The sequence below is a fragment of the Pseudomonas sp. NPDC089534 genome (assembly GCF_044749305.1).
In the GTDB taxonomy this organism is placed as follows: domain Bacteria; phylum Pseudomonadota; class Gammaproteobacteria; order Pseudomonadales; family Pseudomonadaceae; genus Aquipseudomonas; species Aquipseudomonas ekonensis.
Window position 1 is genome coordinate 1 of record NZ_JBIVHR010000033.1, and the last position, 56,636, is coordinate 56,636.

General features: G+C 64.1%; 50 protein-coding genes (1 of these 50 running past the window's edge). 31 read left to right on the top strand and 19 right to left on the bottom strand.

Features of this window, described 5'->3' with window-relative positions:
• Positions 1-30 precede the first annotated feature (30 nt).
• The 5 genes from adk (at position 31) to ACIP0B_RS12725 (ending at position 3,740) form a co-directional block, all read left to right on the top strand.
• The gene (gene adk, locus ACIP0B_RS12705; RefSeq protein ID WP_400832354.1) at positions 31-663 is read left to right on the top strand and encodes an adenylate kinase; all 633 of its coding nucleotides are present in this window, start codon (positions 31-33) and stop codon (positions 661-663) included.
• 95 nt (positions 664-758) lie between these two features.
• Positions 759-1,433, top strand: coding sequence for a tRNA (adenosine(37)-N6)-threonylcarbamoyltransferase complex dimerization subunit type 1 TsaB (gene tsaB / locus ACIP0B_RS12710; protein ID WP_400832285.1), 675 nt, complete (start codon positions 759-761; stop codon positions 1,431-1,433).
• Between the two features lie 283 nt (positions 1,434-1,716).
• Positions 1,717-2,025, top strand: coding sequence for a hypothetical protein (locus tag ACIP0B_RS12715; protein ID WP_085581326.1), 309 nt, complete (start codon positions 1,717-1,719; stop codon positions 2,023-2,025).
• Positions 2,025-2,885: a DUF72 domain-containing protein gene (locus ACIP0B_RS12720; protein WP_400832286.1), complete on the top strand. Its 861-nt coding sequence runs from the start codon at positions 2,025-2,027 to the stop codon at positions 2,883-2,885. The genes ACIP0B_RS12715 and ACIP0B_RS12720 overlap by 1 nt, the downstream gene beginning before the upstream one ends.
• A 33-nt stretch (positions 2,886-2,918) precedes the next feature.
• Positions 2,919-3,740, top strand: a complete 822-nt coding sequence (locus tag ACIP0B_RS12725) for an oxaloacetate decarboxylase (protein WP_400832287.1) — start codon at positions 2,919-2,921, stop codon at positions 3,738-3,740.
• A 22-nt stretch (positions 3,741-3,762) separates the two neighbouring features.
• On the opposite strand, the gene ACIP0B_RS12730 is transcribed toward ACIP0B_RS12725, so the two are convergent.
• Positions 3,763-4,383, bottom strand: coding sequence for an energy transducer TonB (locus ACIP0B_RS12730; protein WP_400832288.1), 621 nt, complete (start codon positions 4,381-4,383; stop codon positions 3,763-3,765).
• A gap of 92 nt (positions 4,384-4,475) precedes the next feature.
• Between ACIP0B_RS12730 and ACIP0B_RS12735 the strand changes: the two genes are divergently transcribed.
• Entirely contained in the window at positions 4,476-5,258 is a 783-nt protein-coding gene (locus ACIP0B_RS12735) for a class I SAM-dependent methyltransferase (protein WP_400832289.1), read from the top strand.
• Between the two features lie 87 nt (positions 5,259-5,345).
• On the opposite strand, the gene ACIP0B_RS12740 is transcribed toward ACIP0B_RS12735, so the two are convergent.
• The gene (locus ACIP0B_RS12740) at positions 5,346-5,981 is read right to left on the bottom strand and encodes a TetR/AcrR family transcriptional regulator (RefSeq protein WP_400832291.1); all 636 of its coding nucleotides are present in this window, start codon (positions 5,979-5,981) and stop codon (positions 5,346-5,348) included.
• 94 nt (positions 5,982-6,075) lie between these two features.
• Between ACIP0B_RS12740 and ACIP0B_RS12745 the strand changes: the two genes are divergently transcribed.
• From ACIP0B_RS12745 to ACIP0B_RS12755, 3 genes are all read left to right on the top strand, one after another.
• Entirely contained in the window at positions 6,076-7,176 is a 1,101-nt protein-coding gene (locus tag ACIP0B_RS12745) for an efflux RND transporter periplasmic adaptor subunit (RefSeq protein ID WP_400832292.1), read from the top strand.
• 6 nt (positions 7,177-7,182) lie between these two features.
• Positions 7,183-10,248: an efflux RND transporter permease subunit gene (locus tag ACIP0B_RS12750; protein ID WP_400832294.1), complete on the top strand. Its 3,066-nt coding sequence runs from the start codon at positions 7,183-7,185 to the stop codon at positions 10,246-10,248.
• A gap of 97 nt (positions 10,249-10,345) precedes the next feature.
• Positions 10,346-11,722, top strand: coding sequence for a Fic family protein (locus ACIP0B_RS12755; RefSeq protein WP_400832295.1), 1,377 nt, complete (start codon positions 10,346-10,348; stop codon positions 11,720-11,722).
• On the opposite strand, the gene ACIP0B_RS12760 is transcribed toward ACIP0B_RS12755, so the two are convergent.
• The 4 genes from ACIP0B_RS12760 to plsB form a co-directional block, all read right to left on the bottom strand.
• Positions 11,719-12,408 (bottom strand): DUF4197 domain-containing protein, encoded by a 690-nt coding sequence (locus tag ACIP0B_RS12760; protein ID WP_400832296.1) that lies wholly within the window; start codon positions 12,406-12,408, stop codon positions 11,719-11,721. The genes ACIP0B_RS12755 and ACIP0B_RS12760 overlap by 4 nt on opposite strands.
• A 27-nt stretch (positions 12,409-12,435) precedes the next feature.
• Positions 12,436-12,834, bottom strand: a complete 399-nt coding sequence (locus ACIP0B_RS12765; RefSeq protein WP_400832298.1) for a YbaY family lipoprotein — start codon at positions 12,832-12,834, stop codon at positions 12,436-12,438.
• A 50-nt stretch (positions 12,835-12,884) separates the two neighbouring features.
• Positions 12,885-13,568, bottom strand: a complete 684-nt coding sequence (locus tag ACIP0B_RS12770) for a hypothetical protein (protein ID WP_400832300.1) — start codon at positions 13,566-13,568, stop codon at positions 12,885-12,887.
• A gap of 91 nt (positions 13,569-13,659) precedes the next feature.
• Entirely contained in the window at positions 13,660-16,170 is a 2,511-nt protein-coding gene (gene plsB / locus ACIP0B_RS12775; RefSeq protein ID WP_400832301.1) for a glycerol-3-phosphate 1-O-acyltransferase PlsB, read from the bottom strand.
• 239 nt (positions 16,171-16,409) lie between these two features.
• Between plsB and ACIP0B_RS12780 the strand changes: the two genes are divergently transcribed.
• Together ACIP0B_RS12780 and ACIP0B_RS12785 are read left to right on the top strand one after the other, a co-directional pair.
• Positions 16,410-16,619: a cold shock domain-containing protein gene (locus ACIP0B_RS12780; protein ID WP_008019570.1), complete on the top strand. Its 210-nt coding sequence runs from the start codon at positions 16,410-16,412 to the stop codon at positions 16,617-16,619.
• Positions 16,620-16,916: 297 nt separating this feature from the next.
• The gene (locus tag ACIP0B_RS12785) at positions 16,917-18,530 is read left to right on the top strand and encodes a hypothetical protein (protein ID WP_400832303.1); all 1,614 of its coding nucleotides are present in this window, start codon (positions 16,917-16,919) and stop codon (positions 18,528-18,530) included.
• Between the two features lie 53 nt (positions 18,531-18,583).
• Here the strand turns inward: ACIP0B_RS12785 and ACIP0B_RS12790 are convergent, their stop codons facing one another.
• From ACIP0B_RS12790 to ACIP0B_RS12805, 4 genes are all read right to left on the bottom strand, one after another.
• Complete coding sequence (locus ACIP0B_RS12790) at positions 18,584-18,961, bottom strand: hypothetical protein (RefSeq protein WP_400832304.1); 378 nt, start codon at positions 18,959-18,961, stop codon at positions 18,584-18,586.
• A 76-nt stretch (positions 18,962-19,037) separates the two neighbouring features.
• Positions 19,038-19,847, bottom strand: coding sequence for a putative RNA methyltransferase (locus tag ACIP0B_RS12795; protein ID WP_400832305.1), 810 nt, complete (start codon positions 19,845-19,847; stop codon positions 19,038-19,040).
• Positions 19,847-20,998: a succinyl-diaminopimelate desuccinylase gene (dapE, locus tag ACIP0B_RS12800; protein ID WP_400832306.1), complete on the bottom strand. Its 1,152-nt coding sequence runs from the start codon at positions 20,996-20,998 to the stop codon at positions 19,847-19,849. The genes ACIP0B_RS12795 and dapE overlap by 1 nt, the downstream gene beginning before the upstream one ends.
• 239 nt (positions 20,999-21,237) lie before the next feature.
• Entirely contained in the window at positions 21,238-23,829 is a 2,592-nt protein-coding gene (locus ACIP0B_RS12805) for a glycosyltransferase (protein ID WP_400832308.1), read from the bottom strand.
• Positions 23,830-24,047: 218 nt separating this feature from the next.
• Between ACIP0B_RS12805 and tcdA the strand changes: the two genes are divergently transcribed.
• Positions 24,048-24,860: a tRNA cyclic N6-threonylcarbamoyladenosine(37) synthase TcdA gene (tcdA, locus tag ACIP0B_RS12810; protein ID WP_400832309.1), complete on the top strand. Its 813-nt coding sequence runs from the start codon at positions 24,048-24,050 to the stop codon at positions 24,858-24,860.
• An 84-nt stretch (positions 24,861-24,944) separates the two neighbouring features.
• Here the strand turns inward: tcdA and ACIP0B_RS12815 are convergent, their stop codons facing one another.
• The 4 genes from ACIP0B_RS12815 to ACIP0B_RS12830 form a co-directional block, all read right to left on the bottom strand.
• Positions 24,945-25,349, bottom strand: a complete 405-nt coding sequence (locus ACIP0B_RS12815) for a SufE family protein (protein ID WP_400832310.1) — start codon at positions 25,347-25,349, stop codon at positions 24,945-24,947.
• On the bottom strand, positions 25,346-26,551 hold the full coding sequence (locus ACIP0B_RS12820) for an aminotransferase class V-fold PLP-dependent enzyme (protein ID WP_400832311.1): 1,206 nt from the start codon (positions 26,549-26,551) through the stop codon (positions 25,346-25,348). The genes ACIP0B_RS12815 and ACIP0B_RS12820 overlap by 4 nt, the downstream gene beginning before the upstream one ends.
• Before the next feature lie 114 nt (positions 26,552-26,665).
• Positions 26,666-27,700 carry a 2,3,4,5-tetrahydropyridine-2,6-dicarboxylate N-succinyltransferase gene (gene dapD, locus ACIP0B_RS12825; RefSeq protein ID WP_400832313.1) on the bottom strand — a complete coding sequence of 345 codons (1,035 nt, stop codon included), beginning with the start codon at positions 27,698-27,700 and terminating at the stop codon, positions 26,666-26,668.
• 32 nt (positions 27,701-27,732) lie between these two features.
• Positions 27,733-28,095 (bottom strand): ArsC family reductase, encoded by a 363-nt coding sequence (locus tag ACIP0B_RS12830; RefSeq protein ID WP_400832315.1) that lies wholly within the window; start codon positions 28,093-28,095, stop codon positions 27,733-27,735.
• A 272-nt stretch (positions 28,096-28,367) separates the two neighbouring features.
• On the opposite strand from ACIP0B_RS12830, the gene ACIP0B_RS12835 reads away from it, so the two are divergent.
• The gene (locus ACIP0B_RS12835; protein ID WP_400832317.1) at positions 28,368-29,999 is read left to right on the top strand and encodes a Na+/H+ antiporter; all 1,632 of its coding nucleotides are present in this window, start codon (positions 28,368-28,370) and stop codon (positions 29,997-29,999) included.
• Between the two features lie 27 nt (positions 30,000-30,026).
• Here ACIP0B_RS12835 and ACIP0B_RS12840 read toward each other — a convergent pair whose 3' ends face one another.
• The 5 genes from ACIP0B_RS12840 to map form a co-directional block, all read right to left on the bottom strand.
• Entirely contained in the window at positions 30,027-30,773 is a 747-nt protein-coding gene (locus ACIP0B_RS12840) for a peptidase M12 (RefSeq protein ID WP_400832318.1), read from the bottom strand.
• A 59-nt stretch (positions 30,774-30,832) separates the two neighbouring features.
• Positions 30,833-31,558 carry a M12 family metallopeptidase gene (locus tag ACIP0B_RS12845; protein WP_400832320.1) on the bottom strand — a complete coding sequence of 242 codons (726 nt, stop codon included), beginning with the start codon at positions 31,556-31,558 and terminating at the stop codon, positions 30,833-30,835.
• 164 nt (positions 31,559-31,722) lie between these two features.
• On the bottom strand, positions 31,723-32,922 hold the full coding sequence (gene dapC, locus ACIP0B_RS12850) for a succinyldiaminopimelate transaminase (protein ID WP_400832321.1): 1,200 nt from the start codon (positions 32,920-32,922) through the stop codon (positions 31,723-31,725).
• 119 nt (positions 32,923-33,041) lie between these two features.
• Positions 33,042-35,744 (bottom strand): [protein-PII] uridylyltransferase, encoded by a 2,703-nt coding sequence (locus ACIP0B_RS12855; RefSeq protein ID WP_400832323.1) that lies wholly within the window; start codon positions 35,742-35,744, stop codon positions 33,042-33,044.
• A 40-nt stretch (positions 35,745-35,784) separates the two neighbouring features.
• Positions 35,785-36,567 carry a type I methionyl aminopeptidase gene (gene map / locus ACIP0B_RS12860; protein WP_400832325.1) on the bottom strand — a complete coding sequence of 261 codons (783 nt, stop codon included), beginning with the start codon at positions 36,565-36,567 and terminating at the stop codon, positions 35,785-35,787.
• A gap of 374 nt (positions 36,568-36,941) precedes the next feature.
• Between map and rpsB the strand changes: the two genes are divergently transcribed.
• The 18 genes from rpsB to tilS form a co-directional block, all read left to right on the top strand.
• Positions 36,942-37,679 (top strand): 30S ribosomal protein S2, encoded by a 738-nt coding sequence (gene rpsB / locus ACIP0B_RS12865; protein WP_175375070.1) that lies wholly within the window; start codon positions 36,942-36,944, stop codon positions 37,677-37,679.
• Between the two features lie 204 nt (positions 37,680-37,883).
• Positions 37,884-38,747, top strand: a complete 864-nt coding sequence (tsf, locus tag ACIP0B_RS12870) for a translation elongation factor Ts (RefSeq protein ID WP_085581379.1) — start codon at positions 37,884-37,886, stop codon at positions 38,745-38,747.
• Between the two features lie 212 nt (positions 38,748-38,959).
• Positions 38,960-39,703 (top strand): UMP kinase, encoded by a 744-nt coding sequence (gene pyrH / locus ACIP0B_RS12875; RefSeq protein WP_011332683.1) that lies wholly within the window; start codon positions 38,960-38,962, stop codon positions 39,701-39,703.
• A complete protein-coding gene (gene frr, locus ACIP0B_RS12880) occupies positions 39,700-40,257 on the top strand; it encodes a ribosome recycling factor (protein ID WP_400832327.1) in 558 nt (185 codons plus the stop codon). The genes pyrH and frr overlap by 4 nt, the downstream gene beginning before the upstream one ends.
• A gap of 14 nt (positions 40,258-40,271) precedes the next feature.
• Positions 40,272-41,027 carry a polyprenyl diphosphate synthase gene (uppS, locus tag ACIP0B_RS12885; protein ID WP_400832330.1) on the top strand — a complete coding sequence of 252 codons (756 nt, stop codon included), beginning with the start codon at positions 40,272-40,274 and terminating at the stop codon, positions 41,025-41,027.
• A complete protein-coding gene (locus tag ACIP0B_RS12890; RefSeq protein WP_400832333.1) occupies positions 41,027-41,833 on the top strand; it encodes a phosphatidate cytidylyltransferase in 807 nt (268 codons plus the stop codon). Before uppS ends, ACIP0B_RS12890 begins: the two co-directional genes overlap by 1 nt.
• Positions 41,830-43,020, top strand: a complete 1,191-nt coding sequence (gene ispC / locus ACIP0B_RS12895; protein WP_400832334.1) for a 1-deoxy-D-xylulose-5-phosphate reductoisomerase — start codon at positions 41,830-41,832, stop codon at positions 43,018-43,020. The genes ACIP0B_RS12890 and ispC overlap by 4 nt, the downstream gene beginning before the upstream one ends.
• A 52-nt stretch (positions 43,021-43,072) precedes the next feature.
• Positions 43,073-44,425 carry a sigma E protease regulator RseP gene (gene rseP / locus ACIP0B_RS12900; RefSeq protein WP_400832336.1) on the top strand — a complete coding sequence of 451 codons (1,353 nt, stop codon included), beginning with the start codon at positions 43,073-43,075 and terminating at the stop codon, positions 44,423-44,425.
• 74 nt (positions 44,426-44,499) lie between these two features.
• The gene (gene bamA, locus ACIP0B_RS12905) at positions 44,500-46,875 is read left to right on the top strand and encodes an outer membrane protein assembly factor BamA (RefSeq protein ID WP_400832339.1); all 2,376 of its coding nucleotides are present in this window, start codon (positions 44,500-44,502) and stop codon (positions 46,873-46,875) included.
• Positions 46,876-46,920: 45 nt separating this feature from the next.
• Entirely contained in the window at positions 46,921-47,424 is a 504-nt protein-coding gene (locus tag ACIP0B_RS12910) for an OmpH family outer membrane protein (protein WP_003222140.1), read from the top strand.
• A gap of 3 nt (positions 47,425-47,427) precedes the next feature.
• Positions 47,428-48,483, top strand: a complete 1,056-nt coding sequence (gene lpxD / locus ACIP0B_RS12915; RefSeq protein WP_400832342.1) for a UDP-3-O-(3-hydroxymyristoyl)glucosamine N-acyltransferase — start codon at positions 47,428-47,430, stop codon at positions 48,481-48,483.
• Positions 48,484-48,588: 105 nt separating this feature from the next.
• On the top strand, positions 48,589-49,029 hold the full coding sequence (gene fabZ, locus ACIP0B_RS12920) for a 3-hydroxyacyl-ACP dehydratase FabZ (RefSeq protein ID WP_085581395.1): 441 nt from the start codon (positions 48,589-48,591) through the stop codon (positions 49,027-49,029).
• On the top strand, positions 49,026-49,802 hold the full coding sequence (lpxA, locus tag ACIP0B_RS12925) for an acyl-ACP--UDP-N-acetylglucosamine O-acyltransferase (protein WP_400832344.1): 777 nt from the start codon (positions 49,026-49,028) through the stop codon (positions 49,800-49,802). Before fabZ ends, lpxA begins: the two co-directional genes overlap by 4 nt.
• Positions 49,803-49,804: 2 nt before the next feature.
• Positions 49,805-50,935: a lipid-A-disaccharide synthase gene (gene lpxB / locus ACIP0B_RS12930; protein ID WP_400832346.1), complete on the top strand. Its 1,131-nt coding sequence runs from the start codon at positions 49,805-49,807 to the stop codon at positions 50,933-50,935.
• A gap of 11 nt (positions 50,936-50,946) precedes the next feature.
• A complete protein-coding gene (rnhB, locus tag ACIP0B_RS12935) occupies positions 50,947-51,573 on the top strand; it encodes a ribonuclease HII (RefSeq protein ID WP_400832357.1) in 627 nt (208 codons plus the stop codon).
• A 76-nt stretch (positions 51,574-51,649) separates the two neighbouring features.
• Positions 51,650-55,171, top strand: a complete 3,522-nt coding sequence (dnaE, locus tag ACIP0B_RS12940) for a DNA polymerase III subunit alpha (RefSeq protein ID WP_400832347.1) — start codon at positions 51,650-51,652, stop codon at positions 55,169-55,171.
• A 138-nt stretch (positions 55,172-55,309) separates the two neighbouring features.
• A complete protein-coding gene (locus ACIP0B_RS12945; RefSeq protein WP_400832349.1) occupies positions 55,310-56,257 on the top strand; it encodes an acetyl-CoA carboxylase carboxyltransferase subunit alpha in 948 nt (315 codons plus the stop codon).
• A gap of 130 nt (positions 56,258-56,387) precedes the next feature.
• Positions 56,388-56,636 carry the start of a tRNA lysidine(34) synthetase TilS gene (tilS, locus tag ACIP0B_RS12950; protein WP_400832351.1) on the top strand. The gene runs 1,074 nt beyond the window's last position, so only the first 249 of its 1,323 coding nucleotides appear in the window; the start codon lies at positions 56,388-56,390; its stop codon lies off the right edge, out of view.

The window sequence follows — 56,636 nt, forward strand, 5'->3', positions numbered from 1 at the left end:
GCGAGGAGCACATCGAGGCGCGGCCTTCGGCTGGGAGCTCCCGGGGCCGGTACAGGTACTCAGGCTAAGGTCATCACCGAGAAATTCGGCATTCCGCAAATCTCCACCGGCGACATGCTGCGTGCGGCGGTCAAGGCCGGCACCGAGCTGGGCCTCAAGGCCAAGGGCATCATGGATGCCGGCGGCCTGGTGTCGGATGACCTGATCATCGCGCTGGTCAAGGACCGCATCGCTCAGCCTGACTGCGCCAACGGCTTCCTGTTCGACGGCTTCCCGCGCACCATTCCTCAGGCCGAAGCCCTGGTCACCGCCGGCGTCGAGCTGGACGCCGTGGTCGAGATCGCCGTCGAGGACGAAGAGATCGTGCAGCGCATCGCCGGCCGCCGCGTCCACGAGGCCAGCGGCCGCGTGTACCACATCGTCTACAACCCGCCGAAGGCCGAAGGCAAGGACGACGTCACCGGCGAAGACCTGGTGCAGCGCAAGGACGACACCGAGGAGACCGTGCGCCATCGCCTGTCGGTCTACCACTCCCAGACCAAGCCGCTGGTGGACTTCTACCAGAAGCTGTCCGCCGCCCAGGGCAAGCCGAAGTACAGCCACATCCCTGGCGTCGGTTCGGTCGAGGCCATCACCGCCAAGGTGCTGGCGGCCCTGAGCTGAAAAACCGGCTCAGCTGCATCATCCACGGCCCGCTTGCGGGCCGTAGTTGTTTATACTGGCGCACTTTTTTCATCCCCTGATTGACGGACACACCGATGAGCACCCTGCTGGCCCTGGACACCGCGACTGAAGCCTGCTCCGTCGCCTTGCTGCATGACGGCAAGGTCACGAGCCATTACGAGGTGATCCCGCGCCTGCATGCGCAGAAACTGCTGCCGATGATCCAGCGGCTGCTGGCCGATGCCGGCGCCACCCTGCAAGCGGTGGACGCCATCGCCTTCGGCCGCGGCCCCGGCGCCTTCACCGGCGTGCGGATCGCCATCGGCGTGGTGCAGGGGCTGGCGTTCGCCCTGGAGCGTCCGGTGCTGCCGGTCTCCAACCTGGCGGTGCTGGCGCAGCGGGCCTACCGCGAACACGGCGCAAGCCAGGTCGCGGCGGCCATCGATGCGCGCATGGACGAGGTGTACTGGGGCTGCTACCGCGAGACGGCAGGGGAGATGCGTCTGGTGGGCGCCGAAGCGGTCCTGCCGCCGGAAGCCGCAGCGCTGCCGTCCGATGCCGCGGGTGAATGGTTCGGTGCGGGCACCGGTTGGGGCTACGGCGAACGCATCGCGGTCAGCCTGAGCGGCGCCGACGCCGGCATGCTGCCCCACGCCGAAGACCTGCTGACCCTGGCCCGGTTCGCCTGGGAACGCGGTGAGGCCATCGCCCCGGACGACGCCCAGCCGGTCTACCTGCGCGACAAGGTCGCCACCCCAAAGGCCCGCTGAAATTTCCTTGTGGCGAGGGCGCTTGTCGAATCGTCCTGCTTGGCTTCGGCGGTGTATCAACTGACGTATCGGGGCCGCTTCGCAGCCCAGCGGGAGCAAGCTCCCTCGCCACAGAGGATTCGACAAGCTCCCTCGCCACAGCGGCTGCATCAGGCGCCAATCGTCAGTTTCCAACCCCGCGCTTTAAACCTTTTGTCTTTTATGTGTTCTAGTTATCACTCGGCGGTTTGCTAAGTCGGTCAGGTGCCGCTAAATTGCCATCATCGATACCGAGCATGACTTTATGCGTATAGACGGCGTTTCCTCTCATTCCTACCCCATCAAGCGCAAGCCCCGCAAAGGCAACGCGGCGCTGGATGAGTCCGTCGACGATATCGACGGCGAGCTGGAAATCCCTTCCGAAGAGCAATTGGCCGCCCGCGCCGCCAAGGCCTCCGCGCAACGCCTGAGCAATCTGCCCGCCCGTCAGCAAGACATGATCTACCACCGTGCGATGAAGAAGAGCGTGGCCATGGCCTTGGCCAGCTACCTGAGCACCGCCGGGTTTGTCGACTGGGAAGCGGACGTGCTGGGCCTCGACCTGTACATCTGATGGCGCTGCCCTATTACCTGGGTTGTCCGTCCTGGAGCGAGAGCGCCTGGCGCGATTACCTGTACCCGGCGGACGCGAAAACGGCTGACTTCCTCGGCCTCTATGCCCAGGTGTTCAACGCAGTGGAAGGCAACACGACCTTCTACGCCAGCCCGTCGCCGGCCACGGTGCAGCGCTGGGCCGAGGTGATGCCGGAGCGCTTTCGGTTCACCGCCAAGTTCCCCGGCGACATCAGCCACGGCGGCGACCTGCGCGACCAGCTCACCGCCGCCGAAACCTTCATCCAATTGCTCAGTCCCCTCGGTGACCGTGTTTCGCCGATGTGGCTGCAGCTGTCGAAAAGCTTCACCCCGCAGCGGCTGCCGGAACTGGCGGCGTTCATCGACGCCTTGGACCGGCCCCTGGCGGTGGAAGTGCGCCATGATCAGTTCTTCGCCAAGGGCGAGAGCGAACGGTTGCTCAACCGCCTGCTGCTCGACCGTGGCGTCGAGCGCATCTGCCTCGACCCGCGTGCGTTGTTCAGTTGCCTGTCCACCGAGTCGTCGGTGATCCACGCCCAATCGAAGAAGCCCCGCGTGCCCACGCGTCCGGCGGCGTTCACCCAGCATCCGCAGGTGCGCTTCATCGGCCATCCGCAGCTTGAGGCCAATGACCCGTTCCTGGTGCCGTGGGTGGCGAAAATCGCCGAATGGATCGAAGAGGGGCGCACGCCGTACATCTTCCTGCACACGGCGGACAACCTGCTGGCGGCGAAGCTGGCGCAGCGCTTTCACACCCAACTGATGCAGCGCCTGCCTGGCTTGCCGCCCCTGCCTGAGCTATACAGAGAGCCCGCCGCGGAGCAATTGGGACTGCTCTGAGGCGGATTTCCTTCTCTGCCCGGGAGCCTGCCGATGGACGCGCAAATCCGCAAAGCCGAAGCCTTCAAAGCCCTGCACGAACGCAGCGGGCTCTTTGTCATGCCCAATCCGTGGGACGCCGGCTCCGCGAAGCTGCTGGCCGGCTTGGGCTACCCGGCGCTGGCGACCACCAGCGCCGGGTATGCGTTTTCCCAGGGCAAGCCCGATGGCGGCCTGAGCCTTGAGGAGACCTTGGCCAACGTCCGGGCGATTGCCGCGGCGACGGATCTGCCGGTGTCGGTGGATCTGGAGAACGGTTTCGCCGACGGACCTGCCGAATCGGCGCAGAGCCTGATCCACGCGGCCAGGGCGGGTGCGGTGGGCGGCTCCATCGAGGACGCCACCGGCCGCGAAGACGGCCCGATCTACTGCTTCGAGCATGCGGTGGCGCGGATCGAGGCGGCGGTGGCGGCGGTGCGCTCGCTGCCGTTTCCCTTCACCCTGACCGCCCGTGCGGAAAACTACCTGCACGGCCGGCCCGACCTCGACGACACCATTCGCCGCTTGCAGGCGTTCGCCGAAGCGGGGGCCGACGTGCTCTACGCACCGGGCCTGCGCAATGCCGAAGAGGTGCTGGCGGTGGTGCGCGCCGTGGCGCCGAAACCGGTGAATGTGCTGATGTCCGGCGCACTGAAGCTGACGTTGCAGGAGCTGGAGGAGATGGGCGTGCGCCGGGTGAGCACCGGGTCGGCGCTGGCGTTGGCGGCGCTCGGCGAGTTCTTCCGGGCGGCCGAAGAGATCAGGCAGTCGGGCACGTTCACGTTCACGTCGCGTTCGATGGCGTATGCCCAGGTCAATCGGTCGTTCAAGGGGTGAGGGCGCGCCGGGGCGCTGAGGTTCAGGCGGCGATGCGCAGGTTCTGCTGAACGATCGGGCGCACCCAGCCGTTGTCGAAGTCCAGCGCACGCTGCTGCTCGACGATCTCTTCCGGGGGGAACGGCGGGAAGGGCTTTTGCATCAGGTCGAGGTCGAACTCGGCGATCGGCAGGTACAGCGGACGCTTCTGCGGTGCGGCGCCCGGCTCGGGAACCGGTTGGCCGTGGGTGAGCACGATCGGGCGAACCCAGCCGCTCTCGAAGTCCTGCTGCTTCTGCTGGGCGTTGATCTCTTCCGGCGGGAACGGCGGGAACGGCTTGTCGAGCAGCTCCGTCTCGAATTCGGCGATCGGCAGGAACAGCGGTTCCGGCGGGCGGATCTCGGTGTCGACCACATCGCACTCGCGCTGGCTGACGATGTGCGCGTGCAGGTCGCTGCCGACGGTCGGCTCGTCCGGGCTGTCCAGGTCGACCGGCGGGAACGTGCCGCAGGCCGGCACCACATCACTCGACTGTTCGGCCAGCGCCTGGGCAAAGAAATCCTGCCACAGGTGACTGACGCCGCTCAGTGCCTGAGTGTTCTGACGGCTGAAATCGCCATGGGGCGAGATGTAGCCAATCGATGTGGGATGGATGCCTGACATTTTTTTCGGTCGACGCTCGGCTCTGGCAGAATGCGCGTTGATTGGGTTATCGGCCGATTTTGCCGATCCTTAACTTTTTGAGCGTGTTTTTCATGATTGAGCATCCAGCGGCCTGCCGCATCCATGTCGAGGCCCTCGACCCTGCCTTCGAGCCGCAGGCCCGGCAGTGGGCCGAGCGCCTGAGCCTGCCGTTGCAGGCGGACGACGGCGAGTTCGCCTTGCAGGTCGGCGGGCAGGGCCTGCAACTGCAGCAGTTGGGGCCGGACGCGCCGGGGCCGGTGCGGGTGGATTTCGTCGAGGGCGGAGCGGCCCACCGTCGTCTGTACGGCGGCGGCAACGGCCAGATGATCGCCAAGGCCGTCGGCATCGCCCAGGGCGTGCGCCCGCGGGTGCTGGACGCCACGGCGGGGCTGGGCAAGGATGCGTTCGTGCTGGCGAGCCTGGGCTGCGAGATGAGCCTGATCGAGCGTCAGCCGTTGATCGGCGCGTTGCTCGAAGACGGCCTGGCCAGGGCGGCGGAGGATTTCGATGTGGCGCCGATCGTGGCGCGGATGACGCTGCTCAAGGGCAACTCCATCGAGGTGATGCGCAACTGGGAGGGTGAGCCGCCGCAGGTGATCTACCTCGACCCGATGTTTCCCCATCGCGAGAAGACCGCGCTGGTGAAGAAGGAGATGCGCCTGTTCCGGCCGTTGGTGGGCGATGACCCGGACGCGCCGGCGCTGCTGGAGGCGGCCCTGGCCCTGGCGAGCCATCGGGTGGTGGTCAAGCGCCCGCGCAAGGCACCGTGCATCGAAGGGCCGAAGCCGAGCCATGCGCTGGACGGCAAGTCCAGCCGCTACGACATCTATCCGAAGAAAGCGCTCAAGGCCTGAGCCCCAGGTGCCGCCATTGCCGGCTCCCACAAGGGATTTCTGAACATCAGACGTCCGGTGCGGGAGCCGATCGGCGCGGCAAAGCCATCAGGGCCGGTAGGCCCGCATGAACAACCCCACCACTTCCTGCACATGGCTCTCGGCCGCCTCTTCGGTCAGCGGCTCGCCGCAGCCGTACAGCAGGCGGAAATTGCCCGCGCCCTTGATCAGGCAGAAGAAATGCTCGGCGGCGTTGCGCGGCAGGTCGATGCTCAGCTCGCCGGTCTCGTTGACCCGGGTCAGCAGCCGCTCCATGCCCTGCACCATGCGTTGGGGCCCGGCTTCGAAGAAGATCAGCGACAGCTTCGGATCCTGACTGCCCAGCGCCATGATGAGCCGGTGCAGGTTCACCGATTCTTCGCTGTTGATCAGTTGGTGGAAGCCGCGGGCAATGTTCAGCAACACATTTTCCACGGCGACGCCGTCCGGCAGTTCGAAGACCATCGACGGCAGCTGCGCTTCGCATTTGGCCGCCACGGCGGCGGAGAACAACGTTTCCTTGTCGTTGAAATGGCTGTAGACGGTCAGTTTTGAAACGCCCGCCTCGGCGGCCACCGCGTCCATGCTGGTGTTGGCGTAGCCGTGGCTCAGGAACAGGGTTTTCGCCGCTTCGAGGATCGCCTGGCGCTTGGCCGGATCCTTGGGGCGACCCGGGCCGTTTGGGGCTGGGGGATTGTTTGGCATTCTTCGCTTTTAATACTGGACTGGTGAGTTTGCTATTAATAACATACCCGCCAGTATAATTATTCCAGGCCCCCTTAGCGAAAGGTCCGTCACCATGTTCCGCTATGCGCTGTCCATTGCAATGCCAGTCAGTCTGGCTTTTTTATTGTCGGCATGCGGTCACGAGGAGGCGACGCCCGTCACCGTCCGGCCGGCCATGGTGGTTCAGCCAGAGCCTTCGGCGCAGGCGATGGAGAGTTATCCGGGGGAGGTGCGGGCCCGTTACGAGCCTGACCTGGCCTTCCGCATCGGCGGCAAGGTCAGCCGACGACTGGTCGAAGAGGGCCAGCGGGTCAAGGCCGACCAACCCCTGGCCGAACTCGATCCGCAGGACGTGCGCCTGCAACTGGAGGCCACCCGCGCCCAGGTCGCCGCCGCCGAAGCCAACCTGAACCTGGTGCGGGCCGAGCGCGACCGCTACAAGACCCTGATGGACCGGCAGATGGTCAGCCGCTCCCAGTACGACAACGCGGAAAACCTCTACCGCTCCGGCGAAGCCCGCCTCAAGCAGATCAAGGCCGAATTCAACGTCTCGACCAACCAGGCCAGCTACGCGGTGCTGCGCGCACCGCAGGACGGCGTGGTGTCCCGGCGTTCGCTGGAGGTGGGCCAGGTGGTCGCCGCCGGGCAGACCGTGTTCACCCTCGCCACCGACGGCGAGCGCGAAGTGTCGATCAGCCTGCCGGAACAGAGCTTCGGCCGCTTCAAGGTCGGCCAGCCGGTCTCCGTTGAGCTTTGGACGCAGCCGGATCAACGCTTCGCAGGGCGCATCCGCGAGCTGTCGCCGGCCGCCGACCCGAAATCCCGCACCTTTGCCGCGCGCATCGCCTTCGCCTCCGGCAAGGTGCCGGCCGAACTCGGCCAGAGCGCCCGGGTGTATGTGCAGACCGCCGAGTCGGTGCCGCTGTCGGTGCCGCTGTCGGCGTTGACCGCCGAGAACGGCACGACCTACGTCTGGGTCGTCAGCGCCAACAACACCCTGAAGAAGACCCCGGTGCGCATCGGCGCCTTCGGCGAGAAGAGCGTGCCGGTGCTCGAAGGCCTGAACGCCAGCGACTGGGTGGTCGCCGCCGGTGTGCATGTGCTTCTGGAGGGGCAGCAGGTGCGCCCCGTGGACCGTTCCAACCGGGTGGTCAATCTGGCGGGCAAGGAGTAATCCCCGATGGGTTTCAATCTTTCCGCCTGGGCGCTGCGCAATCGCCAGATCGTACTGTTCCTGATGCTTTTGCTGGCGATTGTCGGCGCGTTGTCCTACACCAAGCTTGGCCAGAGCGAAGACCCGCCGTTCACCTTCAAGGCCATGGTGATCCAGACCCGCTGGCCCGGCGCCACGGCCCAGGAAGTCTCGCGCCAGGTCACCGAGCGCATCGAAAAGAAACTGATGGAGACCGGCGAATACGAACGCATCGTGTCGTTCTCCCGCCCGGGCGAATCCCAGGTGACGTTCATTGCCCGGGACTCCATGCACTCGGCGGAGATCCCGGATCTCTGGTATCAGGTGCGCAAGAAGGTCAGCGACATCCGCCAGACCTTGCCGCCGGGCATTCAGGGCCCGTTCTTCAACGATGAGTTCGGCACCACCTTCGGCAACATCTACGCCCTGACCGGCGACGGCTTCGACTACGCGGTGCTCAAGGACTACGCCGACCGCGTGCAGATCCAGCTGCAGCGGGTCAAGGACGTGGGCAAGGTGGACCTGCTCGGCCTGCAGGACGAGAAGATCTGGGTCGAGCTGTCCAACGTCAAGCTGGCCACCCTCGGCCTGCCGCTGGCGGCTGTGCAGCAGGCGCTGGAGGAGCAGAACGCGGTGTCCACCGCCGGGTTCTTCGAGACCGGCAGCGAGCGCCTGCAACTGCGGGTCTCGGGGAATTTCCAGACGGTCGACGAAATCCGCAGTTTCCCGATCCGGGTCGGCGACCGCACCTTCCGCATCGCCGATGTCGCCGACGTGCGCCGCGGCTTCAACGATCCGCCCGCGCCGCGCATGCGCTTCATGGGTGAGGACGCCATCGGCCTCGCGGTGGCGATGAAGGACGGCGGCGACATTCTGGTGCTGGGCAAGGCGCTGGAGCAGGAGTTCGCCCGCATCCAGAAGAACCTCCCGGCCGGCATGCAGCTGCGCAAGGTCTCCGACCAGCCGGCGGCGGTGAAGACCGGCGTCGGCGAGTTCGTCCAGGTGCTGGTCGAGGCATTGGCCATCGTGCTGCTGGTGAGCTTCTTCTCCCTCGGCGTGCGCACCGGCATGGTGGTGGCGCTGACCATTCCGCTGGTGCTGGCGATGACGTTCGCCTGCATGTACTACCTGGGGATCGGCCTGCACAAGATCTCCCTCGGTGCGCTGGTGCTGGCCCTGGGGCTGCTGGTGGACGACGCGATCATCGCCGTGGAGATGATGGCGATCAAAATGGAGCAGGGCTTCGACCGGATCAAGGCCGCCAGTTTCGCCTGGACCAGCACCGCGTTCCCGATGCTCACCGGCACGCTGATCACAGCGGCCGGGTTCCTGCCGATCGCCACGGCGCAGTCCGGCACCGGCGAATACACCCGTTCGATCTTTCAGGTGGTGACCATCGCGCTGCTGGCCTCGTGGGTGGCGGCGGTGGTGTTCGTGCCGTACCTGGGCGAGAAGCTGCTGCCGGACCTGGCCAAGATCCACGCGGCCAAGCACGGCCCGGACCAGCCGGACCCTTACGGCACGCCGTTCTACCAGCGGGTGCGTCGTCTGGTGGAGTGGTGCGTGCGCCGGCGCAAGACCGTGATCGTGCTGACCATCGGCCTGTTCGTCGCCTCGGTGATGCTGTTCCGCTTCGTGCCCCAGCAGTTCTTCCCGGCTTCCGGGCGGCTGGAGCTGATGGTCGACCTGAAGCTGGCCGAAGGCGCCTCCCTGGCCAACACCGCCGCCGAGGTCAAACGCCTGGAGGCGCTGCTCAAGGACCGCGCCGGCATCGACAACTACGTGGCGTACGTCGGCACCGGCTCGCCGCGCTTCTACCTGCCGCTGGACCAGCAATTGCCGGCCGCCAGCTTCGCCCAGTTCGTGGTGCTGGCCAAGACCATCGAGGAGCGCGAAGCCCTGCGCACCTGGCTGATCGACACGCTCAACGAACAGTTCCCGACCCTGCGCTCGCGGGTCACGCGGCTGGAGAACGGCCCGCCGGTCGGCTACCCGGTGCAGTTCCGCGTCACCGGCGAGCACATCGAGGAAGTCCGCGCGCTGGCCCGCAAGGTAGCGGCCAAGGTGCGCGAGAACCCGCACGTGGTCAACGTGCACCTGGACTGGGAAGAGCCGAGCAAGGTCGTGTACCTGAACATCGACCAGGACCGCGCCCGGGCCTTGGGCGTGAGCACCGCCAACCTGGCGAAGTTCCTGCAGAGTTCGCTGACCGGCTCCAGCGTCAGCCAGTACCGCGAAGACAACGAACTGATCGAGATCCTGCTGCGCGGCACCGTGCATGAGCGCACCGAGCTGTCGCTGCTGCCGAGCCTGGCGGTGCCCACCGACAACGGCCGCAGCGTGGCGCTGTCGCAGATCGCCACGCTGGAGTACGGCTTCGAGGAAGGCATCATCTGGCACCGCAACCGCCTGCCGAACGTGACCGTGCGCGCCGACATCTACGGCAAGGAACAGCCGGCCACCCTGGTGCAGCAGATCATGCCGACCCTCGACCCGATCCGCGCCGAACTGCCGGACGGCTACCTGCTGGACGTCGGCGGCACCGTGGAAGACTCCGAGCGCGGGCAGAAGTCGGTCAACGCCGGCGTGCCGATGTTCATCGTCGTGGTGCTGACCCTGCTGATGGTGCAACTGCGCAGCTTCTCGCGCACGGCGATGGTGTTCCTGACGGCGCCGCTGGGCCTGATCGGCGTGACCCTGTTCCTGCTGGTGTTCCGCCAGCCGTTCGGCTTCGTGGCGATGCTCGGCACCATCGCGCTGTCGGGGATGATCATGCGCAACTCGGTGATCCTGGTGGATCAGATCGAACAGGACATCGCCGCGGGGCTCAAGCCGTGGCAGGCGATCATCGAGGCCACCGTGCGCCGGTTCCGGCCGATCGTGCTGACCGCCCTGGCGGCGGTGCTGGCGATGATCCCACTGTCGCGCAGCGTGTTCTTCGGCCCGATGGCGGTGGCGATCATGGGCGGTCTGATCGTGGCGACGGCGCTGACGCTGCTGTTCCTGCCGGCGCTGTATGCGGCGTGGTTCCGGGTCAGGAAGGAGCCTGTCTGATCTCCTACGCCAATATCAGACCGGTCTGATATTGAGCCGTTGGCACCTGGATGCTGTACTCGACGCTCCGTTTTGACGAGCGTTCGAGTCAGCCTCCATGAAAAATCCGCCTCCATTGAAGGGCAGGGCCGATCCGGTCTTCGAGCTGTTGGTGCGCCCGCCCCACAAGCATCGGTTGATGGATTATCTCGCGCTGCTCAAGCCCCTCGACGACCGGAACCGTTACCTTCCCTTCGACGCCTTGCGCCGTCGCTGGGCTGCGGGGCTGGATGCCAGGCTCTGCTGGGCATTGGTCAAGAAGGCCAGGGCTGCCCAGCACATCAACCTGCTGCCTTTGGGCGAGCCGGCGCAGTGGGGCAAGTACCTGCTGACGCCGCTGGCGCAAAAGACCCTCTGCGTGGTGGATCGGCAGACCACTTCGGCCTCCCTCGAATACAGGGCGAGCCGGATCGGCGAGCGCGCGCATTTCAGCAGTCTGCTCAACGACCTGATCGAGGACGAGGCCATCGCCAGCAGCCAGTTGGAGGGGGCGGCGACCACGACGCGGGTCGCCAAGGACATGCTCAGGCAGCGACGCCAACCGCGCACCCCCGACGAGCGCATGGTCATGGGCAACTACAGGATGATGGGTTTCGCCTGGGAAAAGCGTCACGAGCCGTTGAGTGTCGGGCTGATCGCCGCGCTCCATCGGATCGGGGTGGAAGGGATCGATGATGCGCAGTATCAGCCGGGCCGTTTCAGGCGCGATGACGAGGTGGTGGTCCAGGACGGCGAAGGCAACACGGTGCATCGGCCGCCGCCCGCCGTCGGGCTGGTGGCACGCCTCGAGGCAATCTCTCGGTGGGTCAATCAAAGGCATGATGATCCGCACCCCTTGATCAAGGCGATCACGCTGCATTTTGCCCTGGGTTACGAGCACCCGTTTCGCGACGGGAACGGGCGGGTCGCCCGGGCATTGTTCTACTGGTTCATGTTCAGAAACGATTTCTCCGCGTTTCGCTACGTCGCGATCAGTCTCCTGTTGCGCAATGCGCCGGTGCAGTACGGGCGCTCGTACCTGCATACGGAAGCTGACGAGCTGGATTTGACTTACTTCATCGAGTTCCAGTGTTCGGTGATCCTGCGGGCGGTGAATGCCTTTGCCGACGCCTATCGCAGGAGCCTGGCGCACACCGAAGACTTCGAGCGCGGTTTGGTGTCGTCAGGTTTTTTCGAGCGGCTCTCGGACAGGCAACGGGCGCTGTATCGGGCGGCCAAGAGCGAGGTGGCCAAGGAGTTCACGGCGGGCAATGTGCAGGAGCATCTGGGGTGCTCCTATCGGGCGGCGGTTTCGGCCCTGAACGGGCTGGTGGGGTTGCAGGTCTTCGAGAAGCGGAAAATGGGGCGCGAGTGGGTGTTCTTCCTGCGTGCGGCGCCAACCCTTGAAGCGAAGAAAGGGAGCGATGCCTCTCGCTCCCTTGCCTTGCCGGCCTAGAGGGTGCCGAACACCTTCTTCGCCAGGCCGGTCGCCGCAGCGGCCGGGTTCTTGCGGATGGTTTCTTCCTGCTTGCCGATCATCTCGAACAGGCCGTTCAGCGCCTGTTCGGTCACGTAGCTCTCGATGTTGGCGCTCTTGGCGTCCACCACGCCGAAGGTCGCGGCCTGCCCGGCGAACGCGTTGTACTTCTGCGCCACGCCGACCTTGTCGGTGGCCTGCTTGACGATCGGCAGGAACTTGGCGCGGATCTGTTCGCGGCTGGTCTTGTTCAGGTACTGGGTGGCCGAATCGTTGCCGCCGCTGAGGATGCCCTTGGCGTCTTCGACGGTCATTTTCTTCACGGCGTCGACGAGGATCGGCTGGGCCTGCACCACAGCGGCTTCGGCTGCCTTGTTCATGCTGGTCTCCAGCTGATCGACCTGGTCACCCATGCCGAACGCTTTCATTTTGCTGGCGACCTTGCCGAGCTTGCCCGGCAGCTCGATCCTCACGTCCGGGTTGTCGCTGAAACCGCCCGGCGTGCCCAGCTGTTTGACGGCCAGTTGCGCACCCTGGGTCAGGGCGTCCTTGAGGCCGCCGGTGGCGTCGGACTGCGACAGGTCGCTCAAGGACAGCGCAGACGCGCCGGCGGAGATCATCAGGCCTGCGCACAGGCTGGCGAAGCGAAGGGTAGGGCGGAGCATGGCGGCTTCCTTGTTCCTGAAAGTGAATTAGCGGACGGCGTCGACGCGGACCTTGAACGGCTGCGGATCGTTGCCGTCGAGTTGCACGGCGTGGTTTTCGGTGGTGATGAACATCAGTTCACCGTTGACCTCGATGCGCGCGCTGACCGAATAGCGGTGGCCGGGTTTGACCTGGGCCGGATCGTAGCTCAAACGGAACGGCAGCGGCACCTGGCCTTTGACCGGGCCGGTCTGTTCGTCGAGCACCACGGCCGGGGCATCGGCCAGGGACACGTCCTGCAGGCTCACGCTCAGCGTCGCGCTCGGCGGCAGGGCGATGCGCTGCAGGTAGAACACTTCGCCGTCGAGGCTGGCCTTGCCGGCCGGAGTGGTGGATTGGCAGGCGCTCAACAGCGTGGCGGCGGCGAGCAGGGACAGTCTTTTCATGGAAACCTCTGGGACAAGGGCGCCGGAAGAATCCCGACGCCCCGGAAAATCTAGCGGAATTTGGCGGCGACGTCAGTGAACAAACGTAATGGCGCCATGAGCCAGCGGCGGAGCGACGGCCATGAGACCGATCGTTCCGGGCGTGCGGCCGGAACCAGTTCCGCGAGCCCGGGATAGACCGCTATGCGTTGGTGATATCGGTTTTCGATGCCGCTCAACGCATATTGCCTGCCGGGAACCAGTTGCCGCGGATCGTAGCGAAGGTAAAACGAACGGGCGCTCTGTTCATCCTGGGTGATTCGGAGCAGTTCGACGTCCGGGCTGTCGGGTTCATGCAGGCTGATGGTCACGGCTTCCTCCGGCGCAACGGTCTCGGGTTCCTGGACTTCGACATGCAAGTAACCCACCGGGCTCAGGTGCACGGTTTGGCGATGCGGGGCCCGATTGACGATGACAAGGTGATCCTGTTCCAGCAACAAGGGCTGCTGGTCATGGAAGAACTGGACATTGATCCGGTATTTGACGCCGACGGCAGTAACGCGGTGTTCAAAGGCAAAGTCCCATTGGCCATCGGCGATGGCAGGGGTTCTCCACTCTTTGATTTTCATCGGCGCATCGCCGTAATCCGCATGAACCTCGACGACGGTTTCGTTTTCCCCGTCGGCAGGGGCCTTGAATGCCTGGGGAAGGCTGAATGTCAGTTTGATGGAGGCAACTTCGCTCAACAGGTTCATTTCGATATCCGTATCGATCAAAAGAACCCATTAGTTCACGAATCAACTAACCGGCAAATGCTGGCACCTTCCGGTTAGTTGTCCGCAAGTTTCAGTCCTCGGCGGTCGGCTGCGCTGGGGCGGCCGTTTCGGCGGCGTCTTCGCTGCGGTGCAGCGCCACCTGACGGATCGACAGGCGGATCTCCGCCGGCAGCACGCGCTTGGCCGCGCCTTCGGCCAGTTCGCCGAGCAGTTCGTGGTAGCTCAACTTGCCGGCCTCGTCGCGGCGCAGCACATCCAGGTCGAGCATCGTCTGGATGAAGTGGCGGAACAGGCTCTTGTCGAAGAACTCCGGGGCATTGAGGCCGTGCAGGATCGACAGGCGCTGGGCCATGACCGTGCACAGGTCTTCCAGCTCTTCGGCGCTGAGGCTGTTCTGGCCGCTGTTGAGCAGCAGCGAGACGGTCATGTAGAAGCGCTGCAGGGTCTGGGCGATGTTGCGGGACAGCAGGGTCAGCAGCACGAAATGCCGCGAGCTCGGAGCCGGACGCAGGTAAACGTCCTTCTCGAAGCGCAGCAGGCCCTGTTCGACGAAGGCGTCCAGCCACTGGTCGATCACGCCGTCCAGCTCGTCCAGTGTCCAGCGGATGAACAGCTCCGCCTGCAGGTACGGATACAGCGCACGGGTGTAGCGCAGGATCTGTTCGCGGCTCATGCGCGAACTGCTCTGGAAGAAGCTCGCCAGCAGCGCCGGCAGGGCGAAGATGTGCAGCACGTTGTTGCGGTAGTAGGTCATCAGGACGGCGTTCTGCTCGTCCAGGTAGAGGATCTTGCCCAGCGCGTCGTTCTGCTCGGACAGCAGGTCCATGTCCTTCACATGCTGGATCAGCGCCTGGCCGTCGCCTTGCGGCAGCGTGGTGTGCGGCGAGTACGGCACTTTGCGCAGCAGCGCCAGGTACAGGTCCAGCACCCGAGCCATGGCCCGGTCGTCCAGGGCCAGCCGGCCGGTGGACAGCAGCGCCAGCGCCACCAGGTTCACCGGGTTGATCGCCGCCGCTTCGTTCAGGTGCTGCGCGACCTTCTCGCCCAGGCGGTTGGTGGTTTCGTTGAGCCACGCCGGCTTGAACTGCGGGCCGAGGTCCTGCTGACGCCAGCCGGGCTGCTCGTGGTCGAGGAATTCCGCCAGCTTGATCGGTTCGCCGAAGTTCACCGCCACCTGGCCGAAACGCTGCTTGAGCGCGCCGATGACCTTGAAGATGTCGAAGATCGACTCTTTCTTCTTGCTCGCCCCGCGCAGTTCGCCGAGGTAGGTCCGGCCTTCCAGCACGCGCTCGTAGCCGATGTACACCGGCACGAACACGATCGGCGTGCGCGAGGAGCGCAGGAAGCTGCGCATCGTGATCGCCAGCATGCCGGTCTTGGGCTGCAGCATGCGCCCGGTGCGCGAGCGGCCGCCCTCGACGAAGTACTCCACCGGGAAGCCCTTGGTGAACAGGGTGTGCAGGTATTCGTTGAACACCGAGGTGTACAGCGGGTTGCCCTTGAACGTGCGGCGCATGAAGAACGCGCCGCCGCGGCGCAGCAGGCCGCCGATCACCGGCATGTTCAGGTTGATCCCGGCGGCGATGTGCGGCGGGGTCAGGCCGTTGCGAAACAGCAGGTAGGAGAGCAGCAGGTAATCGATGTGGCTGCGGTGGCACGGCACGTAGATCACTTCATGGCCCGGCGCGATCTTCTGCACGCCTTCGATGTGGTTGACCTTGATCCCGTCGTAGATCTTGTTCCAGAACCAGCTCAGCACCACTTCCAGGAAGCGGATGGCGGTGTAGGTGTAGTCCGAGGCGATCTCGTTGCCGTAGCGCAGGGCCTGGGCCTTGGCCTTTTCCGCCGAGATGTTTTCCCGCTCGGCCTCGTCGAGGATCGCCTGGCGCACCAGCGGCTGGTTGATCAGGCCCTTGACCAGGTTGCGCCGGTGGGAGATGTCCGGGCCGATCACCGCGGCCTTGAGGTTGCGAAAATGCACCCGCAGGATCCGCTGGGCCATGCGCACGGTGCGCTCGTGGCCCTTGTTGTGTTCGATCAGCTCGCGCAGGTGGATCGGCGCGGAGAACTGCACGCGGGTCTTGCGCCCCAGGATCATGATGCTCAGCAGGCGGCGCAGGCGGCCGGTGACCGCCCAGCTGTCGGCGAACAGCAGTTTCCACGGGCTCGACTCGCTGTCCGGCGACTGGCCCCAGAACACGCTCACCGGAATGATCTGCGCGTCTTCGGCGGCGTTCTGGCTCAGGGCGCTGACCAGCCGGGTCAGGGTCGGCGGCGCGCCGCGCTTGTCGTGGCGGCCGAGCCAGTCCGGATCCGGCGTCAGGTAGAAGAACGCCGCCGGTTCGATCAGCGACCCGACCGACACCGGCAGCACCGGGCGCGGCAGGCCGGCCTTGGTGCACTCGGTGTCGACCACGGCCAGATCGGTGAGCGACGGGTTTTGCAGGACGTAGAACACCGGACGGCTGCGGTCGAGGTTGAGGGTGAACGACGACTGGTTGATCGTCTCCGAGCGGACCCAGAGGTACAGCAGTCGGCGCAAGGTGCCAAACACAAGACGGCGGAACGGGGAACGGGTCATACGGATTCTTCGTCATTGAATAAAACCGAGCGTTTGCTCGGGAAGGGCGACAGTGTGCCGGATTCGCTGAAAATCGGCAAAAAAGCGGCTAAGTAAACTCTTGTTGAGAGTATCGGCACCTGACATATACTCGGCGGTCTGTCGCCGGGGCCCTCGTATGGACGTCGGACGCAGGCTGACGTTCCTCAAAGGCTTTCCTGCGAAAAGCCCGTTCAATAATAAAAAAGGAGTATGAACAGATGGCAACACGCGAAACCGGCAACGTGAAGTGGTTCAACGACGCCAAGGGTTACGGCTTCATCCAGCGCGAAGACGGGGTGGACGTGTTCGTGCACTACCGCGCGATCCGCGGCGAGGGGCACCGTTCGCTGACCGAAGGGCAGCAGGTGGAGTATGCGGTGGTGCAGGGTCAGAAGGGCTTGCAGGCTGAGGATGTGGTAGGCCTGTAACGCCACGCTTCAGAGCCCGAAAACATTGCGGTAGCGAGCCTGCTCGCGATTGCGGCGTTTCGGTCGGCATTGATGTCGACCGGCACTGCGCAATCGCGAGCAGGCTCGCTGCGCATTGGATTTTCTTCAGGTTGCATGACGATCCGATTTCTTGCTTTTGCGACTGGCAGCGCCTGGCACAGCTAGCGCTGGATGGATGTTCACCTGTCAGATGTGACAGTAGACGGTCGATGCGCACCCAACCTAACCTCGCGGAACATCTGCTCAGCTCGAGCGGTGCGGGCGGGGAAGGCCATCATGTGGAATCGCATCGTTGCTGCATTGATCTTGATCGGCGCCGTCTTCGGCGCAACGATTGGCTTGGCCGACACATCGGCCGAACCGCTTCCCCCCACGATGATTGCCCTGTCATTGCCCGAACCGGAGAGCGTTCAAGGCGTTTCCGCTGCGCTGCCGTCGGTTTTCAGGGTGGTTGAAGCGCCAAACGGCGAGCTGAACGCCGATACCCTCGGGGCCGAAGCCAACGTGCAGGTCAGCTACCCGACCATGGCGCTGCGGGACACGGTCGGCATCCGCCTGACCGGAGTGGCCTTGCGCGATGCGCCGGTCCAGACCGTCTCGAGCGTGGGCACCCTGACCTTCAAGGTGCCCAAGGCGTGGGTGACCGAGAACCGCAACCGCACCGTCACGCTGACCTTCACCTACAAGGTGGGTGGCGCCGGGAGTCTGATCACGCCCTCTCCCTTGAGCATCCGTGTCGTGGGCGCTCAGGGGCAAAGTGTGTTCAGGGTGGTCGAGGCGCCGAACGGTGAGCTGAATGCCGATACCCTAGGGGCCGAAGCCAACGTGCAGGTTCGTTACCCGACCATGGCGCTGCGGGACACGGTCGGCATCCGCCTGACCGGAGTGGCCTTGCGCGATGCGCCGGTCCAGACCGTCTCGAGCGTGGGCACCCTGACCTTCAAGATGCCCAAGGCATGGATAGACGAGAACCGCAACCGCACCGTTACGCTCACCTATACCTACAAATTGGGGGGGACAGGCAATCTGATTACATCTGCACCGCTGACGGTTCGTGTGGGCGGCGCAGTGCCTGTCGGAGAGGGGCAGCGAGTCGCCGGCGATCTGAATGCGCAGTACGCCGATACCCGACAAAATTGTGGCAGCGCTTCGCTGCCGGCTGTTTTGTGTTCGGGTGTCATATTGAGGGCGACGATCAATGGCACAGGGTATCGTGCCTGGAATCCCAGTCCTGCCTCTCAAAGCAACGGCGGGGTCTCAGCTTTCTACTTCCGTAAGGACGTACCATTTAAGGCATTTCCTACAAACTATCCAAACGCAAGCGGAATCGTGTTTTTTTCCCCGCAGCTTCGCCCGCAAGGTTTGGTTGAAATTCCAGTGCTTTGTGTATTCCCGATTGATGGTGGCAGCGATATCAGGGGAAGTGAGGGATGTGGAGAATCCAAAAACTATCCTACGGTCAGTCGCTCCTGCGAACTGCAAGGCATATCAACGGCTGCCGGTTGGCTGGCGCACTACAACCAAGGGCCGACGGGATGGAAGTACCAGCGTCAGTGTGGATTCAACATCCGGAGCAGTCGGGGGACTTTCGCAGCCGATGCTTTCAGGCAAGGTATGCAGGCGATGAGCTTGCTGGGAAATGAATACTTCAACTCCTGGAATGAGATTCGTCTGGCAACCTGGCCACAGAACATCCATACGACCATTCCGATCAAGGCGTTCTTCTACTCAAGCAATGGCCTAGCGGATGCGCGGTTCAACCAGCAGGACTTTTTCAGGTATTCAGGCAAGGCTGTACCCGTCATCAAACTGACCCTGCCCAGAACCAACGCCGAATCCGCCCGGTTCGAGTTCATCAAGTCCGATCAGGCGGTCGGCAGCTGGAATTGATCAGGGTCGAAGAGCCCGCGCATTTTGCTTGAGTGGATGTGCGGGCTTTGAAATCAAGTCGTGCGCCAAGTGATCTCTTCCTCGCCGTCGGCGCTGATGCGGATCCAGCGGTCTGCCGTTTCCTCGCCTTCTTCCTCGACCCAACTGCCCGGTGCGCAGCGCACTTCGACGTTCAGCGCGGCGAAGGCGGCGCGGGCGCAGGCGATGTCGTCGTCCCACGGGGTCTGGTCGCTCTCCAGGTACAGGCTGTTCCATTTGCCCACGGCCTTGGGCAGCCAGGTCACGGGGATGCTGCCGGCCAGGCATTTGAAGGTCTGGCCTTTCTGCGTCCATTCGCTGCACGGGCCCAGCGCAGCGCCCAGCCATTCGGCGATCTGCTTGTGGTCGACGTCGGCGTCTTTCAGGTAAATCTCGATGTCCGGTTGGCGCATGGATGTCCTCACTGCGGGTCTGAAAAATCCATTCGCGGATTTAGCCGGCCCCGGGCAGGTGCCCGAGTCCAAAGGTTTATTGAAGAACGAAATAATCGTAGCGCATCGACACGGTGGTCACGAAGGGCTCGGCCTGGCCGATCACCGCCGCGCGGCGCTCGGCGCTGGCGCGCCAGCCGTGGGGCGTCATGGCCAGCAGGTTGGCGCGGTCTTCGGGCTTGTCCAGCGTCAGCCTGAACTCCAGGGTTTCGCTGTGGGCCAGCGCCATGCCTTGCGGCACCAGGGCCAGGTGCTTGTCGTCGGTGTATTCGCGCACTTCGTCGTACAGGCGCTCGCGCAGTTCCATCAGGTGGCCGCGGGTCGGCCCGACCTTCATCAGGCCGCCGCCGACGCTGAGCAGGCGCTTGGCCTCCTCCCAGTCCAGCGGGCTGAACACGCTGGCCAGGAACTGGCAACTGCCCGGCGCCAGCGGCACGCGGGCCATGCTGGCGATCAACCAGGTCACGGCCGGGTTGCGCTTGCAGGCACGCTTGACCGCTTCCTTGGAGATGTCCAGCGCGTAGCCGTCGGCGCCCGGCAGGGCCTCGGCGATCTGCGCGGTGTAGTAGCCCTCGCCGCAGCCGATGTCGACCCAGCGCTGCGGCGCGTAGCCGGCCGCCAGTTCCGCCAGGCGCCTGGCCACCGGGGCGTAGTGCCCGGCGTTGAGGAAGTCGCGGCGGGCCTCGACCATCGCCTGGTTGTCGCCGGGGTCGCGGCTGTTCTTGTGCTGCACCGGCAGCAGGTTCAGGTAACCCTGGCGTGCGCGGTCGAAGCGGTGCCCGGCGGGGCAGGCCACGCCGTTGTCCACGGCGTTGAGCGGTTCGTTGCAGATGGGGCAGGCGAGCATCAGGCGAGCAACTTGATCAGGGTCTGGTAGTAGATTTCGGTCAGGACGTCGAGGTCGGCCGCCAGCACGCGTTCGTTGACCTGGTGGATGGTCGCGTTGACCGGGCCGAGCTCGACCACCTGGGTGCCCATGGTGGCGATGAAGCGGCCGTCGGAGGTGCCGCCGCTGGTGGACGCCTTGGTTTCGCGGCCGGTGATCTGCTTGATGCTCGACGACACCGCGTCGAGCAGCGCGCCCGGCTCGGTGAGGAACGGCAGGCCGGACAGCGCCCAGTCGATGTGCCAGTCCAGGTTGTGCTTGTCGAGGATGTCGGCGACGCGCTTCTGCAGGCCTTCGACGGTGGATTCGGTGGAGAAGCGGAAGTTGAACAGCGCCACCAGGTCGCCCGGGATCACGTTGGTCGCGCCGGTGCCGGAGTTGACGTTGGAGATCTGGAAACTGGTCGGCGGGAAGAAATCGTTGCCGTGGTCCCAGTGCTCGGCGGCCAGCTCGGCCAGGGCCGGGGCGGCGAGATGGATCGGGTTCTTCGCCAGGTGCGGGTAGGCCACGTGGCCCTGCACGCCGCGCACGGTGAGCTTGGCGCCGAGGGAGCCGCGACGGCCGTTCTTGACCACGTCGCCGACCAGGGCGGTGCTCGACGGTTCGCCGACGATGCACCAGTCAAGGCGCTCCTTGCGCGCCGCCAGACGCTCGACCACAGCCTTGGTGCCGTGGTGCGCCGGGCCTTCTTCGTCGCTGGTGATCAGGAATGCGACCTTGCCCTTGTGGTCCGGGTAGTCGGCGACGAAGCGCTCGGCGGCCACGGTCATCGACGCCAGGCTGCCTTTCATGTCCGCCGCGCCGCGGCCGCAGAGCATGCCGTGCTCGTCGATCACCGCGTTGAACGGGTCGATCTGCCAGGCGGTCACGGGACCGGTCGGCACCACGTCGGTGTGGCCGGCGAAGCACAGCACCGGGCCGTCGTCCTTGCCGTGGGTGGCCCAGAAGTTGTCCACGTCCTCGATGCGCATCGGCTCCAGGGTGAAGCCGGCGGCGCCCAGGCGCTGCATCATCTGTTTCTGGCAATCGGCGTCGACCGGCGTCACGGACGGACGGCGGATCAGGTCGATGGCCAGCTGGAGGGTCGGCGAAAGGTCGGCGTGGGCCGTCATGGGAAACTCCGGAATCATGAATGTGGGCAAGAGCCAATGCGGGAGCGAGCCGGCTCGCGGAAGCGGTGCGTCAGTCAACATAAACGGTGATTGTTACAACGCCTTCGCGAGCAGGCTCGCTCCTACAGGGGATTGAGCTCGGTCAGTCAGACCGCCTATCACGCCAAGCCCTGCAAAATGGCGGTCATCTTAAAGCAAAACGGCGACCATAGGCCGCCGTTTAGTGCATCGTCGAACAATTAGACCGCCGGTGCCGGTTCAGGCGCCGGAGCGGGCCTTGGCAGCGACGACAGGAACGCCATGATCAGCGCCGCCACGTAAGGCAGCGACTGCACCAGCAGCATGGCCACCCAGAAGCGCATGTCGCTGCTCGGCAGGCCCTGCACGAGGAAAATCCCCAGCGCCGCGCCCCACAGCAACAGCATGATGAACAGCTCTTCCCGGGCCTCGGAAATGGCCACCCAGAAGCCGTGGCTGTCGGCGTTCTTCGGCGTGCGGAAGAACGGGATGCTGCTGGTGAAGAACCCGTACAGCACCGCCTTGGCGATGGTGTGCGACAGCGCGAGCCCCGCCAGCGCCGCGCAGAACGCGTCCTTGAGGTTCACCCCCACCGCGCGGCGGTACAGGAAGATGATCTTGCCGACCTTGAACGCGAACAGCGCCAGGGGCGGGATCGCGAAGATCAGCAGCGGCGGGTCGACCCGTTGCGGCACGATGATCATCGCCGCCGACCACAGCAGCGCGCCGACGGTGAAGAAGATGTTCATGCCGTCCGCCACCCACGGCAGCCAGCCCGCGAGGAAGTGGTAGCGCTGGCCGCGGGTCAGCTCGGTGTCCTTGCCGCGCAGCAGGCTGCGGGTGTGGCGCTTGATGATCTGGATCGCGCCGTAGGCCCAGCGGAAACGCTGCTTCTTGAAGTCGATGAAGGTGTCCGGCATCAGGCCCTTGCCGTAGCTGTCGTGGTAGTACGCCGCCGACAGGCCTTTCTCGAACACCCGCAGGCCCAGCTCGGCGTCTTCGCAGATGCACCAGTCGGCCCAGCCCAGCTCTTCCAGGACCGAGCGGCGGGTCATGGTCATGGTGCCGTGCTGGATGATCGCGTCGCGGTCGTTGCGGGTGACCATGCCGATGTGGAAGAAGCCCTTGTACTCGGCGTAGCAGAGCTTCTTGAACGTGCTTTCGTTCTGGTCGCGGTAGTCCTGCGGCGACTGCACCACGGCGATCTTCGGGTCGGCGAAGTGCGGCACCATGTGCTTGAGCCAGTTGGGGTGCACGCAGTAGTCGGAGTCGATCACCGCGATCACTTCGGCGTCCTTGGCCGTGTGCGGGATCAGGTAGTTCAGCGCGCCGCCCTTGAAGCCGGCCAGCGGCGAGACGTGGAAGAACCTGAAGCGGGGGCCGAGGGTCTCGCAGTAGTCGCGCACCGGTTCCCAGACCGCCGGGTCCTTGGTGTTGTTGTCGATGATCAGGACTTCGAAGTCCGGATAGTCGAGGTTGGCCAGGGCGTCGAGGGTCTGTTTGACCATCTCCGGCGGCTCGTTGTAGCAGGGCACGTGGATCGACACCTTCGGCCGGTAGCCCGAGTCGCCCACCACCGGCAGGAACTCGCGCCGGCGCTTGTGCACCCACACGGCCTCGGCCAGCTCATGGGCCTCGGTGAGCAGCACGATGAACACCCCGAGCGCGCCGAGCGCCAGCAAGAAGCCCACGGTCAGGCTGAACCAGGTGCTGTACTGCTGGCTGTAGTCGTAGCCGATCCACACCAGCACCGAACCGCACAGGAACGCGATGAAGGTCAGGAAGGTGCGGCCGCGCTGGCGCAGGGCCGAGCCGTCGATCATCAGCAGGGTCAGCGACAGCAGCGCCAGCACCCCGGAGCCGACCGCCAGCACCCGCCACTGCGGGATCGCCACCACCGGGCCTTCGAAGTTGAATTTCTGCTGGCGCGCGGCGTTGAACACGCCCCAGTAGGCGCCGACCGACCCTTCGTCGCTGGCTTTCCACGGCTGGTCGAAGGCTTCGATCACGAAGTAGTTGAAGCCCTGGCGGTTGAGCTTGTTGACCAGGGTGCGCAGGTAGATCGCCTGGTCCGCCGGCGACGCATCGGCGCCGCCGCGCATGCGGCCGTTGCTCGGCCAGCCGACTTCGGACAGCAGCAGCGGCTTTTTCGGGAACATCTTTTTCAGGTCGCGGGCGCGGTCGAAGACGAACTGCCCGGCCTTGTCCATCGGGATGAATTCCCAGTAGGGCAGGATGTGCGCGGCGATCAGGTCGACGTGCTTGGCCAGTTCCGGGTGCTCTTCCCAGACGTGCCACTGCTCGGACGTGGTGACCGGCACCTTCACCGCTGCGCGCACGCGGTCGAGCAGCACGCTCAATTCTTCGGCGGTGATTTCCTTGCGAAACAGCGCCTCGTTGCCGACCACCACGCGAACCACGCTGCGCGAGGTGTTGGCCAGTTCGATGGCGCGGGCGATTTCCCGTTCGTTGCGTTCCTTGTCGGGGCTGATCCAGATCCCGAGCGTCACGCGCAGGCCGAACTCTTCGGCCAGCTTCGGGATGTCCTGCAGGCTGCCGTCGACCGAGTAGATGCGGATGTTGTCCGTCAGCTTGCTCATGATCTCCAGGTCGCGGCGCATCTCATCGTCGGACGGATACTGCTCTTTCTGCGGGAATTGTCCCTGCTGGAACGGTGAGTAGGAGAAGCCGGAGATCTGCTCCGGCCAGTTCGGCGCGGAGACCGGGCGGTTGATCAGCGCCCAGAAACCGGTGAACAGGGCGGCGATTGCCAGAACCACCACCAGGTTGAGTCCAAATTTACGCGATGACATAGCTGTTTCGGGTTCCAAAGGCTGTGGAACGAAGGTTCGGCGAGGCCTCGCCGAAGGGCGCGAATCCTACACCGGCAGTTCACCCGTCGCACATCGGACAGGGAAATGCCCGACGTTGGGCAATCCACTTTGACTTAAGTTCTTACACTTGTAGCCTGAAGCTTAAAAGTTGTCGCGCGGTCGTCCATAATGCGCGCCGGTTTTTGGGGTAGAAGGTCATGAGCACAGAAGATCCGCGGTTTGCAGGCATCGCCCGTTTGTACGGCATTGAAGGTTTGGCGCGCCTGCGGGCGGCCCATGTGGCGATCGTCGGCATCGGCGGCGTCGGCTCCTGGGCGGCGGAAGCCATTGCCCGCTGCGGGGTGGGCGAGATCTCGCTGTTCGACCTGGACGACGTCTGCGTCAGTAACGCCAACCGTCAGCTGCATGCGCTGGACAGCACCGTCGGCAAGCCCAAGGTCGACGTGATGGCCGAGCGCCTGCGCGGCATCAACCCGGCCTGCACGGTGCACCCGGTGGCCGACTTCGTCACCCGCGACACCATGGCCGACTACATCACGCCGGACATCGACTGCGTGATCGACTGCATCGACAGCGTCAACGCCAAGGCTGCGCTGATCGCCTGGTGCAAGCGCCGCAAGATCCAGATCATCACCACCGGCGGCGCGGGCGGGCAGATCGACCCGACCCAGATCCAGGTCGTGGACCTGAACCGCACCTACAACGACCCGCTGGCCTCGAAGGTGCGCTCCACGTTGCGCCGCGACTACGGTTTTTCCCGCACGCCGAACCGCCATTACAGCGTGCCGTGCGTGTATTCCACCGAGCAGCTGCGCTATCCGAAGCCGGACGGCAGCATTTGCCTGCAGAAGCGCTTTGTCGGCGACGGCGTGAAGCTGGACTGCGCCGGCGGGTTCGGGGCGGTGATGATGGTGACGGCCACGTTCGGCATGGTCGCGGCGACCAAGGCGGTGGACAAGATCGTCGCGGGCGTGCGACGGCCTTCTGACCGGGCCAAGCCTCAGGCTTGACCGGTCACCGCAGCGTCCTGCGGTGACCGCAGGCTCTGCATCCAACCGAGACCCCGGTGGGAGCCAGCCTGCCGGCGATGGCGGTCAGCCGGCCAGCGCGTTCATCCGCTGGAGCACCGCGTTCAGGCCATTGCTGCGCGACGGCGACAGCTGCCGCGACAGCCCCAGCTGATCGAACCAGTCCGGCAGGTCCACCTGCCGCAGTTCAGCCGCCGTCAGCCCGTTCACCCGCACCAGCAGCAGCGCCACCAGCCCGCGGATCAACCGCGCATCGCTGGCGGCAGCGAATTGCCAGCGCCCGTCACGCAGCTCACCCACCAGCCACATTTGGCTTTCGCAGCCGTGCACCCGGTTGGCGTCGCACTTGTCGGCGTCATCGAGAGGGGCGAGGCGGTCGCCGAACTGCATCAGCAGGCGCGCCCGCTGCTCCCAGCCGGCGGCGCCCTGGAAGGTGCGCAGGGCTTCGGCGGCTTCGGTCGGCAGGCTCACCGCAACAGCTCCAGCGCCTGATCCAGCGCTTCGAAGAAGCGTTCCAGATCCTCTGAATCGTTGTACAGCGCCAGCGACACGCGGATCGCCCCGGCCAGTTCGAAGCTTTTGAGCAGCGGCATCGCGCAGTGATGACCGGCGCGCACGGCGATGCCTTGCTCGGTCAGCAGATGCGCCAGGTCAGCGTTGTGCACGCCGTCGACCACAAAGCTCGCCAGCGCCAGTTGCGGCCGGCCCAGCAGGCGGATGCCGTTGCGCGCCGCCAGGCCTTTGAGCAGGTAGTCGTGCAGCGCCGATTCGTGGGCGGACACGGCGTCCTGATCCAGGCCGGCCAGGTAGTCGAGGGTCGCGCCGAGGCCGATCACGCTGGCGATCGGCGGCGTGCCGGCCTCGAAGCCCAACGGCGCCGGACGGAAGCGCGACTCGTGATAGTGGGCTTCCAGCACCATTTCGCCGCCGAACTGCCATGGCCGCAAGCGCTCAAGCGCCGCGTTGCGCCCGAACAGCGCGCCGAGGCCGTCGGGGCCGTACAGTTTGTGGCTGGAAAACACATAGAAGTCGCAGCCCAGCGCCTGCACGTCGTGGCGGCCGTGCACCACGCCTTGGGCGCCGTCGACCACGGTCAGGGCGTCGTGCACCTTGGCCATGGCGAGCAGGGCGGGCAACGGTTGCCAGGCGCCGAGCACGTTGGACAGTTGACTGACCGCCAGCAGACGGGTGCGCGGGCCGATCAGGTGCACCGCTTGCGCGAGATCGATCAGGCCGTCGGCGTCCAGCGGCAGGATCACCAGCTTCAGGTCGCGGCGGCGGGCCAGCTGCTGCCACGGCAGCAGGTTGGCGTGATGTTCCAGGGCGCTGACGACAATCTCGTCGCCCGGAGAGAAAAGGTGTTCCAGGCCATAGGCCAGGAGATTCAGCGCGCTGGTGGCGCCGTGGGTGAAGATGATCTGCCCGCTGTCGCCGGCGTTGAGCCATTGCGCCACCTTCAGGCGGGTGTCTTCGAACGCCTGCGTGGCGTGGGCGCCGGGCAGGTGCTGCGCGCGGTGCACATTGGCGGCGCCGTTGGCGTAGTAATGCGCCAGCGCGTCGAGCAGGGCCTGGGGCTTTTGCGTGGTGGCGGCGTTGTCCAGATAGGTCTGGCCTTGCCGTTGCAGGGCGGCGATGGCCGGGAAATCGGCACGCCAGGGGGAGGGAATCATCATGTCGTTCGGCCTATGCACAAGACCTGTGGGAGCGGGCTTGCCCGCGCAGGCGTCCTTGAGGACGCCAAAGACTCCGCGGGCAAGCCCGCCCCCACAGGTTGGACGATGTGCCGCTTAGTTGTGGGCGTGCAGCGCTTCGTTCAGTTCGATGGCCGATTTGTGGGTCTTGCACTCCACGGCACCGGTTTCCGAGTTGCGGCGGAACAGCAGGTCGGTCTGGCCGGCCAGGTCACGGGCCTTGACCACCTTGACCAGCTGGTTGTTCTCGTCCAGCAGCGCGACCTTGGTGCCGGCGGTCACGTACAGGCCCGACTCGACGGTGTTGCGGTCGCCCAGCGGAATGCCGATGCCGGCGTTGGCGCCGATCAGGCAGCCTTCGCCGACCTTGATCACGATGTTGCCGCCGCCCGACAGGGTGCCCATGGTCGAGCAGCCGCCGCCCAGGTCCGAACCCTTGCCGACGAACACGCCGGCGGACACGCGGCCTTCGATCATGCCCGGGCCTTCGGTGCCGGCGTTGAAGTTGATGAAGCCTTCGTGCATCACGGTGGTGCCTTCGCCCACGTAGGCGCCCAGGCGCAGGCGGGCGGCGTCAGCGATGCGCACGCCGGCCGGCACCACGTAGTCGGTCATTTTCGGGAACTTGTCCACCGAGAACACTTCCAGCAGTTCGCCGCGCAGGCGGGCTTCGAGTTGCAGCTCGGCCAGTTCGCTCAGGTCGATGGCGCCCTGGCTGGTCCAGGCCACGTTCGGCAGCAGCGGGAAGATGCCGGCCAGGCTCACGCCGTGCGGTTTCACCAGGCGGTGGGACAGCAGGTGCAGCTTGAGGTAGGCCTCAGGGGTGGAGGTCAGCTGGGTGTCTTCGGCCAGCAGGGTGGCGACCAGCGGCTTGTGGCTTTCGGCCAGGCGGGTCAGCAGCTTGGCCTGCGCGGCGTCGACGCCTTTCACGGCTTCGGCCAGTTGCGCAGCCTGGGCGGTGGTGAAGGCGATGGCCTGGTTGCCTTCGCTGTAGCCCAGGATCGGCGCGACGGCGGCGACCAGCTCGGCCGACGGCTTGAGCAGCGGCTGGGCGTAGAACACTTCCAGCCAGGCGCCGTCACGGTTTTGGGTGCCGACGCCGAAGGCCAGGCTGAACAGGGAGTTGGACATGTGAATACCTCTTTCGAATGGGGACGGGCCGCTTACTTGAGCGCTGCCGCGTAGGTATCTGGCTTGAAGCCAATCAGGGTTCGGTCACCGAGATCGAGCACCGGGCGCTTGATCATCGAGGGTTGGGCGAGCATCAGTTCGATGGCCTTCGGCTGGTCGAGATCGGCTTTGCATTCGTCGTCGAGCTTGCGGAAGGTCGTGCCCGCGCGGTTCAGCACGGTTTGCCAGCCATGTTCGTCGCACCATTGGGTCAGGTGCTCACGGTCGATGCCGGCGGTCTTGTAGTCGTGGAAGTCGTAGCTGACAGCGTGTTCATCGAGCCAGGTGCGCGCCTTTTTCATGGTGTCGCAGGCTTTGATGCCGAAAAGGTGCAACGTTTTGCTTGAAACGGTCAAGGAATCGCCCCCTTTACAGGTGCTGGAGAAAAATGGTGTCGGATTATGCCATGACCGGACGGTATCGCGGCGGCCATGGTCGATTTACTCGCCGGAATCTTGATCGGGCCTGTGGGGCCGCTGTCTGGTTTGGCCAAGTGACGCCATCGCCGGCAGGCTGGCGCCCACAGAAGAACGGATCGAGGCTGTGCGACATAGGTGCAACGGTCATCCAGAGCCTATGCGGCTAATATGGCAGTTCATCGCTGTCGATCGCCTGAGACATCCGCTTTATGCAAACCGCCTATACCGTCCTGATCCTGCTGATGCTGGTCAGCGTCTCGCGCCTGGTCGGACGGGTCGTCCCCTTGCCGCTGCCCCTGGTGCAGATCGCCGCCGGGGCCCTGCTGGCCTGGCCGACGCTGGGGCTGCATGTCGCCCTCGACCCCGAACTGTTCCTGTTCCTGTTTTTGCCGCCGCTGCTGTTTTCCGATGGCTGGCGCATGCCCAAGCGCGAGTTTTGGCACTTGCGCGGCCCGATCCTGACGCTGGCGGTGGGGCTGGTGCTGTTCACCGTCGTCGGGGCGGGCTACTTCATTCACTGGCTGTTGCCGGGCATTCCCTTGCCGGTGGCCTTCGCCCTGGCGGCCGTGCTGTCGCCCACGGATGCGGTGGCGGTGTCCGCCATCTCCCAGAACCGCCTGCCGACCCCGTTGATGCACATCCTGCAGGGCGAGGCGCTGATGAACGACGCCTCGGGCCTGGTGACCTTCAAGTTCGCCCTGGTGGCGGCGGTGACCGGCGCCTTCTCATTGGCCAACGCCAGCCTGACGTTCGTGCTGGTGGCGGTGGGCGGCCTGCTGGTCGGCGTGGCGCTGAGCTGGCTGGTCGGCCGGCTGCGGGCGTGGATGATCGCCCGAGGCTGGGACGACCCGGCGACCCATGTGGTGTTCATGCTGCTGTTGCCGTTCGCCGCCTATGTGCTGGCCGAACGCCTGGGCGCCTCGGGGATCCTGTCGGCCGTCGCGGCCGGCATGATGCAGAGCTGGCTCGACCTGCTGCCGCGCCAGACCAGCACCCGGCTGCTCAACCGCAGCGTCTGGTCGCTGTTGGAGTTCGCCTTCAACGGCCTGATCTTCCTGCTGCTGGGCCTGCAGCTGCCGGACATCGTCAAGGCGGTGGTCAGCCATGAAACGTCGCTGTGGCCGGCCTTGTTCTACCGTGGCCTGGAGGTGCTGGCGATTTTCCTGGCGCTGGTGCTGCTGCGCTTCGTCTGGGTGCAGAGCATCTGGCGCCTGTCGGTGCTGCTGCGGCGCCTGCGCGGCAAGGGCGACCTGACGCAGGTGCCGACGGCGCGCTCCTGCTGGCTGCTGACGGTGGGCGGGGTGCGCGGGGCGGTGACGCTGGCGGGTGTGATGTCGGTGCCGATGCTGATGGGCGCGCAACTGTTCCCGGAGCGGGACTTGCTGATCTTCATCGCCGCGGGGGTGATTCTGCTGTCGCTGATCGCGGCCTGCATCGCGCTGCCGCTGCTGCTGCGGGGCATCGAGAAGAGCCCGGACGACAAGCGTCGCCAGGAAGTCCGCGAGGCCTGGCGCAAGACCGCCGAGGCGGCGATCCATGCGCTGGAGACCGAGGAGGCCAACCCGCAGGACGCCGCCCAGGCTGCCCTGGCGGCGGAACTCAAGGCGCGGATCATGTCCGAGTACCGGCATCAGTTGGAGGTGTTCAACGATTCGGCCGAAGCCCAGGCGCTGGCCTTCCAGATGGATCTGCTGGAGCGTCGCCTGCGCCTGAAGGCGCTGCGGGCGCAGCGCCTGGCCCTGTACGGCCTGAGTCGTCATCACCAGATCGGCGATGACGTGTTGCGGGAGGTACTGGCGGACCTTGACCTGAGCGAGGCGAACCTCGGACAGGTCAAGTGACCGGAAGGGCTGGCCAGCGCTGATCGTTCACCGGATTTTCCGGGGCTGCTTCGGATAAAGCTGTCTCATCATCTTCTTGTCCTTTTTGCTGATCTTCCGGTTGATCGGGTTTTCCCAATCACCCAGCGTCAGCGCATTCGCGACCGGGTGATGCATGATGGAGCGCCGGTCGTAGTCGGTGTAGATCGCTTCCAGCGTGTCGAAGGGCTCGAACAGGTTTACGTCGACCTGTTCGCGGGTCAGCGGATTCATCTCCCGGTTTGCGTAAAACTCATACACCTTGGGCTTGTCCCAGGGGATGTTGGCCTTGGGGTGCTGATGTTCGTGCATGGCCCCCAGCGCATGTCCGAACTCATGGGTCACGATGACATCGAAGTCCGGGTCCTGCGGGTCGACGCCAAGGCTCATGGTGGGCCAGTCGGGATGGATGAGCAGGGCGTCCGTGCCCAGCATCGAGCTGTTGCTGCCGGTTCTGGTGGCGATGCGGATGTCGCCTTGCGGGCCGTCGACGAAATCGAACTTCAGGTTGATGAACGGCAGCCAGCGGCTGGCGGCGGCGATGATTTTCCGTTTGCGGTCGGCATCGGGCGAATCCATGAAGGCGATCTTCAGGGTTCGGCCATTGGCCCAGAGTTTCGAATAGTTGATCAGCGAACGCTTGCGCCGACCGCCGTTGCTGCGTCCGGCATTGGCTGGGTTTTCGTTGATGGCCGTGCGGTAGGCGGCTTGATCGTCCGGCCATTGCAGGAGTTGGCAATCCATAAGTTGATTCATCTTTGGCTTCTTCCGTGAAGTCAGGGGTGTTTTGGGGGCAGAGCCTACGGCAGCGATCGTTAGTCTTCCGGTGTTTCCGGGTAGACTTTCATGGCCAGATACATGTCGCCAGAACTGAGTGTGAGGTTTTCCTTTACTTCAAGTTTTCCGTCGGTGAGTTCCTTGTTGATGTGGTAGTGCATGATTGAATCGCGGTCGTATTCGGTGCAGTAAAGCGTGGGCTCATTGATTGGATTGAAAAAGTTATCGTCGATTTCTTCTCGGGAAATGGAGAACCTGTAGCGGTTGTAGACTTTCTCCCTGTTCCAAGGGATGTGGGCATCAGGATGCAAATGTTCGTGCTCGAAGCCGAGCGCATGGCCGAACTCGTGAAGAACCGTTGCTTCGAATTTCGCGCTTTTGGGGTTTACGCCGATATACATTGTGGGGGTCCCATAGTCTTGGGTCAGCGCATCGGTGCCCACGGCCGAGGAGTTTCGTTGGGTCTTGGTCTTTATCCGGATGATCGCTTTTCTGGCGTCAGCAACGAACACGATGTTCAGATTGACCAATCTTGTCCACTTGTTGATGGCTTTCTGAAACGCCTTTTTTTCATCGCTTGAAATTTGGTCGAGGAATCCGACGCTCAAGGTCTGGAAGTTTCTCCAAAACTTCGACTTGAGCCCGACTGCCATCGAGCCATTGCCGCTGCTCGCGGCATTGTTCGGGTTTTCCTCAACGGCCAAACGGTACGAAAGTTCGTTGTCGGTCGGTCGAATAGTTAGGCATGGGATGTATTCGGACATTCTCAAATTCCTTTTGAGATTAAGTGGTCGAGAGGTTTTTAAAACTAGCGGCTGAAATGTAAGTTGTGGCGCGGCAACGCGTAAAGTTGTGAGTTATAAGTGGATATTGCCATGGGGAACCGACCTGTACGGCATTGCACCGTACAGGCGGACGAAACGGTTGCTTATTGTTTGCGGGTGATGAACGCGCGGATCCGTTCGGCGGCCTCAACGCATTCCGCCAGCGGTGCCACCAGCGCCATGCGCACGCGGCCCGCCCCCGGATTGACGCCGTCGACGTCGCGGGACAGGTACGAGCCCGGCACCACGGTCACGTGCTCCTGTTCGAACAGGTCGCGACAGAACGCCGCGTCGTCGCCGTTCACGTTCGGCCACAGGTAGAAGCTGCCGTCGGGGCGCTGCACGTCCATCACCGGGCCGAGGATCGCCAGCACGGCGTCGAACTTCTCGCGGTACAGCGCGCGGTTGGCGCGCACGTGCACTTCGTCGTTCCAGGCGGCGACGCTGGCCAGTTGGGTCTGCACCGGCATCGCGCAGCCGTGGTAGGTGCGGTACAGCAGGAAGCCCTTGAGGACGTCGGCATCGCCGGCGACGAAGCCCGAGCGCAGCCCCGGCAGGTTCGAGCGCTTGGACAGGCTGTGGAACACCACGCAGCGCTTGAAGTCCTTGCGGCCCAGTTCGGCGCAGGCGGTCAGCAGGCCCGGCGGCGGTGTCTGTTCGTCGAAGTACAGCTCGCTGTAGCACTCGTCGGCGGCGATCACGAAATCGTGCTCGTCGGCCAGGGCGATCAGCTTTTTGAGGGTGTCGAGGGGGATCAGCGCGCCGGTCGGGTTGCCCGGCGAGCACAGGAACAGGATCTGGCAGCGTTTCCAGATGTCCGGCGACACCGCGTCGAAGTCCGGGTTGAAGCCGTTTTCGTCGAGGCACGGCAGGTAGTGCGGCTTGGCCCCGGCCAGGAACGCCGCGCCTTCGTAGATCTGGTAGAACGGGTTCGGGCTGACCACCAGTGCGTCATCGCCGCGGTTGACCACGGTCTGGGTGAAGGCGAACAGTGCCTCACGCGTACCGTTGACCGGGAGCACGTTGCGCGCCGGATCGATCCAGCCGGCCGGCACGTTGAAGCGGCGTTCGCACCAGGCGGCGATGGCTTCGCGCAGGGCCGGGATGCCGAGGGTGGTCGGGTACACCGCCATCTGGTCCAGGTTGCTGGCCAGCGCCTCGGCGACAAAGCTGGGCGAGCGGTGTTTCGGCTCGCCGATCGACAGGGCGATCGGGCGCTTGTCCGGGGTCGGCGTGACGCTGCCGAGCAGGGCGCGGAGCTTTTCGAACGGGTAGGGCTGCAACTGGTTCAGGGCGTTGTTCATGGGGGCCTCGTGCTGTGTGGGAGCGGGTTTGTCCGCGAAGGCGGTCTGTCGGTGAGCCGTGCGTCGACAGGTACGCCGCTTTCGCGGGCGGGCCGCTCCCACAGGGGGAAGTTGTTGGGTCAGATGCTGATGCGCGACAGCTTGATGTCCGGTTCCTGGTTGACGCTCAGTTGCTCGACGATCGCATCCTGCAGGCGGCTGCACAGCAGCGGGTCGGACAACGGCTGGTTGTTGGCGTCGGTGATGAAGAACACGTCCTCCACCCGTTCGCCCAGGGTGGCGATCTTGGCGTTCTGCAGCGACAGGTCGAATTCGAGGAAGATGCCGCCGATCCGCGCCAGCAGGCCCGGGCGGTCCGGTGCCGTGAGTTCCAGCACCGTCACCGGACGCTGGGCGTCGTTGTGGATCGTCACCTGCGGCGCGAACGCAAAGTGCTTGAGCTGGCGCGGCACCCGGCGCTGGATGATCGTCGGGTAATCGTCGGGATTGCGCAGGGCTTCGGTCAGGCCGTCGCGGATCTGCTTGACCCGCAGCGGGTTGTCGCCGATCGAGTCGCCGTCGGTGTCGAGCACGATGTAGGTGTCGAGGGTGAACTGGCTGCTGGAGGTGATGACCCGGGCATCGTGGATGTTCAGGTTGAGCTGGTCCATCGCCGCCACGGTCACGGCGAAGAAGTCGTGCTGGTCCGGCGCGTAGATGAAGATCTGCGTGCCGCCCTCGAATTCGCGCTGGGTGGTCTCCTTGATCAGCACCAGCGGCCCGCCGTCGGCCGGCTGCTGGAGGATCGCGTCGCTGTGCCAGGCCACGTCGCCGGCGGTGTGGCGCAGGAAGTAGTCGTCGCCCAGTTGCGCCCACAGTTGCTCGACGTCGTCCGGGTCGGTGCCGCCGCGCACCAGGATGTCCAGCGCGGCGCTCTGGGTCTGGCGGATCTGCTCCTCGCGGTCCACCGGGTTTTCCAGGCCGCGGCGCAGCGCACGCTTGGTTTCGGTGTAGAGCTGGCGCAGCAGGCTGGCGCGCCAGGAGTTCCACAGGGTCGGGTTGGTGGCGTTGATGTCGGCCACGGTCAGCACATAGAGATAGTCGAGGCGGGTCTCGTCGCCGACGGTCTGGGCGAAATCGTGGATCACCTGCGGATCGGACAGGTCCTTGCGCTGGGCGGTGGTGGACATCACCAGGTGGTTCTGCACCAGCCACACGATCAGGCGGCTGTCCCAGACCGGCAGCTGATGCCGCTGGCAGAAAGCCTCGGCGTCCACCGCGCCGATCTCCGAATGGTCACCGTGACGGCCCTTGCCGATGTCGTGGTACAGGCCGGCCAGGTAGATCAGCTCGGGCTTGGGCAGCTTGCCCATGAGCTTGCTGGCCAGCGGGAATTTTTCCGACACCTGGGTGTACTGCAGTTTGCGCAGGTGCTTGATCAGGTTCAGCGTGTGGGCGTCCACCGTATAGATGTGGAACAGGTCGTGCTGCATCTGCCCGACGATGAAGCCGAACTCCGGCAGGTAGCGCCCGAGGATGCCGTAGCGGTTCATCCGGCGCAGGTTGCGGTGGATGCCGATCTTGCACTTGAACAGCTCGATGAACAGGCTGGTGTTGCGGATGTCGTTGCGGAAGTTGTCGTCGATCAGGTGCCGGTGCTCGCGCAGCAGGCGGATGGTGTCGGCGCGCACGCCCTTGATTTCCGGCTGCTGGGCCATCAGCACGAAGATCTCGAGCATGGCGAACGGGGTGCGGCGGAACACGTTTTCGCTGCGCGCCTCGATGTAGCCGTCGTGCAGCTGGAAGCGCGCGTTGATCGGCTGCGGCGGCGCCTCGTCCTCCGGCGCGAGGATCACTTCCTCGAAGTGCTGGATGATCAGGTCACTGAGCTGGGCGATGCTCATCACCACCCGGAAGTACTGCTGCATGAAGTTTTCGACGGCTTGCTTGGCGTCGTCGCCTTCGAAGCCCAGCAGCGTGGCGATCGAGCGCTGGTGGTCGAACAGCAGGCGGTCTTCGGCGCGGCCGGCCAGCATGTGCAGGGCATAGCGCACCTTCCAGAGAAACTCCTGCGAGGAGGCCAGCAGGGCGTTTTCGCTCTCCACCAGAAAGCCCTCGCCGGCCAGGGCCCGCAGGTTCAGGGTGCCGTACTGGCGGCGGGCGACCCAGAGGATCGTCTGGATGTCCCGCAGCCCGCCGGGCGAACCCTTGACGTTGGGCTCCAGGTTGTACTCGGTGTCGTTGTACTTGTGGTGGCGGGCCTTCTGCTCGGCGCGCTTGGCCAGGAAGAAGTCCTTGCTCGGCCACATGTGGGCGGTGCTGGTGACGTCCAGCATCCGCTGGCGCAGGCGCTCGGGGCCGCAGATGGTGCGGCTTTCCATCAGGTTGGTGACGACCGTGAGGTCGGCGCGGGCCTCTTCGGCGCATTCGTCCACCGAACGGACGCTCTGGCCGACTTCCAGGCCGATGTCCCACAGCAAGGTCAGGAAGCGCTCGATGGAATCGCGGAAGATTTCGTGGTCGGCGCTGTCCAGCAGGATCAGCAGATCGATGTCGGAATAGGGGTGCAGCTCACCGCGGCCGTAGCCGCCGACCGCCACCAGCGCGATGTCGGCGTCTTCGCTCCAGTTGAACTGCTCCCAGGCCTTCTGCAGGATGTTGTCGACGAACCAGGCGCGGTCTTCGATCAGCCGGCGGATGTCGCGGCCGTTGCGAAAGCGCGTGTCGAGCACTTCATGGGCCTGGCGGATGGCCTTCTTGAATGCCGCGATGGGACTCGCTTTCAGGGCCAGTTCAGCCTGGAACTGGCCGCGGTCGAAGAGTTCGGGATCCACCTGCGGCATCGATTGGCTTTCCTTCTATAGGCTGGGAGCGTTTTCTGGTTCAGGCCGATACGCGCGGGATCGTGTCGTCGCTGCGCAGGGTGAAGATCTCGTAGCCGGTTTCGGTGACCAGCAGGGTGTGTTCCCATTGGGCCGAGAGCTTGCGGTCCTTGGTGATGGCGGTCCAGCCGTCGCCCAGCACCTTGGTGTCGGCCTTGCCCTGGTTGATCATCGGCTCGATGGTGAAGGTCATGCCGGCCTGCAGTTCCATGCCGGTGCCGGCGCGGCCGTAGTGCAGGATCTGCGGCTCTTCGTGGAACACCTTGCCGATGCCGTGGCCGCAGAACTCGCGCACCACCGAGAAACCGTTCTTCTCCGCGTGCTTCTGGATGATCTCGCCGATGTCGCCGAGGCGGCAGCCTGGCTTGACGATCTCGATCGCCTTGTACATGCATTCCTGGGTGACCTGGGACAGGCGTTCGGCCCAGACCGGCACGGTGCCGACGTGGAACATGCGGCTGGTGTCGCCGTGGTAGCCGTCCTTGATCACCGTGACGTCGATGTTCAGGGTGTCGCCGTTCTTCAGCGGCTTGTCGTTGGGGATGCCGTGGCAGACCACATGGTTGATCGAGGTGCAGATCGACTTCGGGTAGCCCTTGTAGTTGAGCGGGGCGGGGATGGCCTGCTGCACATCGATGATGTAGTCGTGGCAGATCTGGTTCAGCTCATCGGTGGTGACGCCCGGCTTCACGTGCTCGGCGATCATTTCCAGCACGTCGGCGGCCAGTTTGCCGGCGACACGCATGCCAGCGATGTCCTCGGGGGTTTTGAGGTTGACGGTCATACAGGCTCTCTCTGCGCCCGGCGGCGCTTGCAGATACGGATAGGGTGGCAGGCGTTGGCTCTGCGACCCTGAAAATCGCGATTCTAACAGACGAAAGGCGCAAATCCGCGCCTGTCTGCGTTGCGTCCGTCTATACACTGCTGCGCAGGGCGCCTCAACCGGGGGGCTGTCCCCCATGTCCCTGATGCGAATGCAGATTCCGGGTTCCGTTTGCGCCCTCCCTGTGGTATAAAATGCGCCGCTTTCCGGGGATAGCCCCGAAAGCACTAACCCACACACGTGTCGACACGATGACCTGGGTGCCCTTGATCCTCGGATCGGCGGTTGGTCATTGGGATACGTGGAGGCCCAACCCGACTTATCAAGGAACTATCATGTCCCAAGTCAACATGCGCGATATGCTGAAGGCCGGTGTGCACTTCGGTCACCAAACCCGTTACTGGAACCCGAAAATGGGCAAGTACATTTTCGGCGCGCGCAACAAGATCCACATCATCAACCTTGAAAAAACCCTGCCGATGTTCAACGAAGCACTGACCTTCGTAGAGCGCCTGGCCCAGGGCAAAAACAAGATTCTGTTCGTCGGCACCAAGCGTTCCGCCGGCAAGATCGTCGCCGAGCAAGCAGCACGTTGCGGCTCGCCATACGTCGATCACCGCTGGTTGGGCGGCATGCTGACCAACTTCAAGACCATCCGTGCTTCCATCAAGCGTCTGCGTGACCTTGAAGTACAAGCCGAAGACGGCACCTTCGCCAAGCTGACCAAGAAGGAAGCGCTGATGCGCTCCCGTGACCTGGAGAAGCTGGATCGCTCCCTGGGCGGCATCAAGGACATGGGCGGTCTGCCGGACGCTCTGTTCGTGATCGACGTTGACCACGAGCGCATCGCGATCACCGAAGCCAACAAGCTGGGCATCCCGGTCATCGGCGTAGTCGATACCAACAGCAGCCCGGAAGGCGTTGACTACATCATCCCAGGCAACGACGACGCCATCCGCGCGATCGAGCTGTACATGGGTTCGATGGCTGACGCCGTTATCCGTGGTCGCAACAACGTTGCTGGCGGCACCGAAGTCTTCGTTGAAGAAGCTCCGGCAGCTGCAGCTGAGTAATTGACGCCCTGGCGTTGACTCAGTAAGCAAAAAGGGGGCTTGGCCCCCTTTTTGCCACCTCGAAAACCATTTGTCGGCGCCCGCTTGTGGCAGCGCTCGCCCTGTATCTGTAACGTGCAGCGGCTAAACAGGTGGTTCGGGAAGAATTGAACGCCCGTTCGATCGGGTGGAATGGTTGAAAACCTATCCAAGAGGAATTTGAAAATGGCAGCAATTACTGCAGCGTTGGTCAAAGAACTGCGCGAGCGTACCGGCGAAGGCATGATGGATTGCAAGAAGGCCCTGGAAAAGGCCGGCGGCGACATCGAGAAAGCCATTGATGACATGCGCGCTTCGGGCGCCATCAAGGCTGCCAAGAAAGCAGGCAACATCGCTGCTGAAGGCGCCATTGCCGTCAAGACCGACGGCAAATCCGCCGTTCTGCTGGAAGTGAACTCGCAGACCGACTTCCTGGCCCTGCAGGACGACTTCAAGAACTTCGTCGCCGAAAGCCTCGAAGAAGCCTTCGCCCAGAAGCTGACCGACGCCGCTCCGCTGATCGCATCGCGTGAAGCCGCCCGTGAAGCCCTGGTCGCCAAGTGCGGCGAAAACGTCAACATCCGTCGCCTGGCGCGCGTTGAAGGTGACGTTGTCGGTGCTTACCTGCACGGCAACAAGATCGGCGCGACCGTCGTCCTGAAAGGCGGCGACATCGAGCTGGCCAAGAACATCGCGATGCACGTTGCCGCTTCGAACCCTGAGTTCCTGCTGCCGTCGGAAGTGTCGGCCGAAGCCATCGAGCGCGAGAAGGGCGTCTTCCTGCAACTGAACGCCGACAAGATCGCCGGCAAGCCGGAAAACATCGTCGAGAACATGATCAAGGGTCGTATCTCGAAGTTCCTGGCCGAAGCCTCGCTGGTCGAGCAGGCTTTCGTCATGAACCCGGAAGTCAAGGTTGGCGAGCTGGCCAAGAAAGCCGGTGCCGAAATCGTTTCCTTCACCTACTTCAAAGTGGGCGAAGGCATCGAGAAGCCAGTCGACAACTTCGCTGAAGAAGTTGCCGCACAAGTGGCTGCCGCCAAGCAGTAAGACGGTTTTTCAACTGTCGCCCGAAAGAGGCTGCCCGCTCACGCGCGCAGCCTCTTTTCAGATACGGTCACCGATTTTTTAATTGGTTTCCGCTTGGAACTGACTTACAAAGCCATGTTCCGATGGCGCTGAAGCAGCGCCAAGCTAGAGTGAAGCGCCAGCTGCAAACAGCTCGCAAAGAATTTTTAAATACGCCGCAGGAGAGATTCGCAATGGCTCAGCAGGGCAGTGGTTATCAGGCTCGCTATAAACGCATTCTACTCAAGCTCAGCGGCGAGGCCCTGATGGGCTCGGAAGAGTTCGGGATCGACCCGAAAGTGCTGGACCGCATGGCGCTGGAAGTCGGCCAGCTGGTCGGCATCGGTGTCCAGGTCGGCCTGGTGATCGGCGGCGGCAACCTGTTCCGCGGCGAAGCCCTGAGCAAGGCCGGCATGGACCGGGTCACGGGCGACCACATGGGCATGCTGGCCACTGTGATGAACGCCTTGGCCATGCGCGACGCGCTGGAACGTGCCAATATCTCGGCCATCGTGATGTCCGCCATTTCCATGGTTGGCGTGACCGATCACTATGATCGCCGCAAGGCCATGCGCCACCTGAACTCCAAGGATGTAGTGATTTTCGCGGCCGGCACCGGCAATCCGTTCTTCACCACGGATTCGGCAGCCTGCCTGCGTGCCATCGAGATCGATGCCGACGTCGTGCTCAAGGCGACCAAGGTCGATGGCGTCTACACCGCCGATCCGTTCAAGGACCCGCATGCCGAGAAGTTCGATCATCTGACCTACGATGAAGTCCTGGATCGCAAGCTGGGCGTGATGGATCTGACGGCCATTTGCCTGTGCCGCGACCACAAGATGCCGCTGCGCGTATTTAACATGAACAAGCCCGGCGCCCTGCTGAACATCGTGCACGGCGGCGCTGAAGGAACCCTGATCGAGGAAGTTCAACAATGATCAACGAAATCAAGAAAGACGCTCAGGCGCGCATGGAAAAGTCGATCGAATCGCTGGTTCATGCCTTCGGCCAGATTCGCACCGGCAAGGCCCACCCGAGCATCCTGGGCAGCGTGATGGTGCCTTACTACGGCGTTGACACGCCGTTGACCGGTGTCGCCAACGTGACCGTCAAGGACTCCCAGACCCTGCAGGTCGTGGCGTTCGAGCGCAATATGCTGGGCGCGATCGACAAGGCCATCGGCAGCGCCGGCCTGAACCTCAACCCGACTAACCTGGGTGAGCTGCTGCTGATCAGCATGCCTCCGCTGACCGAAGAGACCCGCAAGGGCTTCACCAAGCAGGCGCGTGCCGCCGCCGAGGACGCCCGCGTCGCTGTGCGCAACATCCGTCGCGATGCCATGGAGAAGCTGAAGAAGCTGTCCAAGGGCAAAGAGATCAGCGAGGATGAAGAGCGTCGTGCAAGTGCCGAAATCGATAAGCTGATCAAGGATTTCGAAGGTCGGATCACCAAGGCTACAGACGAAAAAGAAAAAGACCTGATGGCCGTATAAGGGTCGAGCTTTAAATGGACAAGACCAAGCAGACTGCGCCGTCCGCGGTGCCGCGCCATGTCGCGATCATCATGGATGGCAACAACCGCTGGGCCAAGAAGCGCTTCATGCCCGGAGTCGCCGGGCACAAGGCGGGCGTGGATGCTGTGCGGGCGGTGATCGAGGTGTGCGCCGAGGCCAAGGTCGAGGTGCTGACCCTGTTTGCCTTCTCCAGCGAGAACTGGCAGCGTCCGGCCGATGAGGTCAGCGCCTTGATGGACCTGTTCTTCAAGGCGTTGCGTCGCGAGGCCAAGCGCCTCAACGACAACAACATCAGCCTGCGGATCATCGGCGACCGTTCACGTTTCCATCCTGAACTGCAGGCCGCGATGCGCGAAGCCGAAGCGATGACCGCCGGCGCCAACCGCTTCGTCCTGCAGATCGCCGCCAACTACGGCGGCCAATGGGACATCGCGCAGGCTGCGCAGCGTCTTGCCCGCGAGGTTCAGGCCGGGCACCTGCGGCCGGACGACATCACTCCGGACCTGCTGCAGACCTGCCTGGCCACCGGCGACCTGCCGCTGCCCGACCTGTGCATCCGCACCGGCGGCGAGCACCGCATCAGCAATTTCCTGCTCTGGCAGTTGGCCTACGCCGAACTGTACTTCTCCGACCTGTTCTGGCCGGACTTCAAACACGACGCCATGCGCAGCGCGCTGGCCGATTTCGCTTCGCGTCAACGTCGTTTCGGTAAAACGAGCGAACAGGTCGAAGCCGGGGCTCGCGTTTAATGCTTAAACAACGAATCATCACCGCACTGATCCTGTTGCCGATCGCATTGGGCGGTTTTTTCCTGCTCGAAGGTTCCGGTTTCGCCTTGTTCATCGGCCTGGTCGTGAGCCTGGGGGCCTGGGAGTGGGCGCGTCTGGCAGGCTTCAATGCGCAGTCGTTCCGCGTGGGCTACGCCGCCGTGGTCGCGTTGATGCTGTTCGTCATGCATCTCCTGCCCGGGCTTGCCCCTTGGGTGCTCGGCGCTTCGGTGCTGTGGTGGGCGGTGGCGACCTATCTGGTGCTGACCTATCCGCGCTCCAGCGGCCATTGGTCCAGCGCGGCCTGCAAGCTGGCGATCGGGCTGTTGATCCTGTTGCCGGCCTGGCAGGGGCTGGTGCAGATCAAGCAGTATCCGCTGGGCAACTGGCTGATCATGGCGGTGATGGTGCTGGTCTGGGGCGCCGATATCGGTGCCTACTTCTCCGGTCGGGCCTTCGGCAAGCGCAAGCTGGCGCCGCAGGTCAGCCCCGGCAAGAGCTGGGAAGGCGTCTATGGCGGCCTGGCCTTGAGCCTGGTGATCACCGTGCTGGTCGCCTTTGTGCGCGACTGGACAGTGGCGCAGTTGTTCAAGGGCCTGATCGGGGCCGCTGTGATCGTGTTCGTATCGGTGGTGGGCGACCTCACGGAAAGCATGTTCAAGCGTCAGTCCGGCATCAAGGACAGCAGCAACCTGCTGCCGGGGCATGGCGGTGTGCTGGATCGCATCGACAGTCTGACGGCGGCGATCCCGCTGTTCGCCGTCATGCTGTGGATGGCTGCGCCGTGAGCCGTCCGCAACAGATCACCGTCCTGGGGGCGACCGGTTCCATTGGCCTGAGCACCCTGGACGTCATCGCGCGACATCCCGACCGCTATCGGGCGTTCGCCCTGAGCGGTTTCACCCGGCTGAACGAGCTGCTCGCCCTCTGCGTGCGCCATGTGCCGCAGTTCGCGGTCGTGCCTCAGGCAGAGTCTGCGCGGCGCCTGCAGGATGACCTGCGCGCCGCCGGCCTGCCGACCCGCGTGCTGGTGGGGGAGGAGGGGTTGTGCCAGGTGGCTGCCGCCCCTGAAGTGGACGCCGTGATGGCGGCCATCGTCGGCGCCGCCGGGCTGCGCCCGACCCTTGCGGCCGTCGAGGCGGGCAAGAAAATCCTGTTGGCCAACAAGGAGGCGCTGGTGATGTCCGGCGCCCTGTTCATGCAGGCCGTGCGCAAGAGCGGTTCGGTGCTGTTGCCGATCGACAGCGAGCACAATGCGATCTTCCAGTGCATGCCGCAGGATTTCTCCCGTGGATTAAGCAATGTCGGTGTGCGTCGGATTCTTCTGACGGCCTCTGGCGGCCCTTTCCGGCAGACGCCGCTGGCCGATCTGGCGCATGTTACGCCCGAGCAGGCATGTGCCCATCCGAACTGGTCCATGGGGCGCAAGATTTCGGTGGATTCGGCCAGCATGATGAACAAGGGGCTGGAACTGATCGAAGCCTGCTGGCTGTTCGATGCCCGGCCTTCGCAGGTCGAGGTGGTCATCCATCCGCAGAGCGTGATCCACTCGCTGGTCGATTATGTGGACGGTTCCGTGTTGGCGCAGTTGGGCAACCCTGACATGCGCACGCCGATCGCCAACGCATTGGCATGGCCTGAGCGAATCGATTCGGGAGTGGCCCCGCTGGATCTGTTCGCGGTGGCGCGTCTGGACTTCGAGGCGCCGGACGAGCAGCGATTCCCTTGTCTGCGCTTGGCGCGCCAGGCGGCGGAGGCGGGCGACAGCGCGCCGGCGATGCTGAATGCGGCCAACGAGGTAGCGGTTGCGGCGTTTCTCGACGGACGGGTTCGCTACCAGGAAATCGCGAGTATCATCGAGGAAGTGTTGAATCTTCAGCCCGTGGTGGCGCTGGATGAGCTGGACGCGGTGTTCACGGCGGACGCAACGGCGCGGATCCTGGCCGAACAATGGCTGAGCCGTCACGGTCGTTAGGGCTGCAATAAACAGCTTCACGCGGCACTGGACAGGAATGCGGAGAAAGTAGATGAGCGCGCTCTATATGATTGCCGGCACCCTGATCGCTCTGGGTGTGTTGGTCACCTTTCACGAGTTCGGCCACTTTTGGGTGGCGCGCCGTTGCGGCGTCAAGGTGCTGCGCTTTTCCGTAGGCTTCGGCATGCCCCTGCTGCGCTGGCATGACAGGCACGGCACGGAGTTCGTGGTGGCCGCCATCCCGCTGGGCGGCTACGTCAAGATGCTCGATGAGCGCGAAGGCGAAGTGCCGGTCGATCAACTGCACCAGTCATTCAACCGCAAGACCGTTCGTCAGCGAATTGCCATCGTTGCTGCCGGCCCTGTCGCCAATTTCCTTCTTGCCCTGGTGTTCTTCTGGGTGCTGGCTATGCTCGGCAGCGAGCAGGTGCGCCCGGTCATCGGCGCGGTCGAGTCCGGCAGCATGGCGGCCAAGGCCGGCCTGAGTCCCGGCCAGGAAATCATCGCCATCGACGGCGAGCCGACGTCCGGTTGGGCGGCGGTCAATCTGCAACTGGTGCGTCGCCTGGGCGAGAGCGGTTCCCTGCAGGTGCTGGTGCGCGAGCAGGGCTCCACGGCGGACTCGCCTCGTGAGTTGGCCCTGGACCATTGGCTCAAGGGCGCGGACGAACCTGACCCGATCCGCTCGCTGGGCATCCGTCCGTGGCGCCCGGCGCTGCCGCCGGTGCTTGCCGAACTCGATCCGAAAGGCCCGGCCCAGGCGGCGGGGCTGAAGACCGGCGACCGCCTGTTGGCGCTCGATGGCCAGGCGCTGGACGACTGGCAGCAGGTGGTCGACACCGTCCGTACGCGTCCTGACGCCAAAGTCCTGCTGCGCATCGAGCGCGACGGTGCTCAGCTCGATGTTCCGGTCACGCTGGCGGCCCGGGGCGAAAGCAAGTCGCCGAGCGGCTATCTGGGGGCGGGGGTGAAAGCGGTCGATTGGCCGCCGGAAATGATCCGCGAGGTCAGTTTCGGGCCGTTGGCGGCGATCGGCGAGGGTGCCCGCCGCACTTGGGCCATGAGTGTCCTGACCCTGGATTCCCTGAAGAAAATGCTCTTCGGCGAGCTCTCGGTAAAAAACTTGAGCGGACCGATAACCATTGCTAAAGTGGCGGGCGCTTCTGCCCAGTCGGGCGTTGCCGATTTCCTGAATTTCCTTGCTTATCTGAGTATTAGCCTGGGTGTTCTGAATTTGCTGCCCATTCCTGTACTGGATGGGGGGCATCTGTTGTTTTATCTGATCGAGTGGGCGCGTGGTCGCCCCTTGTCGGAGCGGGTACAAGGTTGGGGGATACAGATCGGTATCAGTTTGGTGGTTGGAGTGATGCTGCTCGCTCTGGTCAACGATCTGGGTCGTCTGTAACGCTTCGTTGAATTGCGAATCTGCCGCATTTTGCGGCAGTTTCTTTATTGCCAGTTGGAATAAGAAAGGACTTCATGAAACGTCTGCTGCTAACTGCGGTTCTCACCGTATTGATGATCGCCGAAGTTCACGCCGAGTCCTTCACTATCTCTGATATCCGGGTCAACGGCCTCCAGCGGGTTTCCGCAGGCAGCGTCTTTGGCGCGTTGCCGTTGAACGTCGGCGATCAGGCGGACGACCGCCGCCTGGTGGAGTCCACTCGTGCGCTGTTCAAAACCGGTTTCTTTCAAGATATCCAGCTGGGCCGCGAAGGCAACGTACTGGTGATCACGGTCGTCGAGCGTCCGTCCGTCGCCAGCATCGAGATCGAAGGCAACAAGGCGATCTCCACCGAAGACCTGATGAAAGGCCTCAAGCAGTCCGGCCTGGCCGAAGGCGAGATCTTCCAGCGCGCCACCCTCGAAGGCGTGCGCAACGAGCTGCAGCGTCAGTATGTCGCCCAGGGCCGCTACTCCGCGACCGTCGACACCGAAGTGGTGTCGCAGCCGCGCAACCGCGTCGGCCTGAAAGTGAAGATCAACGAAGGCACCGTGGCGGCCATCCAGCACATCAACGTGGTCGGCAACACCGTTTTCCCCGAGGAAGACCTGGTCGACCTGTTCGAGCTGAAAACCACCAACTGGCTGTCCTTCTTCAAGAACGACGACAAGTACGCCCGCGAAAAGCTCTCCGGTGACCTGGAGCGCCTGCGTTCCTACTACCTGGACCGCGGCTACATCAACATGGACATCGCTTCGACCCAGGTGTCCATCACCCCGGACAAGAAGCACGTCTACATCACCGTCAACGTGACGGAAGGCGAGAAGTACACCGTTCGCGACGTCAAGCTGAGCGGCGACCTGAAAGTGCCTGAAGACCAGGTCAAGTCCCTGCTGCTGGTGCAGAAGGGCCAGGTGTTCTCGCGCAAGCTGATGACCACCACTTCCGAGCTGATCACCCGTCGTCTGGGCAACGAAGGCTATACCTTCGCCAACGTCAACGGCGTGCCTCAGCCGCATGACGACGATCACACCGTCGATATCCTGTTTGCTGTCGATCCGGGCAAGCGCGCCTACGTCAACCGCATCAACTTCCGTGGCAACACCAAGTCCGAGGACGAAGTGCTGCGCCGTGAAATGCGTCAGATGGAAGGCGGCTGGGCTTCGACCTACCTGATCGACCAGTCCAAGACCCGTCTGGAGCGTCTGGGCTTCTTCAAGGAAGTCAATGTCGAGACACCGGCCGTGCCGGGCGTCGACGACCAGGTGGACGTGAACTACAGCGTCGAGGAGCAGGCCTCCGGTTCGATCACCGCCAGCGTGGGCTTCGCCCAGAGCGCCGGCCTGATCCTGGGCGGTTCCATCACCCAGAACAACTTCCTCGGTACCGGTAACCGCGTCAGCGTGGGCCTGACCCGCAGCGAATACCAGAGCCGCTACAACTTCGGCTACGTCGATCCCTACTGGACCGCCGACGGCGTGAGCCTGGGCTACAACGCCTTCTACCGCACCACCGACTACAAAGACCTCGACGTCGATGTGGCGAGCTATGCGGTGGACAGCCTGGGTGCCGGCGTGAACGTCGGCTACCCGATCAGCGAGACTTCGCGCCTGACCTTCGGCCTGTCTGCCCAGCAGGACAAGATCAAGACCGGCACCTACACCGTTGACGAGATCTTCGACTTCGTCAACAAGGAAGGCGACAACTACCTGAACTTCAAGGCGTCGGCCGGCTGGTCCGAGTCGACCCTGAACAAAGGCGTGCTGCCGACCCGCGGCCGTTCCCAGAGCGTGACGCTGGAAACCACGATTCCGGGCAGCGACCTGTCGTTCTACAAGCTTGATTACCGCGGCCAGCTGTTCGCGCCGTTGACCGAAAACTACACCCTGCGCCTGCACACCGAACTGGGCTATGGCGACGGTTACGGCTCCACCGACGGCTTGCCGTTCTATGAAAACTACTATGCTGGTGGTTTCAACTCGGTTCGCGGCTTCAAGGACAGCACCCTCGGTCCCCGCAGTACCCCGAGCAAGGGCACCAACCCGGGCACGTTGCGCGATCCGGATCAGGATCCGCTGCCGTTCGGCGGCAACGTCCTGATTCAGGGCGGTGTCGAGGTTCTGTTCCCGCTGCCGTTCATCAAGGATCAGCGCTCCCTGCGTACTTCGGTATTCTGGGACGTCGGTAACGTGTTTGACTCCAAGTGCAAAGATGCTGTGAACGCTGACGGTTCGAAGTCCGATACGCAGTGCAACGACATCAGCCTGAGCAACATGGCCAGTTCCGTCGGTGTCGGCGTGACCTGGGTGACCGCACTGGGCCCGTTGAGCTTCGCGTTGGCCACACCGATCAAGAAACCGGATAACGCTGAAACCCAAGTGTTCCAATTCTCCCTCGGCCAGACGTTCTAAGCGTCTGACCCAAGATAACGACAATGGATTTTGTAGGAGTGCATCGTGCGTAAGTTGACTCAATTGGTTCTCCTGGCCTCCGTACTGGTGGCAGGCCCGGCATTTGCCGACATGAAGATCGCCGTCCTGAACTATCAGATGGCCCTGCTCGAATCCGATGCGGCCAAGAAGTACGCCGTGGACGCCGAGAAGAAGTTCGGCCCTCAGCTGACCAAGCTCAAGACCCTGGAAAGCAGCGCCAAGGGCATCCAGGATCGTCTGATGGCCGGTGGCGACAAGATGCAGCAGGGCGAGCGTGAGCGTCTGGAGCTCGAATTCAAGCAGAAGGCCCGTGACTTCCAGTTCCAGTCCAAGGAACTGAACGAAGCCAAGGCCGTCGCTGACCGCGAAATGCTCAAGCAGCTGAAGCCGAAGCTGGACAGCGCTGTGGAAGAAGTCATCAAGAAAGGTGGTTTTGACCTGGTGTTCGAGCGTGGCGCAGTCATCGATGTCAAACCTCAGTACGACATCACGCGCCAGGTCATCGAGCGCATGAACCAGCTGAAGTAACCCATGACCGTGACCATCAAGCTCGGCCAACTGGCCGAGTTCCTCGGCGCCACCCTGCGTGGCGACCCGGAGAAGCAAATCACTGGGCTGGCCACCTTGCAGGAGGCCGGCCCAGCTCAATTGAGCTTCCTGGCCAATCCCCAATACCGCAAGTACCTCGCAGGCTCGCAGGCCGCAGCGCTGCTGCTCAAGGCCGCGGACGCCGAAGCGTTCGCCGGCGATGCGCTGGTGGTGCCGGATCCGTACCTGGCCTATGCCCGCCTGTCCCACCTGTTCGACCCGAAACCGAAAGCCGCCGCCGGGATCCATCCGACGGCCGTGATCGCGGCGGACGCGGTGGTTGACGCCACCGCCAGCATCGGCCCCTTTGTGGTGATCGAGGCAGGTGCCCGGATCGGCGCCGGCGTGACGCTCGGTGCCCATTGCGTGGTCGGCGCCCGCAGCGAGATCGGCGAGGGCGGCTGGCTCGCCCCGCGGGTGACGCTGTACCACGATGTGCGCATCGGCAAGCGGGTGGTGATCCAGTCCGGCGCGGTGCTCGGCGGTGAGGGCTTCGGCTTCGCCAACGAGAAGGGCGTCTGGCAGAAGATTGCCCAGATCGGCGGCGTCACCGTCGGCGACGATGTGGAGATCGGCGTGAACACCGCCATCGACCGCGGCGCCCTCGCCGACACCGTGATCGGCAACGGCGTCAAGCTCGACAACCAGATCCAGATCGCCCACAACGTCCAGGTCGGTGACCACACCGCCATGGCCGCCTGCGTCGGCATCTCCGGCAGCACCAAGATCGGCAAGCACTGCATGCTGGCCGGCGGCGTCGGCCTGGTCGGGCACATCGATATCTGCGACAACGTTTTCCTGACCGGCATGACCATGGTCACCCACTCGATCACCGAGCCGGGTGCCTACTCGTCCGGCACAGCCATGCAGCCGGCGGCCGAATGGCGCAAGAGCGCGGCCCGCATCCGTCAGCTCGATGACCTTGCGCGACGCTTGAAACAGCTGGAGAAGCGCGTGGGGGAAGTGACCCCTGACGGCAATGCTTCATCAGATGGCTGATACCATTTCCATATCAAGTGCATGCAGCCCCAGGCTGCCTGCCTGATTTGCTAGAGGCGTGCGCCTCAGTCGCACTCCCAATCTTTACATAGGCTTCCCCCCGAAATGATGGACATCAACGAGATTCGCGAATACCTGCCTCACCGTTACCCGTTCCTGCTGGTGGACCGGGTGGTGGATCTGGACACCGAAGGCAAGCGCATTCGCGCCTACAAGAATGTCAGCATCAACGAGCCGTTCTTCAATGGCCACTTCCCGGCGCACCCGATCATGCCGGGCGTGCTGATCATCGAAGCGATGGCCCAGGCTGCCGGGATCCTCGGTTTCAAGATGCTGGACGTGAAACCGGCCGACGGCACCCTCTACTACTTCGTCGGCTCCGACAAGCTGCGCTTCCGTCAGCCTGTGCTGCCGGGCGACCAGTTGATCCTCGAAGCCAAGTTCATCAGCTGCAAGCGCCAGATCTGGAAGTTCGACTGCCAGGCTTCGGTCGACGGCAAGCCGGTCTGCTCCGCGGAAATCATCTGCGCGGAACGCAAGCTATGAGTTTGATTGACCCTCGCGCAATCATCGATCCGACAGCCGTCCTGGCTGAAGGGGTCGAGGTCGGCCCTTGGTCGATCGTCGGCGCAGGTGTGGAAATCGGCGAGGGTACAGTGATCGGGCCGCACGTTGTGCTCAAGGGCCCGACCCGCATCGGCAAGCACAACCGCATCTACCAGTTTTCTTCGGTAGGCGAGGACACGCCGGACCTCAAGTACAAGGGTGAGGACACCCGCCTGGTGATCGGTGACCACAACGTCATCCGCGAAGGCGTGACGATTCACCGCGGCACCGTGCAGGACCGCTCGGAAACCACGCTGGGCGACCACAACCTGATCATGGCCTATGCCCACATCGGCCACGACAGCGTGATCGGCAACCATTGCATCCTGGTCAACAACACCGCGTTGGCCGGCCATGTCCACGTCGACGACTGGGCGATCCTGTCCGGCTTCACGCTGGTGCACCAGTATTGCCACATCGGCGCGCACAGCTTTTCCGGCATGGGCACCGCGATCGGCAAGGACGTTCCGGCGTTCGTCACCGTGTTCGGCAACCCGGCCGAGGCGCGCAGCATGAACTTCGAGGGCATGCGTCGCCGCGGCTTCAGCGAAGACTCCATCCACGCCCTGCGCCGCGCCTACAAGACGGTGTACCGCCAGGGGCTGACGGTGGAGCAGGCGCTGGCCGAACTGGCCGAGCCCGCGACCCAGTTCCCGGAAGTCGCGCTGTTCCGTGACTCCATCCAGTCTTCGAACCGCGGCATCACCCGCTGATCATGGCCAATCTGCGTATTGCGCTGGTGGCGGGCGAGGCTTCCGGCGACATTCTGGGCGCCGGTCTGATGCGCGCCCTCAAGGCGCGGCATCCGACGGCCGAGTTCATCGGCGTCGGCGGACCGCTGATGCAGGCCGAAGGGCTGACCTCCGACTTCCCCATGGAGCGCCTGTCGGTCATGGGGCTGGTGGAGGTGCTCGGCCGGTTGCGCGAGCTGCTCAAGCGGCGCAAGCACCTGATCGAATCTCTGATCGAGCGCAAGCCGGACGTCTTCATCGGCATCGACGCGCCGGACTTCAACCTCAACATCGAACTCAAGCTGCGTCAGGCCGGGATCAAGACCGTGCATTACGTCAGCCCGTCGGTGTGGGCATGGCGGCAGAAGCGCGTGCTGAAGATCCGCGAAGGCTGCGACCTGATGCTCACGCTGTTCCCGTTCGAAGCGAAATTCTACGAAGAGAAGGGCGTGCCGGTGCGGTTCGTCGGCCACTCGCTGGCCGACGCCATTCCGCTGCAGGCCGACCGTGCGGCCGCGCGGGCCGAACTGGGGTTGCCGGACGGGCCGCTGGTCGCGCTGATGCCGGGCAGCCGAGGTGGCGAGGTCGGACGCCTCGGCGCACTGTTCCTCGACACCGCCCAGCGTCTGCGGGCCCTGCGTCCCGGCGTGCGTTTCGTCCTGCCCTGCGCCAGCCCCGAGCGGCGGGTGCAGCTCGAAGCGCTGCTGGCCGGCCGTGACCTGCCGGTGACCCTGCTCGACGGCAAGTCCCACCTGGCCCTCGCCGCCTGCGACGCAGTCCTGATCGCCTCCGGCACGGCTACGCTGGAAGCGCTGCTGTACAAGCGGCCGATGGTGGTCGCCTACCGTCTGGCGCCGCTGACGTTCTGGATCCTCAAGCGCATGGTCAAGAGCCCTTACGTGTCCTTGCCGAACCTGCTGGCCCAGCGCCTTCTGGTGCCTGAGCTGCTGCAGGACGACGCGACGGTCGAGGCCCTGGCCCAGACGCTGTCGCCGCTGATCGACGGCGGCGAGGAGCAGACCCGCGGCTTCGACGAGATCCACCGCACCCTGCGCCTGGATGCCTCCAACCAGGCCGCCGACGCGGTGCTGAACCTGATCGGTCAATCACGATGAGCAAGACAAGCATGCAGATGGGCCTGGATTTCACCCTGGTCGCCGAGGTCGAGGAACTGGTGGCCGGTGTCGACGAGGTCGGTCGCGGCCCCTTGTGCGGCGCGGTGGTGACGGCGGCGGTGATCCTCGATCCGAACCGGCCGATCCTGGGCCTGAACGATTCGAAGAAACTCACCGAAGCCAAGCGCGAGAAGCTGTTCGACGAAATCAAGGAAAAGGCCCTGAGCTGGTGCATCGCCCGGGCCGAGGTCGAAGAGATCGACGAGCTGAACATCCTCCACGCCACCATGCTGGCCATGCAGCGGGCCGTCGCCGGCCTGCACATCCAGCCGAAGCTGGCGATGATCGACGGCAACCGTTGCCCGAAGCTGCCGATGCGTGCCGAGGCCGTGGTCAAGGGTGACAGCAAGGTGCCGGCCATCGCGGCGGCTTCGATCCTGGCCAAGGTCAGCCGCGACCGCGAGATGGCGGCGTTCGAGCTGACTTACCCAGGCTACGGCATCGGCGGGCACAAGGGTTATCCGACGCCCGTTCATCTGGAAGCGTTGGCGCGCCTGGGGCCGACGCCGATCCATCGGCGCTCGTTCGCGCCGGTGCGTCAGGCCTACGAGGCGCTGGAAGGCCTGGCGCCGGTTTAGGCCCATGGCTGATGTTTTGTTCGGGGCCCGGTACAATCCGGGCCTTGTTGTTTCCATGTAACTGGACAGGATCACTATGCCGGCTTCATTCGTTCATCTACGCCTGCACACTGAATACTCCCTGGTCGACGGGCTGGTGCGGATCAAGCCGCTGGTCAAGGCCCTCACCGGCATGAACATGCCGGCCGTCGCGGTGACCGACCAGAACAACATGTGTTCCCTGGTCAAGTTCTACAAGGCCGCCATGGGCGCCGGGATCAAGCCGATCTGCGGGGCCGACCTGTGGCTGTCGAACAAGGATCCGGACGCCCCCCTGAGCCGGATCAGCCTGCTGGCGATGGACGCGCTGGGCTACCGCAACCTCACCGAGCTGATCTCCCGCGGGTTCATCGACGGCCAGCGCAACGGGATGATCATCATCGAGCGCCAATGGGTGGTCGAGGCCAGCGAAGGGCTGATCATGCTGTCGGCGGCGAAGGAGGGCGAGATCGGCATGGCCCTGATCGCCGGCAACCCGGCCGAGGCCGAGGCGCTGACCCGCGAATGGATGTCGGTGTTTCCCGACCGCTTCTACCTGGAGATCCAGCGCACCAACCGCGTCAACGACGAAGAGCAGCTGCACGGTGCGGTGGCCCTGGCCGACAAGCTCGGCGCGCCGCTGGTGGCGACCAACGATGTGCGCTTCATCAAGCCGGAAGACTTCGAGGCCCACGAGACCCGCGTCTGCATCGGTGAGGGCCGGGCCCTCGACGACCCGCGCCGTTCGAAGAACTACAGCGACCAGCAGTACCTCAAAAGCGCCGAGGAAATGGCCGAGCTGTTCAGCGACCTGCCCGACGCGCTGGAAAACACCGTCGAGATCGCCAAGCGCTGCAACATCGACGTGAAGCTGGGCAAGCACTTCCTGCCCGACTATCCGATCCCCGATGGCATGACCATCGACGAGTATTTCCGCAAGGTCTCGTTCGATGGGCTGGAGGAGCGCCTGGCGGTTTTGCTGCCCAAGGACACCACCGAAGACTACGACGCCAAGCGCCAGGTGTATGTCGACCGGCTGAATTTCGAGCTGGACATCATCATCCAGATGGGATTCCCCGGCTACTTCCTGATCGTTATGGACTTCATCCAGTGGGCCAAGAGCAACGGCGTGCCGGTCGGTCCCGGACGGGGATCGGGTGCCGGATCGCTGGTGGCCTACGTGCAGAAGATCACCGACCTCGACCCGCTGGAATACGACCTGCTGTTCGAACGTTTCCTCAACCCGGAACGGGTCTCCATGCCCGACTTCGACGTCGACTTCTGCATGGACGGCCGTGACCGGGTGATCGACTACGTGGCCGACAAGTACGGCCGCAACGCGGTGAGCCAGATCATCACCTTCGGCTCCATGGCCGCCAAGGCGGTGGTGCGCGACGTGGCGCGGGCCCAGGGCAAGTCGTTCGGCCTGGCGGACCGCCTGTCGAAGATGATTCCGTTCGAGGTCGGCATGACCCTCGAAAAGGCCTACGAGCAGGAAGAGATCCTGCGCGACTTCCTCAAGGTCGACGAGGAGGCCCAGGAAATCTGGGACATGGCCCTCAAGCTCGAAGGCGTGACCCGCGGCACGGGCAAGCACGCCGGCGGCGTGGTGATCGCGCCCACCAAGCTGACCGACTTCTCGCCGATCGCCTGCGATGAAGAGGGCGGCGGCCTGGTCACCCAGTTCGACAAGGACGACGTGGAAGCCGCAGGTCTGGTGAAGTTCGACTTCCTCGGCCTGCGGACCCTGACGATCATCGACTGGGCGCTCAAGACCATCAACCGCGACCGCGCCAAGACCAACGAGGCGCCGCTGGACATCGCGTTCATCCCGCTCGACGACAAGCCGACCTACAGCCTGCTGCAGAAGGCCGAAACCACGGCGGTGTTCCAGCTCGAATCCCGCGGCATGAAGGAGCTGATCAAGAAGCTCAAGCCCGACTGCCTCGAAGACCTCATCGCACTGGTGGCGCTGTTCCGTCCGGGCCCTTTGCAATCGGGCATGGTGGACGACTTCATCAACCGCAAGCACGGCCGCGCCGAGCTGGCGTACCCGCATCCGGACTACCAGTACGAAGGCCTGCAGCCGGTGCTGGCGCCGACCTACGGCATCATCCTGTACCAGGAACAGGTGATGCAGATCGCCCAGGTCATGGCCGGCTATACCCTCGGCGGCGCGGACATGCTGCGCCGGGCGATGGGTAAGAAGAAACCCGAGGAGATGGCCAAGCAGCGCGGCGGCTTCATCGAAGGTTGCGCATCCAACAACATCGATGCGGACCTGGCCGGCAACATCTTCGACCTGGTGGAGAAGTTCGCCGGTTACGGCTTCAACAAATCCCACTCCGCCGCCTACGGCCTGGTGTCGTACCAGACCGCGTGGCTGAAGGCCCACTACCCGGCGCCGTTCATGGCGGCGGTGCTGTCGGCGGACATGCACAACACCGACAAGGTCGTGACCTTGATCGAGGAAGTGCGCACGATGAAGCTGCGCCTCGACGCACCGGACGTGAACACCTCGGAGTTCAAGTTCACGGTGAACGACGACGGCCGCATCGTGTACGGCCTCGGCGCGATCAAGGGCGTCGGCGAAGGCCCGGTGGAAGCGATCACCGAGGCGCGCCTGGACGGCCCGTTCAAGGACTTGTTCGACTTCTGCGCCCGCGTCGACCTCAAACGCATCAACAAGCGCACCCTGGACGGCCTGATCCGCAGTGGCGCGCTTGACCGCCTGGGGCCGTACTTCCACGACGAGCAGAAGGCCTACCAGGCCAACATCGACCGCAACCGCGCGGTGCTGCTGGCGTCGATGGAAGAGGCGATCAAGGCGGCCGAACAGACCGCGCGCACCCACGACAGCGGTCACGCCGACCTGTTCGGCGGGCTGTTCGTCGAAGAGGACGCGGACGTCTACGCCAGCCACCGCAAGGCCAAGGAACTGACCCTCAAGGAACGTCTCAAGGGTGAAAAGGACACCTTGGGCCTGTACCTCACCGGCCACCCGATCGACGAATACGAAAGCGAGATCCGCCGGTTCGCCCGTCAGCGCATCATCGACCTGAAGCCGGCCCGCGACACGCAGACCATCGCCGGCATGATCATCGCCCTGCGGGTGATGAAGAACAAAAAGGGCGACAAGATGGGCTTCATCACCCTCGACGACCGCTCCGGACGGATCGAGGCGTCGCTGTTCGCCGACGCGTTCCACTCGGCGCAGTCGCTGCTGCAGACCGACGCGATGGTGGTGGTCGAAGGCGAGGTCAGCAACGATGACTTCTCCGGCGGCCTGCGCCTGCGGGTCAAGCGGGTGATGAGCATGGAAGAGGCGCGCACCAGCCTGGCCGAGAGCCTGCGCCTGAAGCTGCAGACCCAGGACCTGAAGGGCGATCAGCTGCGCTGGCTGGGCGAACTGCTCAAGCGCCACCGCGGGGCGTGCCCGATCACCATGGAATACACCAGTCCCGATGCGAAGACCTTGCTGCAGTTCGGCGAGAGCTGGCGGATCGATCCGGCCGACGCCCTGATTCAAGCCCTGCGTGACCAGTTCGGACGAGACAACGTCTTCCTCCAATACCGTTGACCGGCAGGTGATATCAAACCGCCTGCCCGCAACCTGAATTTTTAATCTCGACCTCGACGCGCCTCTCCCTTAAGGTAGGGCGCGAACAGACAACCGGCCGGCCCAAGCTCACTTGGACGCGACCCCAGACGGACGCCTATGAACCCGAATTTTCTAGATTTCGAACAGCCGATCGCCGACCTGCAAGCCAAGATCGAAGAATTGCGCTTGGTCGGTAACGACAATTCGCTGAATATCGGCGATGAGATCTCCCGCCTGCAGGACAAGAGCAAGACGCTGACCGAAGACATTTTCGGCAAGCTGACCAGCTGGCAGATCGCACGTCTGGCGCGTCACCCGCGCCGTCCGTACACCCTCGACTACATCGACCACATCTTCACCGAGTTCGACGAGCTGCACGGTGACCGTCACTTCTCCGACGACGCGGCCATCGTGGGTGGCGTGGCACGTCTGGACGACAAGCCGGTGATGGTGATCGGTCACCAGAAGGGCCGCGAAGTGCGCGAGAAGGTGCGCCGCAACTTCGGCATGCCGCGTCCGGAAGGCTACCGCAAGGCTTGCCGCCTGATGGAAATGGCCGAGCGCTTCAAGATGCCGATCCTGACCTTCATCGACACCCCGGGCGCCTACCCGGGCATCGACGCCGAAGAGCGCAACCAGAGCGAAGCGATCGCCTGGAACCTGCGCGTCATGGCGCGCCTGAAGACCCCGATCATCGCCACCGTGATCGGTGAGGGCGGTTCGGGCGGCGCACTGGCCATCGGCGTATGCGACCAGCTGAACATGCTGCAGTACTCGACCTACTCGGTGATCTCGCCGGAAGGCTGCGCATCGATCCTGTGGAAAACCGCCGAGAAGGCGCCGGACGCCGCCGAAGCCATGGGCATCACCGCCGAGCGCCTGAAGGGCCTGGGCATCGTCGACAAGGTGATCAACGAGCCGCTGGGCGGCGCCCACCGCGACTTCGCCGCCGCCTCCGCCTCGATCCGCGCCGAGCTGGTCTCGCAACTGGCGATGCTGAAGAAGTTCGACAACGATGCGCTGCTGGCCCGCCGTTACGAGCGTCTGATGAGCTACGGCCTCTGATTGAGCAGGCCGTACCCATGTGGGAGCGAGCCTGCTCGCGATAAGGGTTAACATTCAACACAGGTGTTGTTTGTTGAATCACTGTCGCGAGCAGGCCCGCTCCCACATTTCATTTGTGCAATGTGTCCCCATGACCCGGATCGATCTGTCTGACCGACTTCTGTGCACCCTGGCGCCCTGGCGCACGGCCCCCCATTGGCGCATCGCCTTCTCCGGCGGACTCGACTCCACCGTCCTGCTGCACTTGCTTGTCCATCTGGCGAAAACCGAAACCCTCCCGCCCTTGAGCGCGATCCATGTCCATCACGGCCTCCAGGCCGCGGCGGATGCATGGCCGGAGCATTGCCGGTCCTTCTGCGATGCGCTGGGCGTGCCTTTG

What these genes read in the sequence shown, in the direction of transcription:
- fabZ (WP_085581395.1), top strand. Translation starts at nt 48,589, where the DNA reads ATGATGGACATCAACGAGATTCGCGAATACCTGCCTCACCGTTACCCG.
- lpxA (WP_400832344.1), top strand. Translation starts at nt 49,026, where the DNA reads ATGAGTTTGATTGACCCTCGCGCAATCATCGATCCGACAGCCGTCCTG.
- ACIP0B_RS12770 (WP_400832300.1), bottom strand. Translation starts at nt 13,568, where the DNA reads ATGAACCTGTTGAGCGAAGTTGCCTCCATCAAACTGACATTCAGCCTT.
- ACIP0B_RS12890 (WP_400832333.1), top strand. Translation starts at nt 41,027, where the DNA reads ATGCTTAAACAACGAATCATCACCGCACTGATCCTGTTGCCGATCGCA.
- ACIP0B_RS12735 (WP_400832289.1), top strand. Translation starts at nt 4,476, where the DNA reads ATGATTGAGCATCCAGCGGCCTGCCGCATCCATGTCGAGGCCCTCGAC.
- rnhB (WP_400832357.1), top strand. Translation starts at nt 50,947, where the DNA reads ATGCAGATGGGCCTGGATTTCACCCTGGTCGCCGAGGTCGAGGAACTG.
- ACIP0B_RS12820 (WP_400832311.1), bottom strand. Translation starts at nt 26,551, where the DNA reads ATGATGATTCCCTCCCCCTGGCGTGCCGATTTCCCGGCCATCGCCGCC.
- ACIP0B_RS12795 (WP_400832305.1), bottom strand. Translation starts at nt 19,847, where the DNA reads ATGCTCGCCTGCCCCATCTGCAACGAACCGCTCAACGCCGTGGACAAC.
- tsf (WP_085581379.1), top strand. Translation starts at nt 37,884, where the DNA reads ATGGCAGCAATTACTGCAGCGTTGGTCAAAGAACTGCGCGAGCGTACC.
- ACIP0B_RS12785 (WP_400832303.1), top strand. Translation starts at nt 16,917, where the DNA reads ATGTGGAATCGCATCGTTGCTGCATTGATCTTGATCGGCGCCGTCTTC.
- ACIP0B_RS12715 (WP_085581326.1), top strand. Translation starts at nt 1,717, where the DNA reads ATGCGTATAGACGGCGTTTCCTCTCATTCCTACCCCATCAAGCGCAAG.
- ACIP0B_RS12745 (WP_400832292.1), top strand. Translation starts at nt 6,076, where the DNA reads ATGTTCCGCTATGCGCTGTCCATTGCAATGCCAGTCAGTCTGGCTTTT.
- ACIP0B_RS12730 (WP_400832288.1), bottom strand. Translation starts at nt 4,383, where the DNA reads ATGTCAGGCATCCATCCCACATCGATTGGCTACATCTCGCCCCATGGC.
- ACIP0B_RS12945 (WP_400832349.1), top strand. Translation starts at nt 55,310, where the DNA reads ATGAACCCGAATTTTCTAGATTTCGAACAGCCGATCGCCGACCTGCAA.
- rpsB (WP_175375070.1), top strand. Translation starts at nt 36,942, where the DNA reads ATGTCCCAAGTCAACATGCGCGATATGCTGAAGGCCGGTGTGCACTTC.
- ACIP0B_RS12755 (WP_400832295.1), top strand. Translation starts at nt 10,346, where the DNA reads ATGAAAAATCCGCCTCCATTGAAGGGCAGGGCCGATCCGGTCTTCGAG.
- ACIP0B_RS12790 (WP_400832304.1), bottom strand. Translation starts at nt 18,961, where the DNA reads ATGCGCCAACCGGACATCGAGATTTACCTGAAAGACGCCGACGTCGAC.
- lpxB (WP_400832346.1), top strand. Translation starts at nt 49,805, where the DNA reads ATGGCCAATCTGCGTATTGCGCTGGTGGCGGGCGAGGCTTCCGGCGAC.
- map (WP_400832325.1), bottom strand. Translation starts at nt 36,567, where the DNA reads ATGACCGTCAACCTCAAAACCCCCGAGGACATCGCTGGCATGCGTGTC.
- ACIP0B_RS12760 (WP_400832296.1), bottom strand. Translation starts at nt 12,408, where the DNA reads ATGCTCCGCCCTACCCTTCGCTTCGCCAGCCTGTGCGCAGGCCTGATG.
- tcdA (WP_400832309.1), top strand. Translation starts at nt 24,048, where the DNA reads ATGAGCACAGAAGATCCGCGGTTTGCAGGCATCGCCCGTTTGTACGGC.
- lpxD (WP_400832342.1), top strand. Translation starts at nt 47,428, where the DNA reads ATGACCGTGACCATCAAGCTCGGCCAACTGGCCGAGTTCCTCGGCGCC.
- ACIP0B_RS12805 (WP_400832308.1), bottom strand. Translation starts at nt 23,829, where the DNA reads ATGTCATCGCGTAAATTTGGACTCAACCTGGTGGTGGTTCTGGCAATC.
- pyrH (WP_011332683.1), top strand. Translation starts at nt 38,960, where the DNA reads ATGGCTCAGCAGGGCAGTGGTTATCAGGCTCGCTATAAACGCATTCTA.
- plsB (WP_400832301.1), bottom strand. Translation starts at nt 16,170, where the DNA reads ATGACCCGTTCCCCGTTCCGCCGTCTTGTGTTTGGCACCTTGCGCCGA.
- dapD (WP_400832313.1), bottom strand. Translation starts at nt 27,700, where the DNA reads ATGTCCAACTCCCTGTTCAGCCTGGCCTTCGGCGTCGGCACCCAAAAC.
- ACIP0B_RS12750 (WP_400832294.1), top strand. Translation starts at nt 7,183, where the DNA reads ATGGGTTTCAATCTTTCCGCCTGGGCGCTGCGCAATCGCCAGATCGTA.
- ACIP0B_RS12720 (WP_400832286.1), top strand. Translation starts at nt 2,025, where the DNA reads ATGGCGCTGCCCTATTACCTGGGTTGTCCGTCCTGGAGCGAGAGCGCC.
- frr (WP_400832327.1), top strand. Translation starts at nt 39,700, where the DNA reads ATGATCAACGAAATCAAGAAAGACGCTCAGGCGCGCATGGAAAAGTCG.
- dapC (WP_400832321.1), bottom strand. Translation starts at nt 32,922, where the DNA reads ATGAACAACGCCCTGAACCAGTTGCAGCCCTACCCGTTCGAAAAGCTC.
- rseP (WP_400832336.1), top strand. Translation starts at nt 43,073, where the DNA reads ATGAGCGCGCTCTATATGATTGCCGGCACCCTGATCGCTCTGGGTGTG.
- dnaE (WP_400832347.1), top strand. Translation starts at nt 51,650, where the DNA reads ATGCCGGCTTCATTCGTTCATCTACGCCTGCACACTGAATACTCCCTG.
- ACIP0B_RS12840 (WP_400832318.1), bottom strand. Translation starts at nt 30,773, where the DNA reads ATGAATCAACTTATGGATTGCCAACTCCTGCAATGGCCGGACGATCAA.
- ACIP0B_RS12845 (WP_400832320.1), bottom strand. Translation starts at nt 31,558, where the DNA reads ATGTCCGAATACATCCCATGCCTAACTATTCGACCGACCGACAACGAA.
- ACIP0B_RS12725 (WP_400832287.1), top strand. Translation starts at nt 2,919, where the DNA reads ATGGACGCGCAAATCCGCAAAGCCGAAGCCTTCAAAGCCCTGCACGAA.
- uppS (WP_400832330.1), top strand. Translation starts at nt 40,272, where the DNA reads ATGGACAAGACCAAGCAGACTGCGCCGTCCGCGGTGCCGCGCCATGTC.
- ACIP0B_RS12765 (WP_400832298.1), bottom strand. Translation starts at nt 12,834, where the DNA reads ATGAAAAGACTGTCCCTGCTCGCCGCCGCCACGCTGTTGAGCGCCTGC.
- ACIP0B_RS12740 (WP_400832291.1), bottom strand. Translation starts at nt 5,981, where the DNA reads ATGCCAAACAATCCCCCAGCCCCAAACGGCCCGGGTCGCCCCAAGGAT.
- ACIP0B_RS12855 (WP_400832323.1), bottom strand. Translation starts at nt 35,744, where the DNA reads ATGCCGCAGGTGGATCCCGAACTCTTCGACCGCGGCCAGTTCCAGGCT.
- ACIP0B_RS12780 (WP_008019570.1), top strand. Translation starts at nt 16,410, where the DNA reads ATGGCAACACGCGAAACCGGCAACGTGAAGTGGTTCAACGACGCCAAG.
- tsaB (WP_400832285.1), top strand. Translation starts at nt 759, where the DNA reads ATGAGCACCCTGCTGGCCCTGGACACCGCGACTGAAGCCTGCTCCGTC.
- bamA (WP_400832339.1), top strand. Translation starts at nt 44,500, where the DNA reads ATGAAACGTCTGCTGCTAACTGCGGTTCTCACCGTATTGATGATCGCC.
- ACIP0B_RS12835 (WP_400832317.1), top strand. Translation starts at nt 28,368, where the DNA reads ATGCAAACCGCCTATACCGTCCTGATCCTGCTGATGCTGGTCAGCGTC.
- dapE (WP_400832306.1), bottom strand. Translation starts at nt 20,998, where the DNA reads ATGACGGCCCACGCCGACCTTTCGCCGACCCTCCAGCTGGCCATCGAC.